At 29.0% G+C, this 54954-nt stretch carries 62 protein-coding genes; 56 read left to right on the plus strand and 6 right to left on the minus strand.

Translation table 11 applies throughout. The features are described from left to right. Window positions 1-181: 181 nt before the first annotated feature. The 7 genes from cmk to codY all read left to right on the plus strand — a co-directional run bounded on the left by cmk (window position 182) and on the right by codY (window position 6728). A complete protein-coding gene (gene cmk / locus HMPREF3186_RS07835) occupies window positions 182-856 on the plus strand; it encodes a (d)CMP kinase (RefSeq protein ID WP_060914686.1) in 675 nt (224 codons plus the stop codon). Window positions 857-875: 19 nt separating this feature from the next. Beyond that, window positions 876-1463: a lysophospholipid acyltransferase family protein gene (locus HMPREF3186_RS07840; protein ID WP_060914687.1), complete on the plus strand. Its 588-nt coding sequence runs from the start codon at window positions 876-878 to the stop codon at window positions 1461-1463. A 1-nt stretch (window position 1464) separates the two neighbouring features. Beyond that, a complete protein-coding gene (locus HMPREF3186_RS07845; protein WP_060914688.1) occupies window positions 1465-1896 on the plus strand; it encodes an acyl-CoA thioesterase family protein in 432 nt (143 codons plus the stop codon). 252 nt (window positions 1897-2148) lie between these two features. Continuing rightward, window positions 2149-3300 (plus strand): cysteine desulfurase family protein, encoded by a 1152-nt coding sequence (locus HMPREF3186_RS07850; RefSeq protein WP_060914735.1) that lies wholly within the window; start codon window positions 2149-2151, stop codon window positions 3298-3300. Further along, complete coding sequence (thiI, locus tag HMPREF3186_RS07855; protein WP_060914689.1) at window positions 3290-4540, plus strand: tRNA uracil 4-sulfurtransferase ThiI; 1251 nt, start codon at window positions 3290-3292, stop codon at window positions 4538-4540. Before HMPREF3186_RS07850 ends, thiI begins: the two co-directional genes overlap by 11 nt. Before the next feature lie 20 nt (window positions 4541-4560). Next, window positions 4561-5865: an FADH(2)-oxidizing methylenetetrahydrofolate--tRNA-(uracil(54)-C(5))-methyltransferase TrmFO gene (gene trmFO, locus HMPREF3186_RS07860; RefSeq protein WP_060914690.1), complete on the plus strand. Its 1305-nt coding sequence runs from the start codon at window positions 4561-4563 to the stop codon at window positions 5863-5865. Between the two features lie 80 nt (window positions 5866-5945). Next, a complete protein-coding gene (gene codY, locus HMPREF3186_RS07865) occupies window positions 5946-6728 on the plus strand; it encodes a GTP-sensing pleiotropic transcriptional regulator CodY (protein WP_060914691.1) in 783 nt (260 codons plus the stop codon). 72 nt (window positions 6729-6800) lie between these two features. On the opposite strand, the gene HMPREF3186_RS07870 is transcribed toward codY, so the two are convergent. From HMPREF3186_RS07870 to HMPREF3186_RS07880, 3 genes are all read right to left on the minus strand, one after another. Beyond that, on the minus strand, window positions 6801-7181 hold the full coding sequence (locus tag HMPREF3186_RS07870; protein WP_060914736.1) for a thioesterase family protein: 381 nt from the start codon (window positions 7179-7181) through the stop codon (window positions 6801-6803). A gap of 16 nt (window positions 7182-7197) precedes the next feature. After that, a complete protein-coding gene (locus HMPREF3186_RS07875; RefSeq protein ID WP_060914692.1) occupies window positions 7198-7671 on the minus strand; it encodes an NUDIX hydrolase in 474 nt (157 codons plus the stop codon). Between the two features lie 93 nt (window positions 7672-7764). Then, entirely contained in the window at window positions 7765-7956 is a 192-nt protein-coding gene (locus HMPREF3186_RS07880) for a DUF2929 family protein (RefSeq protein ID WP_060914693.1), read from the minus strand. A 254-nt stretch (window positions 7957-8210) separates the two neighbouring features. On the opposite strand from HMPREF3186_RS07880, the gene HMPREF3186_RS07885 reads away from it, so the two are divergent. The 9 genes from HMPREF3186_RS07885 to HMPREF3186_RS07925 all read left to right on the plus strand — a co-directional run bounded on the left by HMPREF3186_RS07885 (window position 8211) and on the right by HMPREF3186_RS07925 (window position 15695). After that, on the plus strand, window positions 8211-9095 hold the full coding sequence (locus tag HMPREF3186_RS07885) for an NUDIX hydrolase (protein WP_060914694.1): 885 nt from the start codon (window positions 8211-8213) through the stop codon (window positions 9093-9095). Between the two features lie 27 nt (window positions 9096-9122). Continuing rightward, window positions 9123-9827, plus strand: coding sequence for a YoaK family protein (locus HMPREF3186_RS07890; protein WP_060914695.1), 705 nt, complete (start codon window positions 9123-9125; stop codon window positions 9825-9827). 175 nt (window positions 9828-10002) lie between these two features. Beyond that, window positions 10003-10902: a tyrosine-type recombinase/integrase gene (locus tag HMPREF3186_RS07895; RefSeq protein ID WP_060914696.1), complete on the plus strand. Its 900-nt coding sequence runs from the start codon at window positions 10003-10005 to the stop codon at window positions 10900-10902. A 12-nt stretch (window positions 10903-10914) separates the two neighbouring features. Then, window positions 10915-11616, plus strand: coding sequence for a segregation and condensation protein A (locus HMPREF3186_RS07900; RefSeq protein WP_060914697.1), 702 nt, complete (start codon window positions 10915-10917; stop codon window positions 11614-11616). Window position 11617: 1 nt separating this feature from the next. Continuing rightward, entirely contained in the window at window positions 11618-12166 is a 549-nt protein-coding gene (gene scpB, locus HMPREF3186_RS07905; protein ID WP_060914698.1) for an SMC-Scp complex subunit ScpB, read from the plus strand. A 9-nt stretch (window positions 12167-12175) separates the two neighbouring features. Continuing rightward, window positions 12176-12907, plus strand: a complete 732-nt coding sequence (locus HMPREF3186_RS07910; RefSeq protein ID WP_060914699.1) for a pseudouridine synthase — start codon at window positions 12176-12178, stop codon at window positions 12905-12907. Window positions 12908-12932: 25 nt separating this feature from the next. Next, a complete protein-coding gene (locus tag HMPREF3186_RS07915) occupies window positions 12933-13649 on the plus strand; it encodes a response regulator transcription factor (RefSeq protein WP_060914700.1) in 717 nt (238 codons plus the stop codon). Between the two features lie 11 nt (window positions 13650-13660). Further along, the gene (locus tag HMPREF3186_RS07920; RefSeq protein WP_060914701.1) at window positions 13661-14962 is read left to right on the plus strand and encodes a MurT ligase domain-containing protein; all 1302 of its coding nucleotides are present in this window, start codon (window positions 13661-13663) and stop codon (window positions 14960-14962) included. Window positions 14963-14966: 4 nt separating this feature from the next. After that, window positions 14967-15695 carry a type 1 glutamine amidotransferase gene (locus tag HMPREF3186_RS07925; RefSeq protein WP_003145098.1) on the plus strand — a complete coding sequence of 243 codons (729 nt, stop codon included), beginning with the start codon at window positions 14967-14969 and terminating at the stop codon, window positions 15693-15695. A gap of 43 nt (window positions 15696-15738) precedes the next feature. Here the strand turns inward: HMPREF3186_RS07925 and HMPREF3186_RS07930 are convergent, their stop codons facing one another. Beyond that, entirely contained in the window at window positions 15739-16980 is a 1242-nt protein-coding gene (locus tag HMPREF3186_RS07930) for an aminotransferase class I/II-fold pyridoxal phosphate-dependent enzyme (RefSeq protein WP_060914702.1), read from the minus strand. Window positions 16981-17126: 146 nt separating this feature from the next. On the opposite strand from HMPREF3186_RS07930, the gene HMPREF3186_RS07935 reads away from it, so the two are divergent. The 12 genes from HMPREF3186_RS07935 to prmC all read left to right on the plus strand — a co-directional run bounded on the left by HMPREF3186_RS07935 (window position 17127) and on the right by prmC (window position 28323). Beyond that, window positions 17127-17978, plus strand: coding sequence for a CPBP family intramembrane glutamic endopeptidase (locus HMPREF3186_RS07935; protein ID WP_060914703.1), 852 nt, complete (start codon window positions 17127-17129; stop codon window positions 17976-17978). Between the two features lie 245 nt (window positions 17979-18223). Further along, window positions 18224-19432, plus strand: a complete 1209-nt coding sequence (gene clpX / locus HMPREF3186_RS07940) for an ATP-dependent Clp protease ATP-binding subunit ClpX (protein ID WP_060914704.1) — start codon at window positions 18224-18226, stop codon at window positions 19430-19432. 22 nt (window positions 19433-19454) lie between these two features. Continuing rightward, window positions 19455-21752, plus strand: a complete 2298-nt coding sequence (lon, locus tag HMPREF3186_RS07945) for an endopeptidase La (RefSeq protein WP_060914705.1) — start codon at window positions 19455-19457, stop codon at window positions 21750-21752. 2 nt (window positions 21753-21754) lie between these two features. Continuing rightward, entirely contained in the window at window positions 21755-22351 is a 597-nt protein-coding gene (gene yihA, locus HMPREF3186_RS07950) for a ribosome biogenesis GTP-binding protein YihA/YsxC (RefSeq protein WP_060914706.1), read from the plus strand. Window positions 22352-22694: 343 nt separating this feature from the next. Further along, window positions 22695-22967: a 30S ribosomal protein S16 gene (gene rpsP / locus HMPREF3186_RS07955; protein ID WP_003145074.1), complete on the plus strand. Its 273-nt coding sequence runs from the start codon at window positions 22695-22697 to the stop codon at window positions 22965-22967. A gap of 132 nt (window positions 22968-23099) precedes the next feature. After that, window positions 23100-23744, plus strand: a complete 645-nt coding sequence (locus tag HMPREF3186_RS07960) for an amino acid ABC transporter permease (RefSeq protein WP_060914707.1) — start codon at window positions 23100-23102, stop codon at window positions 23742-23744. Window positions 23745-23747: 3 nt separating this feature from the next. Next, window positions 23748-24377 (plus strand): amino acid ABC transporter ATP-binding protein, encoded by a 630-nt coding sequence (locus tag HMPREF3186_RS07965; RefSeq protein WP_060914708.1) that lies wholly within the window; start codon window positions 23748-23750, stop codon window positions 24375-24377. Window positions 24378-24388: 11 nt separating this feature from the next. Further along, complete coding sequence (locus HMPREF3186_RS07970; RefSeq protein ID WP_060914709.1) at window positions 24389-25225, plus strand: amino acid ABC transporter substrate-binding protein; 837 nt, start codon at window positions 24389-24391, stop codon at window positions 25223-25225. A 243-nt stretch (window positions 25226-25468) separates the two neighbouring features. Further along, complete coding sequence (locus HMPREF3186_RS07975) at window positions 25469-25714, plus strand: type B 50S ribosomal protein L31 (protein ID WP_003145327.1); 246 nt, start codon at window positions 25469-25471, stop codon at window positions 25712-25714. Between the two features lie 85 nt (window positions 25715-25799). Then, window positions 25800-26378, plus strand: coding sequence for a thymidine kinase (locus HMPREF3186_RS07980; RefSeq protein ID WP_060914710.1), 579 nt, complete (start codon window positions 25800-25802; stop codon window positions 26376-26378). A gap of 14 nt (window positions 26379-26392) precedes the next feature. Continuing rightward, entirely contained in the window at window positions 26393-27481 is a 1089-nt protein-coding gene (gene prfA, locus HMPREF3186_RS07985; protein ID WP_003145535.1) for a peptide chain release factor 1, read from the plus strand. Next, window positions 27481-28323, plus strand: a complete 843-nt coding sequence (gene prmC, locus HMPREF3186_RS07990; RefSeq protein WP_060914711.1) for a peptide chain release factor N(5)-glutamine methyltransferase — start codon at window positions 27481-27483, stop codon at window positions 28321-28323. Before prfA ends, prmC begins: the two co-directional genes overlap by 1 nt. 79 nt (window positions 28324-28402) lie before the next feature. Here prmC and HMPREF3186_RS07995 read toward each other — a convergent pair whose 3' ends face one another. Continuing rightward, window positions 28403-29035, minus strand: coding sequence for a LexA family protein (locus HMPREF3186_RS07995; RefSeq protein WP_060914712.1), 633 nt, complete (start codon window positions 29033-29035; stop codon window positions 28403-28405). A 554-nt stretch (window positions 29036-29589) separates the two neighbouring features. Between HMPREF3186_RS07995 and gpmA the strand changes: the two genes are divergently transcribed. Both gpmA and HMPREF3186_RS08005 read left to right on the plus strand, forming a co-directional pair. Further along, the gene (gpmA, locus tag HMPREF3186_RS08000; protein ID WP_060914713.1) at window positions 29590-30276 is read left to right on the plus strand and encodes a 2,3-diphosphoglycerate-dependent phosphoglycerate mutase; all 687 of its coding nucleotides are present in this window, start codon (window positions 29590-29592) and stop codon (window positions 30274-30276) included. Window positions 30277-30282: 6 nt separating this feature from the next. Continuing rightward, entirely contained in the window at window positions 30283-31041 is a 759-nt protein-coding gene (locus HMPREF3186_RS08005) for a hypothetical protein (RefSeq protein ID WP_231724188.1), read from the plus strand. Between the two features lie 56 nt (window positions 31042-31097). Here HMPREF3186_RS08005 and HMPREF3186_RS08010 read toward each other — a convergent pair whose 3' ends face one another. Next, window positions 31098-33434 (minus strand): SF1B family DNA helicase RecD2, encoded by a 2337-nt coding sequence (locus HMPREF3186_RS08010; RefSeq protein ID WP_060914715.1) that lies wholly within the window; start codon window positions 33432-33434, stop codon window positions 31098-31100. A 250-nt stretch (window positions 33435-33684) separates the two neighbouring features. Between HMPREF3186_RS08010 and HMPREF3186_RS08015 the strand changes: the two genes are divergently transcribed. The 26 genes from HMPREF3186_RS08015 (at window position 33685) to HMPREF3186_RS08140 (ending at window position 54853) form a co-directional block, all read left to right on the plus strand. After that, window positions 33685-34461 (plus strand): Nif3-like dinuclear metal center hexameric protein, encoded by a 777-nt coding sequence (locus HMPREF3186_RS08015; RefSeq protein ID WP_060914716.1) that lies wholly within the window; start codon window positions 33685-33687, stop codon window positions 34459-34461. A gap of 14 nt (window positions 34462-34475) precedes the next feature. After that, window positions 34476-34865 carry a transcriptional regulator MntR gene (gene mntR / locus HMPREF3186_RS08020; RefSeq protein WP_003145030.1) on the plus strand — a complete coding sequence of 130 codons (390 nt, stop codon included), beginning with the start codon at window positions 34476-34478 and terminating at the stop codon, window positions 34863-34865. Window positions 34866-34871: 6 nt separating this feature from the next. Then, complete coding sequence (locus HMPREF3186_RS08025) at window positions 34872-35810, plus strand: thymidylate synthase (RefSeq protein WP_060914717.1); 939 nt, start codon at window positions 34872-34874, stop codon at window positions 35808-35810. Window positions 35811-35820: 10 nt separating this feature from the next. Further along, on the plus strand, window positions 35821-36312 hold the full coding sequence (locus HMPREF3186_RS08030; protein ID WP_060914718.1) for a dihydrofolate reductase: 492 nt from the start codon (window positions 35821-35823) through the stop codon (window positions 36310-36312). Then, complete coding sequence (locus tag HMPREF3186_RS08035; RefSeq protein ID WP_060914719.1) at window positions 36313-37155, plus strand: DegV family protein; 843 nt, start codon at window positions 36313-36315, stop codon at window positions 37153-37155. Window positions 37156-37170: 15 nt separating this feature from the next. Further along, complete coding sequence (locus HMPREF3186_RS08040) at window positions 37171-37425, plus strand: IreB family regulatory phosphoprotein (protein ID WP_003144911.1); 255 nt, start codon at window positions 37171-37173, stop codon at window positions 37423-37425. Continuing rightward, window positions 37426-37854, plus strand: coding sequence for a Holliday junction resolvase RuvX (ruvX, locus tag HMPREF3186_RS08045; protein ID WP_003145599.1), 429 nt, complete (start codon window positions 37426-37428; stop codon window positions 37852-37854). Between the two features lie 26 nt (window positions 37855-37880). Continuing rightward, the gene (locus HMPREF3186_RS08050) at window positions 37881-38186 is read left to right on the plus strand and encodes a DUF1292 domain-containing protein (protein ID WP_003145557.1); all 306 of its coding nucleotides are present in this window, start codon (window positions 37881-37883) and stop codon (window positions 38184-38186) included. 3 nt (window positions 38187-38189) lie between these two features. Then, window positions 38190-39320 carry an endolytic transglycosylase MltG gene (mltG, locus tag HMPREF3186_RS08055; protein ID WP_060914720.1) on the plus strand — a complete coding sequence of 377 codons (1131 nt, stop codon included), beginning with the start codon at window positions 38190-38192 and terminating at the stop codon, window positions 39318-39320. A 190-nt stretch (window positions 39321-39510) separates the two neighbouring features. Continuing rightward, window positions 39511-40260, plus strand: a complete 750-nt coding sequence (locus tag HMPREF3186_RS08060; RefSeq protein ID WP_060914721.1) for an RsmE family RNA methyltransferase — start codon at window positions 39511-39513, stop codon at window positions 40258-40260. A gap of 12 nt (window positions 40261-40272) precedes the next feature. Continuing rightward, window positions 40273-40596 carry a DivIVA domain-containing protein gene (locus tag HMPREF3186_RS08065; protein ID WP_060914722.1) on the plus strand — a complete coding sequence of 108 codons (324 nt, stop codon included), beginning with the start codon at window positions 40273-40275 and terminating at the stop codon, window positions 40594-40596. A 21-nt stretch (window positions 40597-40617) separates the two neighbouring features. Further along, entirely contained in the window at window positions 40618-41793 is a 1176-nt protein-coding gene (gene coaBC / locus HMPREF3186_RS08070) for a bifunctional phosphopantothenoylcysteine decarboxylase/phosphopantothenate--cysteine ligase CoaBC (protein WP_060914723.1), read from the plus strand. 29 nt (window positions 41794-41822) lie between these two features. Next, window positions 41823-44186, plus strand: coding sequence for a replication restart helicase PriA (gene priA / locus HMPREF3186_RS08075; RefSeq protein ID WP_060914724.1), 2364 nt, complete (start codon window positions 41823-41825; stop codon window positions 44184-44186). Between the two features lie 187 nt (window positions 44187-44373). Further along, the gene (gene ylxM / locus HMPREF3186_RS08080) at window positions 44374-44697 is read left to right on the plus strand and encodes a YlxM family DNA-binding protein (protein WP_003144976.1); all 324 of its coding nucleotides are present in this window, start codon (window positions 44374-44376) and stop codon (window positions 44695-44697) included. A 10-nt stretch (window positions 44698-44707) separates the two neighbouring features. Continuing rightward, a complete protein-coding gene (ffh, locus tag HMPREF3186_RS08085) occupies window positions 44708-46060 on the plus strand; it encodes a signal recognition particle protein (RefSeq protein WP_060914725.1) in 1353 nt (450 codons plus the stop codon). A 3-nt stretch (window positions 46061-46063) separates the two neighbouring features. After that, entirely contained in the window at window positions 46064-46540 is a 477-nt protein-coding gene (trmL, locus tag HMPREF3186_RS08090) for a tRNA (uridine(34)/cytosine(34)/5-carboxymethylaminomethyluridine(34)-2'-O)-methyltransferase TrmL (RefSeq protein WP_060914726.1), read from the plus strand. Between the two features lie 72 nt (window positions 46541-46612). Beyond that, window positions 46613-47086, plus strand: a complete 474-nt coding sequence (gene ybeY, locus HMPREF3186_RS08095) for an rRNA maturation RNase YbeY (RefSeq protein ID WP_060914727.1) — start codon at window positions 46613-46615, stop codon at window positions 47084-47086. Window positions 47087-47088: 2 nt separating this feature from the next. Further along, on the plus strand, window positions 47089-47997 hold the full coding sequence (gene era / locus HMPREF3186_RS08100; RefSeq protein WP_060914728.1) for a GTPase Era: 909 nt from the start codon (window positions 47089-47091) through the stop codon (window positions 47995-47997). Then, on the plus strand, window positions 47981-48712 hold the full coding sequence (gene recO, locus HMPREF3186_RS08105) for a DNA repair protein RecO (RefSeq protein WP_060914737.1): 732 nt from the start codon (window positions 47981-47983) through the stop codon (window positions 48710-48712). Before era ends, recO begins: the two co-directional genes overlap by 17 nt. 14 nt (window positions 48713-48726) lie before the next feature. Beyond that, window positions 48727-49521, plus strand: coding sequence for a glutamate racemase (gene racE, locus HMPREF3186_RS08110; protein WP_060914729.1), 795 nt, complete (start codon window positions 48727-48729; stop codon window positions 49519-49521). A 10-nt stretch (window positions 49522-49531) separates the two neighbouring features. Beyond that, window positions 49532-50116: an XTP/dITP diphosphatase gene (locus HMPREF3186_RS08115; protein ID WP_060914730.1), complete on the plus strand. Its 585-nt coding sequence runs from the start codon at window positions 49532-49534 to the stop codon at window positions 50114-50116. Then, complete coding sequence (locus HMPREF3186_RS08120; RefSeq protein ID WP_060914731.1) at window positions 50106-50318, plus strand: ferredoxin; 213 nt, start codon at window positions 50106-50108, stop codon at window positions 50316-50318. The genes HMPREF3186_RS08115 and HMPREF3186_RS08120 overlap by 11 nt, the downstream gene beginning before the upstream one ends. Window positions 50319-50529: 211 nt before the next feature. After that, complete coding sequence (locus HMPREF3186_RS08125) at window positions 50530-52653, plus strand: DNA translocase FtsK (RefSeq protein ID WP_060914738.1); 2124 nt, start codon at window positions 50530-50532, stop codon at window positions 52651-52653. Between the two features lie 69 nt (window positions 52654-52722). Further along, window positions 52723-53556 (plus strand): hypothetical protein, encoded by an 834-nt coding sequence (locus tag HMPREF3186_RS08130; protein ID WP_060914732.1) that lies wholly within the window; start codon window positions 52723-52725, stop codon window positions 53554-53556. A gap of 123 nt (window positions 53557-53679) precedes the next feature. Then, window positions 53680-54249 carry a CDP-diacylglycerol--glycerol-3-phosphate 3-phosphatidyltransferase gene (gene pgsA / locus HMPREF3186_RS08135; RefSeq protein WP_060914733.1) on the plus strand — a complete coding sequence of 190 codons (570 nt, stop codon included), beginning with the start codon at window positions 53680-53682 and terminating at the stop codon, window positions 54247-54249. A 64-nt stretch (window positions 54250-54313) separates the two neighbouring features. Next, window positions 54314-54853, plus strand: coding sequence for a GrpB family protein (locus tag HMPREF3186_RS08140; protein WP_060914734.1), 540 nt, complete (start codon window positions 54314-54316; stop codon window positions 54851-54853). Window positions 54854-54954: the final 101 nt, after the last annotated feature.

Here is a 54954-nt window from a genome sequence, read left to right on the forward strand (position 1 = left end):
CTCCGAAATCACGATTTTTGAGTCACTCCCAATATAAAATTATTTGTAGTGTAATATATTTTTTAATTAAATTAGTTGATTAATTAATAGCTTATAAATTAACTTTTTTCACTTTAATCTAGTGTTTAAAACAAGTCTATGCTATAATATATATTGAAAAAATTTGTCTGAGAGGTAAATGATGAAATATGTATCAGTGGCTGTAGATGGGCCAGCAGGATCAGGAAAAAGCACAATAACAAAAATGGTAGCAAAATCATTAGGATTCAACTATGTTGATACTGGTGCAATGTATAGAGCTTTAACGTATAATTTCTTGTCTAATGGATTAGATGAATTAGAAGAAGAAAAAATTAAGGGATTATTAGGTAAAATTGAATTCAAAGTTGAGTATGTTGACGGAGTTCAATATGTTTATGTTAACGATGAGGAAGTGAGTGATAAAATTCGCACAGCAGAAGTATCTAAATTTACTTCGTTATTCGCTAAATCTCCAGCGGTGAGAGACTTCTTAATCGATACTCAAAGAAATCTAGCGAATACTAATAATATTATTATGGACGGTAGAGATATTGCATCTGTAGTGCTTCCCAATGCGGATGTTAAGATTTTCTTAACTGCATCTGTAGAAGAAAGAGCTAGACGAAGAATGTTGGATTTTGAACGTCAAGGTATTGCAAATGTAGACTTCGAAAAAGTAAAAGAAGATATTAAAGCGCGAGATTGGCAAGATGAGAATAGAGATATTGCACCGCTAGTTAAAGTAGATTCGGCTACATTATTAGATACAACACGCCTAACTATCGATGAAGTTGTTGAAAAGATGACTGAACTAGCTAAAAGCGTAGAAAAATAGAAATTAGTAGGAGAGTACTATGTATAATTTTATTAGAAAGTTATTAGCACTGTATTATAAAACTTTTTACAAGGTTACTATTGTTAATAAAGAAAAAATCGAAAATGCTAAAGGTGTTGTAATTTCTGGAAATCACTTGAGCAATCATGATCCGTTATTATTCCCAGCGTTTTTTGATAAAAAAATACGCTTCATAGCAAAAGAAGAATTGTTTAAAATTGTTTTTGTGAAACAGGCTTTAGAAGCTACAGGGGCAATACCAATTAAACGTGGTACGTTTGATAGAACCGCTATTAATAACAGTATTAAATTACTTAGGGAAGGTGAAGTAGTTGGAATCTTTCCTGAAGGAACACGTTCACATTCAAAAGAGTTAAATTTAGGTGAGTCTCATAACGGAGCATCATTTATTGCGACACGAGCAAAAACTAAAATTATCCCATTTGCAATTATCCCTAGTAAAAATTTCAGAATTTTTTCTAGTATTAAGATTGTAGTTGGGGATGAAATTGATGCAGCTTCATTAAAAGAAGAAGGCAAGAGTCATGATGAGATAACTACGATTTTAATGGAAAAGATTTCTGAGTTAATTGCGAAGGAGAAATAAAGTGTACGAAAAAACAATAAAATTTAAATTAGAAAAAAAATTCTTCAATCAAGCAGGCTTCTTAGATAATAAATATGTGTATGATTGGATGAATTTGGCTAAAAAATATTATTTAAATGGTCTAGGAATTGATATTGATTCGTTAATAAACTATGATTTATATTATGGTGATATCGATGTTAAATATTCAATTAGATCAAATATCAGATATAATAGTCAAGATATATTCATTAAAACATGGATAGAAAAACACAGTGGTATTAAAACTATATTTTCATATGAATTCTATGTGGATGGAGAAGTTGTAATTCTTGCAACAAGTTCTCACAATATTCTTGGTACTGATAGTGATAGAGCTATTAGAATTGACCGTAACTTACCGAAATGGGATCAAATCCTTAAAGATGTTGTAGGTAATGAATATACAGAGTAAGATTTTAGAATAATAAGAACAACTAGTAACTATATAATTTATGGTTATTAGTTGTTTATTTTTGATTAGTGTCTAAATTATTACTGTAAAAAATATTAATTTTTAAAAAATATCAATGATATAACTAGTTTTATTTACAATAGCCACTTTAATTGATAAAATATCTATTTTGTTATATACTTTAAGGTGGTTTAAAATGTAATAATTTTAAAATTAGAAATATTGAATAATAAAAAAAGAAAGGTAGATAGTATGATATATTTAGATAATTGTGCTACAACTAAACCGTATAAAGAAGTGCTTGATACATTTGTTGAAGTTAACAATTCTTATTTTGGTAACGCTGCTAGTATCAATAAATTTGGGAAAACAACTAATAAACTTCTTTCAGCTGCCAGAGGACAAGTAGCATCTATCTTACAAGTGGCGGAGGATAGTATTTTTTTCACATCTTGTGCTACTGAAAGTAATAACATAGCTTTACTTGGGAGTGTAGAACACAAAAAAGATTTTGGTAATAGAATTATTGTCTCAAAAATCGAACACCCTTCAGTTTTAGAATCTTTTAGAGAATTAGAGAGAAGAGGGTTTATATTAGACTATTTAAATGTTGATGAAGATGGAGTAGTCGATTTAAACCATTTAAAATCTTTACTGACAAAAGAGACAATTTTACTAAGTGTAATGCAGGTTAATAATGTTTTTGGGACGATTCAACCAATAGAAGAAATTTCAGAGATTTTAAAAGACTATCCTAAGGTTCATTTCCATGTTGATGGGGTACAAGGGGTATTAAAAGATAAAATAGATTTATCGAAAGTTGATAGTTATGCAATTTCTGCGCATAAGTTTCATGGTATAAAAGGTGTTGGTGTTCTATATTTAAAATCTAGAAGAACAGTTCACAATATTACTTTTGGTGGTGGTCAAGAAGATGGCTTACGTAGTGGAACAGTTAATGTTGCCGCCGCAGCTAGTCTTGCGAAAGCTCTAAGATTATCACAAGAAAAAGTGGAAGATGTAAAAATAAAACATAAAGAATTTAAGACTATGATTGTTGATGGATTTTCAGAATACAATCATATAGTACTTAACTCTCCGTTAAGTGAAAAGTATATTGATTCAATAATAAATATCAGTTTACCTAAGATCAAAGGAGAGGCGATTGTCAATGCTCTTAATGAGAGAGGGATAATGGTTTCAACTACTAGTGCATGTTCTTCTAAAACTTTCCATCTAAATGAGGCTCTTTTTGCAAGAGGGCTGTCGAGAGAAAATATAGAAGGAAGCATTCGTGTAAGTTTTTCGAATGAGACTACTAAAGAAGAAGTTGAAACATTTATTGAAGTATTCATCGATGAATATAATAAAAAATTTAAAGAGGTAATTGAAAGTGGAATTTAGTCATATTATAGTAAGATATGGAGAACTTACATTGAAATCTGGAAACAGAAATGAGTTCTTAAAAAAATTAACAAAAAACATTCGTTACAACCTTCATGGGTTAACAGGTTTCCATGTCCAAACAAAAAGAGATAGAATGTATATTCATCTAGATCATAACGAAGATGTTCAAGAAATTATGGAGAGATTAAAAAAAGTTCCAGGTATTCACAACTTTTCTCCAGTATTAAGAGCTGGATTAGATGTTGAAGAAGCTAAAAAAGTTATTGATAGACTTCTAGAAACTAAGTTAGATAAAGAATATAAATTTAAAATTCAAACTAAACGACCAAATAAAAACTTCCCACATAATACAAATGAATTAAATAATGTATTTGGAAGCCATGTTTTAATTAATTATAAGAATTTAAAAGTAAATGTTAAGCAACCTGATTTTATAATTAATGTTGAAGTAAGAAGTGAAGGTATTTTTATCTTTACCGACTTTATTAAAGGGGTAGGAGGATTCCCAGTAAATACATCTTCTAAAGCATTGTTATTATTATCAGGAGGTATTGATTCTCCGGTTGCTGCTCATACTTTACAAGTGAAAGGTGTGGAAGTTGAAATGATTCACTTCCAATCACCGCCATTTACTTCAGCTGAAGCTTTACAAAAGATATTTGATTTAACAATTAAATTAAGTCAAGTTGTTGGTAGAATTAAACTTCATGTTGTTAACTTTACAAAACTACAAACAGAAATTGTAAAACGTGTACCTTCAAACTACACAATGACTTCAACTAGAAGATTTATGTTACGTATAGCTGAGGAAGTAGCGAAAAAAGAAGGATGTTTAGCTATTGCAACAGGTGAATCTCTTGGTCAAGTAGCGTCGCAAACACTTGAGTCAATGAATTGTATTAATGAGGTAACTAATTTGCCAGTTTTACGTCCATTATTAACTATGGATAAAGTTGATATAATTAAAATTGCGCAAGAGATTGATACTTTAGAGATTTCTAATTTGCCGTTTGAAGATTGTTGTACAATATTCACACCTAAAGCTCCAAAGACTAAGCCTAGATTAGAGAAAATTAAAGGATATGAAGCGCGTGATGATTACTCAGATCTTATCGCTGAAACACTTGATAGTGTAGAAACATATTTATTTGATAAGAATGGTAGAGTAGTTACTCAAGATATGAGAGAACAAGAAGTTAAAAAAGAAGAAAAAGATGATTTTTCTGGATTACTATAAAATAGAAAGAGAGACAATTAATGGAAAAAAAAGTAATAGTAATAGGTGCAGGTTTAGCAGGAAGTGAAGCTGCTTGGCAACTAGCAAAACGTGGAGTAAAAGTAGATCTTTACGAAATGAGACCTAAAAAAATGACACCTGCGCACAAGACTCAAAATTTTGGTGAATTAGTATGTTCTAACTCATTAAGAGCGAACAACGTAACAAATGCAGTTGGTCTTTTAAAAGAAGAGATGAGAATGTTAGATTCAATTATTATTAAATGTGCTGATGCCACACAAGTACCAGCTGGTGGAGCATTAGCTGTAGATAGAGATAAATTCTCAGAGATGATTACTGAAACAATTAAAAATCATCCGAATATTAATGTAATCGGAGAGGAGCTTCCAACAATACCTAAAGGTGATATTCCTGTAATTGTTGCGACAGGTCCACTTACATCTGATGCATTAAGTCAAGACATTAGAAATTATACAAAACAAGATGGATTGTATTTCTATGATGCAGCAGCGCCTATTATTGAAAAAGATTCAATCGACATGAATAAGGTTTATCTGAAATCAAGATATGATAAAGGTGAAGCAGCATATCTAAACTGCCCGATGACAAAAGAAGAATTCTTTAATTTTTATAATGAATTAATAAATGCGGAAGCAGCACCATTAAAAGAATTTGAAAAAGAAATTTATTTTGAAGGATGTATGCCTTTTGAAGAAATGGCGAAACGTGGAGAGAAAACTTTATTATTTGGACCTATGAAACCAGTAGGTTTAGAAGATCCAAAAACTGATAAACGTCCATATGCTGTTGTACAATTACGTCAAGATAATAGTGAAGGTACTTTATATAATATCGTAGGTTTCCAAACACACCTTAAATGGGGAGAACAAAAGAGAATTATTAACATGATTCCAGGATTAGAGAATGCTAATATTGTACGTTATGGTGTTATGCACAGAAATACTTACTTAAACTCTCCTCAACTATTGGAAAAAACATATAGACTTAAAGAGGAGAAAAATATTTACTTTGCTGGTCAAATGACTGGTGTTGAAGGTTATGTTGAAAGTGCAGCTTCAGGAATTGTTGCAGCATTAAATGCTTTATACAATACTGAGGATAAAGAAATAGTATTCCCGACTGAAACTATGGTAGGTGCTATGGCAAACTATATTGTAGATAATACTAGTAAGAATTTCCAGCCTATGAATGCGAATTTTGGAATTATTAAACCACTTCCAGAAAGAATTAAAGATAAAAAGGAAAAATATGAAAGATATGCTAAAAGATCTTTAGAATTGTTAGAAAATTTCAAAATTGATTAAATTAATTTTTTAAAAAGTCTTACAATTTATAAAAATTAATGGTATAATAAGCAAGGAAGTATTTTGTAAGGAGAAAATTAATGGCAAGTTTATTACAAAAAACAAGAAAAATTAGTACAATTTTACAAGAAGGACGCCATGAAAATGTTGACTTTGAGGCTATGGCAATGCGTTTAAGCCCAATCTTAGATTCAGTCGTGTATATTCTTGATACTGAAGGTAATATACTTGGATATGATTCGATTATTGATTATTCTAATGAGCGAATGGAAAAAATTATTCAAGATAGAAAGGTGCCAAAAGCATACTTAGACGCAACATTAAAAGTGTATGCGACTAAAGTAAATATCCCATTCCAAGATCCATTATCTATCTTCCCTGAGGAAGAACAAGAACGTTTTGAAACTAACAGTTATACGGTTATCTTGCCTATTCGTGGTGGGGGAGATCGTTTAGGAACATTAGTTATTGGTAGAATGGACAATGATTTTAAGGATGAGGATTTAGTTTTAGCTGAATATGCATCAACAGTAGTAGGAATTGAAATTTTACACGAAAAACAAGATAAAGAGAAAAACTTAGCACGTGATAAAGATATGGTTAATATGGCATTGAATTCATTATCATTTTCTGAAAAAGAAGCTATTGAACATATCTTTAGAGAATTAGATGGAACTGAAGGATTACTTATTGCAAGTAAAATCGCGGATAGAGTAGGGATTACTAGATCTGTAATTGTTAATGCATTAAGAAAATTAGAAAGTGCTGGAATTATTGAATCTAAGTCTTTAGGTATGAAAGGAACTTATATTAAAGTTCTGAAAGAGTATTTCTTAGAATTAATGTTTTCTAATGAATTTTAATAAGTGAAATTGTAAAAAAAGAAAGATCGTTTGTATACGGTCTTTCTTTTTTTTTTCTATTTATGATATTTTTTATGAAAGTTTGCTTAAGAATTTTTCGTTGTTGATGATAACTCGTGTGTGTGTAGCATCTCCGATTTTTTTATCTTGCTCGTATGCTTCTAAAGAAAAGATGATTATTTTTTCTTTGATAATTTCGGTTATCTTACCTTGGACTGTAATTTCTTTGCCTACTAGAGTAGGGGCTATGTGATTAATATTTATGTTGCTTCCAACTGAACCTAATTCTTCAGGTAAAAATGTGTTTAAGTATTCTTTTGCAGCGTTTTCCATAAATGCAACAAGACTTGGTGTGGCAAATACTTCTAGGTCACCACTCCCCATAAATTTCGCAGTGTTATTATCTTGTACTAAATAATTTTGTTTGAATTCTTTATTAATTTCTATATTCATAATATTATCCCTCTGTTTATTCATAAAATGTTACTTCGTAGTCTACAAATTCATTGTTTTTGTAGTTGAATTTAGCTGAGAAGAATGGTTTATCTTTTACTAACCAATCGAGAAAGATATAATCACCTTCCCAAGTTTTTATATCTTGTATTTCTGATTTTTTCACCCATATCAGATCGCCCTCATTGCAATCTTCAGTTAAAGTACCTTTGTAGTCTGTTGCGGTATATACGTAAGTATACCAATCTTTTTCACCATCAAAATTAGGGAATGTGATGATTCCTCTTAATTTAGGTTTTATAATATCAAGGTTTGTTTCTTCTTTAACCTCTCTAATAACACAGTCTTCAGGACTTTCACCTGGTTCGAATTTTCCACCGACACTAATCGTTAAACCTTCATGAATATCGTTTTCTTTTTTATTTCTTTTTAACATTAAATAGTTTTCACCATCATCAACATAACACATAGTTGCTAGTACGTTGTTCATATAAAAATCTCCTGTATTTAAATAAAAAGTAGGAAGGAGGAAAAACTCCTCGATACCTACTTTATAAATTTTCTATATACTAATTGTTAAAATTTACTTTTCTTCGCGTTTTTTATCGATACCCACTACGTCAAATAAAGCAGCAAAAATTGTAAATAATACAGCTAAAATTGCGCAGTCACGAATTGTATTGATTTCACCATTGCTTCCTAAAATAGATGATACGATAAATACTATAACAGCTGAAAATATAAATGACCAAAATAGTGAAATAATATATCTCATTGTTACCACTCCTTAAATTTTATCTACATTAATTATTATACAACTATTCTTACAATCTAGCAAGATTTTTATTGATAAATTGTTTAATAAATACATTGCTTTTAAATATAATTAAATAGGTGTAGAATTAATTTAGTAAAAAATCATTATGAAATTAATGTGCAAATAGTGAAAGTCTCGCTGGTTTATTTTCGAAAAATCTAGATTAAAATTAAAAATGTGTTATAATATAAACAATAGTAAGGAGAATGCCTATGTACAAAAAAATATACATTGATAAAAATATGGAGCAATTAATAACAGAAGATTTTAAAAAAATATTGATTGATAGCAGTATTCCATTTGATTTTATAGATGAGTTAAATATTGTTGATAGGAATACGTTATATTTAACTAATGACAAGAAAAGACTTAGCCAAAATTTAATAAATGTGTTTTTATTAACAAATGACTATGATTTTTTAGATGTGAAAAATACAATTTTTATTAAAAATATAGAGGATGTTATAAATGTTATAAAAGATGATGTTTGGAAACAATGGGCACAAGAACTACAGTTTTTAGCACAATGTAGCCTAGCATATAGTAAGGATAAATTTGATAGAGAGCGCTCTGAGAGAATTAGAGAGATTGCTTGTGAGATGCTATCTTTTAAATATGATTTACCTCTAGAAAAGATTAAGATGGATTTTGCAGGAGAGATTGGTTATCAAACGCCTAAGGTGGAAACAAGGGCAGCAGTTATTAAAGATAATAAAATATTATTGGTAAAAGAACAATTTGATGGGAAATGGGCATTACCAGGTGGTTATCAAGATGTTAATATGAGTATTAGAGAAAATGTAATTAAAGAATCGAGTGAAGAGGCAGGTGCCGTAGTAAATCCGATAAAGGTAGTTGCGGTACTGGATTATAATAGGCATCATCATGTGAACTTTCCATTAGGGATGGTTAAAATATTTGTTTTATGTGAATATATTAATCATAGTTTCAATGAAAATACAGAAACTCTAGGTGCAGAATTTTATTCACTTGATGATTTACCAGAATTATCATTAACTAGAACTACGAAAAAACAATTAGAGATGTGTTTTGAATGTTATAAAGATCCAGAAAATTGGGATACAATTTTTGATTAGATTATGTGAGGAGTTGATTTATAAAGTATGAATTTACGCGAGACTTTAATTAATAAAAATCTCCCTGTTCATGAGCAACTTATTTTCTGCTTATTATTAACTATGGTTGGTGGATTTTTCGATGCATATACCTTTGTTAATTGTAATGGTATATTTGCAAATGCTCAGACAGGGAACTTAATCTTTGTTGGTATAGATTTAATTGAGGGCAATTTTCGAGAGGTTTTACATTACTCAATACCAATTTTATCGTTTGTTGTAGGAGTATTAGTTAGTAAGTGTATCGAAACAAAGTATAAAGAGTTATCTATATTTAAACATATTTACATTTTATTACTTATTCAAATTTTTGTTTTATTTGTGATTCTGTTTAAGTATAAATATTTTGGTTTAGATATAAGACCGATTGTAATTTCTTTTATTTGTGCTATTCAGTTTGATGGTTTTAGAAAAGTAAATAATTTAGTTTTTGCTAGTGTATTTTGTACTGGGAACTTGCGTTCTATGAGCGAGCATTTATATAAGTTTTTTGTATTGAAAAAGAAAGAGAGTAAAATCCCATTATTAATATACTTTACTGTTATTTCGGTGTTTCTAACAGGCGTAATTTTAGGGGCAGCAATGTCAAAATATTACCTAAATAAAGCAATTTTGTTACCTTTAGTTATTATATGTATTAATCTATTTTTTGTTACAATTATTTACCACAAGTTTGGAAGAAAAAGAATATAAAATAATAAAATTTCAAGGCGATTTTAGATATCATTTTTTATCATTCAAAAGCGTCTTGAAATTTTTTATATTTAGCTAAAAATTGTTGTAAATGCATTTACATAAAGTTTTATAGATGTTATAATCAATATAGAAATAAAAATTAGGGTAATTTTAATACTAAGGGGGTAATTTTATGAGCGAGACAGTATTAAAAAATTTCAATGAATATTTACTAAATAGGAAAGAGTTTTCTACAAACACTATTAACTCTTATGATAGGGACTTAAAGAAAATCTTTTTATATTTAGAGGAGAAGGGGTATTCAACACAAGATTATTCTTGGTTAAATGAAGAATTTATTTCTAGATATATTGATTATTTAAGAGAGAAAGAATATTCTTCTGCAACTCTTTCAAGAACTATCTCTACTGTCCATATTTTTGTAGAGTATTTATGGTTTGAAAAAATTATTCCAAATAGAGTAAATATAGAGGTACACATTGATAAAGATGAACATGCTGATTTAGTGATCTTTACAAGACAAGAAATTTCTAAAATCTTAGATATAGAAACAAAGAATCTGATGAACTATCGAGATAAAGCAATATTTGAATTATCTTATTCAATTGGAATAAAACCAACAGAATGTATTAATATAGAACTTGGAGATGTTAATACAAATATAGGATATATAAAATATAAGAAAAAAGATGGATATAGAACAGTTCCTTTAAACAGAGAATGTGTAGAAGCTCTTGAAAACTATATTGTAGAGTTGAAGAAAGAATATCCAGAAATCAAAGATAACAGTAAGTTATTCTTGAATCATGATGGTGAAAGTATTAGTCGTCAAGGGTTCTGGAAAATTTTCAAAAAACGTCAGCAAGATTTAGGTTTGACAAAAGAATTAAATACTATGAATTTTAGAAATTCTCTAGCTATCCACTTACTTGAAGATAAGGTGCCAGCTGAAGAGGTACAAGAATTATTAGGATTGAAAAATATTCATAGTCTAAAATTATATTTCTCTAGTCTTGAGGGGAATAAATCGAAAAGAATGATGATGAATCATCCAAGAAAAACGATTAATTAAAGGAAAAAATAAATGTATAATGTTAACTTAGAGGTTTTTCAAGGTCCACTTGATTTACTTTTGCATTTAATTGAAAAGATGGAGATTGATATTTATAATATTCCAATAGCTCAACTAACAGAAAGTTATTTGGAGTATATTAATAATAGTGATGAATTTTCATTGGAAAATGCAGAAGAATATATTGTAATGGCTGCAACATTACTACATATAAAAAGTAAAAATTTACTTCCTAAGTTTGAAGATGAAACTATAGAAGATGAAGAAGATTTGGTTCAACAACTTTTGGATTATAAAAATTATAAAGAACTTAGTGAAAAACTGGACAATCTTCAAAAAATTCGAGCTCAATTTTTAGATAAAGAAAGCGAAAGTATTGAAGTAGAAGCTAGAGTTGAGGATCTTAGAATACCATCTTCAAAATTACTTAGAGCGATGGAAAATATTCTTAGATCTTTAGAAGATATAGAAGATGAGGTTTCATTAATTAGCTATAGGAGAGAAGTTTCATTTGAACAAGTAAAAGAAGAACTGAAAGATAAGTTTAAAAATAAGGGAAATATATCATTTTTCGAATTGATTAAATCATATTCACAAAAAAATGAGGTTGTTCTAGTATTTATGGGAATATTGGCAATGATAAAAGATCAAGAATTGCTATGTGTTGACAAAGATAGTGGAATCATTCTAGAATATAAATCAAAGGAAAATTAATATGTTATTAGATGAAATAAAGAAAATAATAGAGGCTTTACTTTTTATGAAAGGTGAAGAAGGCCTTAATATAGAGTATTTTTCAACTTTTATGGAGGTTGAGCCACATGAAGCTGAAAATATGTTAAATGTATTTTGTGAAGAGTACAATAAGTTTAATAATTCTTTAATTATTAAAAAATTTGGAACTACATACAAAATGTTAATAAGAGATGAAATGGCTGAAATAATCAAAAAAGCTGTAATATCTAAAAACCTTGTTAAGTTATCTAAGGCTTCTTTGGAAACTTTAGCGATTATCGCGTATAATCAACCGATAACAAAAATTCAAATCGATAAAATAAGGGGTGTAAGTAGTGATTCTATATTACACTCTCTTGTTAGTAAAGAGCTTATAGTTTCGAATAAAACTCTAGATACTATTGGTAAACCGAAGTTATATGAAACAACAGATCTATTTTTAGATGTTTTTGGATTAGAGAGTTTAGAACAATTGCCTAAATCGGAAATTGTTACTAATGAACAGATAAATAAATTTTTACAAAATTAGGAGGACAACATGGCAGAAAGATTGCAAAAATTAATAGCAGCATCTGGGTACACATCAAGAAGAAAGGCTGAGCAACTTATTCTTGATGGAAAAGTAAGTGTAAATGGTGAAGTAGTAAAAGAGCTAGGAGTCAAAGCGGAACCTAGTGATATTATTATTGTAGAAGGTGTGCGTTTATTAAAGGAAAATAAAAGATATTATTTATTCTACAAACCTGAAAAAGTAATTACTTCAATGTCTGATGAAAAAGACAGAACATGTGTAAAAGACTTTTTTGAGAGTGTTAATGAACGTGTAGTGCCAGTAGGTAGATTAGACTATGATACATCTGGGGCACTTATTATGTCAAATGACGGTGAGTTTATTAATTTAATAACACACCCTAAGCATAAGATTAAGAAGACATATGTTGCAAAAATTAATGGGAAATTAGAAGAGCATCACCTAAGAATACTTCGTAACGGTGTTAGAATTGATAATTATAAAACTGCTAAAGCTGAAGTTAATGTTGTCAAGAATAAAAACAAGAGTGGTAATACTTTAGTTAGATTAACAATACATGAAGGGAAAAACCGCCAAGTAAGAAGAATGTTTGAAGCATTAGGTTATGAAGTGATTAAATTAAAACGTGAATCTATTGAAGATTTAACGTTAGAAGGATTAAAAAAAGGTGAATATAGGCCTCTTACTATTCATGAAGTAAAACGACTTATTAATAAGGCTAAGAATGGTGAGAAGTAAATAAGAAATTAGGAAGTGATGAATAGTGGCAGAGAGAATATTAATAATAGATGATGAAGAAAGAATAAGAAAATTATTAATAATGTATCTTGAAAAAGAAGGATATATTGTCGATGAAGCTAGTAATGGTCATGATGGTTTAGAAAGATTAAAATTTATGGACTATTCTTGCGTGCTTCTAGATGTTCAATTACCAATGTTAAATGGAAAATCTATTTTATCAGAATTTAGAAAAACTAAGGCTACACCTGTAATAATTATGTCAGGGCAGGCAGATGAACAGAGTAGAGTAGAAGGATTCGAGTTAGGGGCAGATGATTATGTAATTAAGCCTTTTAGCCCAAGAGAATTGATGTTAAGAATTAAAGCTATTCTACAACGTACTAAGAGAAGTGTATTTTATACTCCAGAACTTTATGCAAAAGATGTTCTTGTATTTCCTGGTTTAATCATTGATGTGAATTCTCATAAGGTTATAGTTGATGATAGTGAAGTGTTATTAACACCGAAAGAGTTTGACCTTTTACTATTTTTAGCTAAATCGCCAGATAAGGCGTTTAAACGTAATGAAATACTGCGTGCTGTTTGGGATTATGATTTTTATTCTGATCTTAGAACAGTAGATACACATATTAAACGTGTTAGAAAAAAATTCGATAAAATTTCCCCAAAAGTTTCTCAGATGATTGTCACGGTTTGGGGAATTGGTTATAAATTTGATACATCACAAAATAGTCTATAAAAGGAGAATATATGCTAGCATTTTATAGAAATTTAGCAAAGTTAACTAGAACTGCAAGTAAATTAGCAGGAAAAAAGGGAACAGATTTACCGGGTAAGGTATTAAGAAAAGTAAATGATAATGTCCTTACTAAATTAGCTAGTGATTTCGATGAAATTGTTTTTGTAACGGGGACTAATGGAAAAACGACAACATCAAATCTTATAGGTCATACTTTAAGATCTGCTGGTGAAAACTTTATTAATAATTTTGAAGGAGCGAATATGTTAGATGGTATTATCTCAACGTTTGCTATTCAAGGGAGAAATAACACTAGATTAGCCATTATCGAAATTGATGAGGGTTCTATTAAACGTGTTATGAAATATATTACACCAACAAAATTTGTTATCAATAATTTCTTTAGAGATCAGATTGATAGATTCGGAGAAATAGATACACTTATTGCAACGATTGGAGAACAACTCGAAGGTAAAAAAATCCAGTTAATCCTAAATAGTGATGATCCTTTTGTTACAAGACTTTCTAAGTATGGTGAAGATAATATTTATTTTGGAATTGCGAAGGATGCATATCAATTTTCCGATTTTGGAATTTCTGAATCCAAATTCTGTCCAAATTGTGGAATGGAGTTGATTTATGATCATGTTCATTATAGTCAGCTTGGTTTCTATCATTGCTCTAAATGTAATTTCGAACATCAAAATGTAAAATATGAAGTAACAAAAGCAACAGTTGAACCATTCATAAATATGTCTATTAATAATGGACATGCAATAGAGACGAAACTAGCTGGAGATTATAACATTTATAATTTACTAGCTGCGTATTCTCTATTAAAAGAGTTAGGCTTATCTGAAGATAAAATCGCAAAAGGGCTAGGAACATATACTCCTACTAATGGTCGTATGCAAAGTATAAGTTTTGCTAACGGGTCGACAGTGTTATTAAATCTTGCAAAAAATCCAGCTGGACTAAATGCATCATTAGCTATTGCTAATTCGATTAAGGAAGAAATAAATTACTTATTAGTACTTAATGATAATGGTGCTGATGGAATTGATATATCATGGATATGGGATACAGATTTTGATATATTATTAGGTCAAAATATTAAAAATATTGTATGTTCAGGAAAAAGAGCAAAAGAGTTAGCCTTAAGATTAAAATATTGTGGAATTAACGCTAATGTTGTAGTGAATGAGGCTATACCAGAAGCTGTAGCTAAACTGAAAAGTTATAATGAAAAGTATGCAATTGCTATTCCGAACTACACAGCCTTAGTAGAAACTCAAAGAGAATTGGAGAAATAATTCTATGGATTTAAAATTATATCATTTTATGCCAGATAAATTAAATTTATATGGAGATATAGGTAATGTTATCGCATTAAAGAAACGTTGTGAATGGCGTGGAATTAATCTTGAAATTGAAAATATCACTTCAACAGATGGAGTGAAATTAACAGATTGCGATATGTTCTTTATTGGAGGAGGATCTGATAGAGAGCAGTGTATAGCGACAGAGCAATTTAGTAAGATTAAGAATGAATTTAAATCTGCTATTGAAGATGGAATTCCAGCTCTTACTATTTGTGGTGGTTATCAATTTCTTGGTGAGTATTATAAAACTGTAGATGGTGATAAACTTCCAGGATTAAATATACTAGATTTTTACACAGAGTCAAAAAAAGACGCACCGCGTCTTATAGGTAATATACTAGTTGAATCTGAAAAATTTGGTAATATTGTAGGATTTGAGAATCATGGTGGAAGAACATACCACAATTATGAAACTCTAGGTAATGTAGTGGTTGGATATGGAAATAATGATGAAGATAAAAAAGAAGGAATTCTTTATAATAATCTTATTGGAACTTATCTTCATGGTCCAATTTTACCTAAGAACCCTAATGTAACAGATTATTTAATCAAAGCTGCATTAGATAATAAATATGGTACTTACGACTTTATTGAATTAAACAATGATATAGAGTTAAATGCCAATAAACACATGGTCGAATTATTAAAAAAATCTGTAAAATAAATAAAACTAGGTGAATTTATATTTGATTCACCTAGTTTTATTTTTAAAATTGTTGGATACATTCTTTGAACTTAGTTACTAATTCAGGAATTAATTCTATATCTAAGCATGAGAATGCTATTCTTATGTGCTCGTCATCCATAGAATATACCCCGTACTTGTATTCGTTTAGGAATTTTAGTCTGAATTCGTGAGCGTTAATTGTGTTTGGTAGTTTAATAGTGAAGAAATAGCCAGAGTTGAATGGTAAGATCGTGACTAGTGTATCTATTTTTTCTTTAGCGATAGCTGATTTAAGTTCGTTGTATCTATCTTGGATAATACTATCATTTTCTTCTTTTTCTTTAATTGCTTCTTTATTATCTAATAATCTTATTGCAATTTGTTGAGATAAGTTAGAAGGAGAAGATGTTGTACTTCTTAAGAATCCTTGAGTTTTTTCTAGAAGTTTTTGTCGTAAAGATGCATCTTTTGTGTAATATGTGATGAAACCTACTCGTAATCCCCAACTATAATATTCTTTAGTAATTCCATCTAATTTAACTATTAAGCAGTTTGGATTTTCTGCAAGTTTATATGTTGCACTAAGAGTAGGAGTTTTGTGATTATCCTCGAAAAATAGTCCGAAGTATGCATCATCAGAAACGATGATAAGTTGTTTATTTGGGTGCTCTTTAGCAAAAATATTAATTACTTCAACTAATTGAGTTAATTCATCATCTGATGGTGTATAACCTGTTGGATTATTTGGGAAGTTTAATATTAAAGAAATTTTATCTTGTTTAATATCATAAAGTACATTTTTGAAATTATCAATGCTAAATTTATTATTTTCGTCAAATTGATTGTATTTATAGATGTTGTTACCTAACTTAATAGTATATATTTGAGCATAGTTTTGCCAAAATAGATTTGGTAAAAGTAGAGCATCTCCTGCTTCACTAAATAAGTTTGCCGCAATGTCAATACCTTGTGTAATACCTGTAGTTACCATTGGTAAAGATAAATATTCATCATTAATTTTTGGATTATCTTTTAAGATTTTTTGTTTCCATAATTCTCTCATTTTTGGTAATCCTGGTGTTGGAGAATATGGTAAATATTCTGAATTGTTAATTTCTGTTATTACTTTATTAATTGACGGTAATGCCATCGCTTTTTTATTTGCTGTTGCAATACCGATAGTAGCATTTATTGCCCCTGCAACTGCTGCTGTTTCTTTCGATTGAATTAGTACGTCTTGAGGTAAAATAATATTTTCACCTAATTTTGAAAAAAATGACATAGTATTCCTCCTATTTCGTATATAAATTAATTATACCACTAATAGATGATTACTAAAAGATTTTAATAAGAGTATTTTAATAATCGTAGCTAAAATTTGTTATTTGTGTTAGGATAGTAATATCTGATTAAAGTAGGAGAATTTGAATGAAAAGTGTAGATTTATTAAAAAACAAAGGTGTAATGAATTTTACTCTAATGTTCTTGTTGATTATTGTATATTCATTTTTACAAGGAATACTATTTGAATATGTCTTTAAAAATATAGTTGGTTATAATATTATATCTGTTTTATGCTCATATATATTTTCAGCGGTTATTTTATTATTTTTTGTTAAGTATTTTGAAAAAACAACGTTTGAATATTTTGGCTTTAGTAAAGAAAATAATTTAGAAGCTATTAAAGTAGGAGCAGGATTAGCTATATTTAGTATTGTAGGAGTAGTAGCTATTTTATTGATGTCAAATAATATATCTCTATCCTTATCAAAGGATTTAAAAATTGGTATAATAATTATTCTTACTATGTTAGTTTTAATGCAAGGCTTTCTAGAAGAGGTTGTTTTTAGAGGTTATTTAATGACTAGATTAGCAGCAAAAAAAGGAAAATGGATAGCCATTCTATTGAGTTCGCTATTTTACTTAGTATTTCGTATGTCTAATCCAACTACATCAAAAATAGATTTATTAAATATATTTTTAATATCAGTTGTAATGTCATTATTATATTGGTATTTTGATAATGTTTTAGTTATTGCAATTTTTCATGCTTTTTGGAATTGTATATCTGGTTTGGTATTTGGATTTAATTTAAGTGGGATTAAATTATCCGATTCAATATTTACTGTTGAGGCAATTAGTGATAAACAAATACTAATCGGAGGAAGTTATGGAATAGAAGGTAGTATTATTACTACAGTTTTCTTCGCTATTTTGGGACTATTAGTATATATGGGCTTATATCTAAAAATGTTTAGAAGAATAACAAAAAATAAATAGAAATTGAATAAGATATAAAATTTTAAGATTTAAATTTTATATCTTATTTTTTATTAGGGAAAAATACAAAAAGATATGTTGAATTACCTTCTAATAGCACTTATATTAATTATTTTGTAGTACTATTTGCTAGTAAATATAGTTAGAATATGTTATAATAATGTGTATCTTTTTGGGCTTTATATCGATTTGATAATAAAAAGATAATAAGATATAAAAAAAGTTCAATAATGTGAGGTGTAATTATGGTTAAAAATAAAGATGAAGTAAGATGTTCTTTTTGTGGAAAAAATACTAACGAAGTTTTTAAAATGATTGCTGGGAATGACGTATTTATTTGTGATGAGTGCGTTGATTTATGCTCAGATATAATCGAAGAAGAAATTGACTATAGAAATGCAAAAAATAAACCAGTATTTAAGTTATTAGAACCTCAAAAAATCATGGAACATTTAAATGAGTATGTAATTAGTCAGGATAAAGCTAAAAAATCTGTAGCTGTAGCTGTTTATAATCATTATAAAAGAATTATAGCTAAAGAAAATAATGATATTGAATTACAAAAGAGTAATATTGCTTTAATAGGTAGCACAGGATCAGGTAAAACATTAATTGCTCAAACATTAGCGAAGATGCTTGATGTACCTTTTACAATTTCTGATGCAACTACATTAACAGAAGCAGGATATGTAGGTGAAGATGTTGAAAATATTCTTCTTCGACTTATTCAGAGTGCAAATTATGATATAGAAAGAGCTGAAAAAGGTATTATCTATATCGATGAAATTGATAAAATCGCTAAAAAAGGTGAGAATATTTCAATAACTCGTGATGTTTCTGGAGAAGGTGTTCAACAAGCACTTCTTAAAATTTTAGAAGGAACGGTTGCTAGTGTTCCACCGCAAGGAGGAAGAAAACACCCTGGAGAAGAAATGATAAAAATAAATACGAAGAATATACTATTCATTATTGGTGGTGCATTCTCAGGTATTGAAGAAATTATTAAACGTCGTCTTGGAGAAAAAGTTATTGGTTTTTCTAAGAGTGATGAGTTAAATGACAATGAGGATATTATTTCTAAAGTAAAACACGAAGATCTTGTTAAGTTTGGTATGATTCCAGAATTTATCGGTCGTATTCCGGTTGTTTGTTATTTAGAAGAACTAGATGAGAAGGATTTAGTTAGGGTTTTAACTGAGCCTAAGAATTCGGTAGTTAAACAATATGAATATTTATTTGAACTTGATGGAGTAAAACTAGTATTTGAAAAAGAAGCATTAGAAGAAATTGCTAAAGAATCGATTAAGAGAAAAACAGGAGCTCGAGGCTTACGTTCTATTATCGAAGAATTACTTTTAGATGTAATGTTTGAAATTCCAAGTAAAAAAGATATTAAAACATGTACGGTAACACGTGATAATGTAATTAATAAAACAAAACCAATTTTAAAATAAATAGGTTAGAGAGGAGTTCGTTTTGACAAAATATTATTTATTAGAGAATAGAGATTTATTCTTTCCGTCTAATACTTATACAATAGATGTAACGGACAAAAAATTTTTAAAAACGATAAAAACTGTAAAAAAAGATAGAATTCCAGTTTTTGTAACGTATAAGAGAAAACCAATTGATAGTTATGATGATTCATTTTCTGAAGAGGATGTATTTGATAGTAATGGATTCAATGTTTTCTTTGGTACATATGGTCAACTTACAATTGATAAAAAGAATAAAAAGTATGAATACCACTGCTATGGTATAGCTGAGGTTAAAAGTGGCGTTTATAACAATAATATTGTAGAAAATTTAGATATTAATATTAGAGAAATTGTAGATAATGGATTTGATAAAGCAGGATTATTAAATAGTATTAGAACTAATTTCCTTAATTACTTAAAAAGAGAAAACTTTGATATTGATTACTATAAAACTGATGATTTAGAGAAGTTTATAAATAAAAATATTAAATTTTTCCCAATCGATAAAATGCTTAAACAAAGAGTGTTGTTTTTACTAGATTTAGAGAAAAAAGCAATCTTCCTAAACAGAAGTCTAGAAGCATTCTTAGTTGGTAATAGTTTTAAACGTGAAATCGATGAAAAAGTTCGTACGAATATAGATAATCAACAGAAAGAATACTTTTTACGTGAACAGATGAAAGTAGTTCAAGATGAACTAAGACAAATTTCACCTGAAGATGATGACATTGAAAAAATCCGCCAGGCTATAAATGAAATTGAATTATCTGAAGAAGATAAAGCAGTATTATTAAAAGAAGTAGATCGTCTAGAAAAAACACCTGTTATGAGTCCAGAACACTCAATTATAAGAACATATCTGGATACTGTTGTTGCTTTACCTTGGAACACTTTAACAGCAGATGAAATCGATATAAAAAATGCAGAAAAAATTCTAAATGAAGACCACTATGGTCTAGAAAAAATTAAAGAAAGAATATTAGAGTTCTTGGCTGTTAAGAAGTTGCGTGATGATATGAAGTCACCAATATTATGCTTATCTGGGCCTCCAGGTGTAGGTAAGAGTTCATTAGCTAAGTCTATTGCCGCTTCTATGGGAAGAAGTTTTGTACGTATTTCTCTAGGAGGGGTTCATGACGAAGCTGAAATTCGTGGACATAGAAGAACATATCTAGGTGCATTACCAGGTAAGATTATTCAGTCGCTGAAGAAAATTAAAACTAAGAATCCTGTAATACTATTAGATGAAATTGATAAAATGGCATCTGATATTAAAGGAGATCCAGCAGCTGCGATGCTAGAAGTAATTGATCCTGCGCAAAACAATGAGTTTGTGGATCATTATCTAGATATTCCATTCGATTTATCAAAAGTTCTATTTATTGCTACAGCCAATAATCTAAGCTTAATCCCAGCTCCGCTTAGAGATAGAATGGAAGTTATAGAATTAGAATCATATACAATTAAAGAAAAAGAAAATATTGCTGCTAAATATTTAATTCCACGTCAAATTACAGAAAATGGTCTGAAAAAAGGACAAATTACTTTTAGTAAACAAGCTATTAATAAAATAATTAATGGTTATACGTATGAAGCGGGAGTAAGGAATTTAGAGCGAGTTTTCGGAGCTATCTGCAGAAAAGCTGCTTTGAAAGTTCTTCAAGGTGAAGAAAAAATTAAGGTTGGAGTTAATAACCTAGAAGATTTTGCTGGTCCTGAAAAATATAGTGGTAAAGATAAGAATGTAAAACCAGAGATTGGATTAGTTAATGGATTAGCGTATACAGTAGTTGGTGGAGATACATTAGAGATTGAAACGAGTATCTCGAAAGGTACAGGTAAAATTATCCTAACAGGTAAACTAGGTGATGTAATGAAAGAATCAGCTCAAATGGCTATTTCATTCTTACGATCTAATGCAGAAAAATTAGGAATTGAAGATGTTAATTTCTCAGAAATTGATATACATCTACATGTACCGGAAGGAGCAGTTCCTAAAGATGGTCCATCAGCGGGTATTACGATTACTACTTCAGTATATTCAGCTTTAACTAAAAAGCCGGTTGATAATAATATTGCAATGACTGGAGAAATGACTCTACATGGTAAAGTACTGCCAATTGGCGGAGTTAAAGAGAAAATCTTAAGTTCTGAGAAAATGAATATCAATACTATTATTATTCCAACTAAGAACAAAAAAGATTTAATTGATATACCTGAAGAAGTTCTTGAAAAATTAACTATTCACACAGTAGACAATATTCAAGAAGTGTTTAAAATAGTATTTGGAGAATAATAATGAAAAAGTTAAATACACATAATGTAGATTTACTTATAAGTGCGGTATCGAAAAAACAATATCCAGAACATGAAAAACCAGAAGTTGCGATGTGTGGTCGTTCAAACGTTGGGAAATCATCTTTTATTAATACAATTTTAGAAAGAAAAAACTATGCTCGTGTTTCATCTAAACCAGGGAAAACTCGTACACTAAACTTTTTTGATGTAAATGATCAAGTAGTCCTAGTAGACGTACCAGGATATGGATATGCAAAATTATCAAAACCTGAAAAAGAAAAATTATATGATATGATTGTTGAGTATTTTACTAATAGTGAAAATCTTGGATTTGTATTACATTTAATTGATAGTAGACACAAGCCTTCTCAAGATGATATTGAGATGAATGAATTTTTAAATTACTACGAGATTCCATTCGTTATAGTTATGACAAAAATTGATAAAATATCAAAAAATGAATTGGCTAAAAATACCGGGATTATAAAACGAGAATTAGACCTAACGAACAATATGGCTATTATTCCATTTTCTTCGGTTACTAAAATAGGTAAAGATCAAGTGCTTAGTGAAATTGCTAAAGTATTAGAAGATTAAAAATTGAAATATAGATGAGGGGGGACTCGATAATCATGATTTCGTAGAAATCGATTTTGTCGAGTCACCTCTTTTTTTGATTATTCTTATGGTATAAGGGGTGTTTTTTTATAAATATTTTATCTTTACATGGTAAAATAAACCTGGTATAATAAGGTTTAGGTGAGTCAACAAAAAAAGTTGACATTTTTCACCAAAAAGTATTGACATACTTTTAGTTTAATGTTAGAATAATATCTAGCTTAGAAAACTTAGCGTTATAGATTCAACTTTTTCATTAAAACACTTCATAAACACACACACATAAAATTAATAAAAAAGTTGAAACATAAGGAGTACAAACATGGCAGTAAAAATCCGTTTAAAAAGATTAGGTGCTAAAAAATCACCTTTCTACCGTATCGTTGTTGCTGATTCAAGATCTCCACGTGATGGACGTTCTATCGAAACTATCGGTACTTACAATGCTGTTAAAGAACCAGCAGAAGTTAAAATCGATGAAGAGTTAGCATTAAAATGGTTAGGTAATGGAGCTCAACCTTCTGACACAGTTAGAAGTTTATTATCAAAAGAAGGAATTATGAAAAAATTCCACGATTCAAAATTAAATAAATAATATATTTAGCCCCTTAGTTAGTAAGGGGTTTTTGTTTTATAAAAATTGTGCTATAATTAAATATAAAATTTTTAAAACAACCAATTTCATTATTAGTAATGAATACAAATAAATATAAAAGGAGGATAATATATGGAATATTTAATAGAAATATTACCTAGTCTGATTAATGGAGCACTTATAACATTAGAAGTGTTTTTTCTAGTTTTAGTATTATCGATTCCGTTAGGTGTAGTAATAGCGTTTATTATGCGCTTTAATATTAAGTTATTAAATTACTTTATTAATATATATATATGGATTATGCGTGGGACGCCGTTGTTATTACAATTGATTTTTATCTATTATGTATTACCATCTGTGGGAATACGATTCGATAGATTACCTGCTGCAATAATCGCATTTACGTTAAACTATGCAGCATACTTTGCTGAGATTTTCCGTGGAGGTATTGAATCAATACCAAAAGGGCAATATGAGGCAGCTAAAGTATTGAAATTCACTCAATTTCAGACAATTAGATATGTTATTTTACCGCAGGTAATAAAAATTGTACTACCTAGTGTATTTAATGAAATAATGAGTCTTGTTAAGGATACATCTTTAGTTTATGCATTAGGAATTAGTGACCTAATATTAGCTAGTAGAACGGCTGCTAATAGAGATGCTAGTTTATTACCAATGTTTGTTGCGGGTGCAATTTATTTAATATTAATAGGTATTGTGACAATTGTATCTAAGAGAGTAGAAAAACGTTATAATTATGATAGGAGGTAATGTATGTTAGAATTAAAAAATATTAGTAAAAAATTCAAAGATAGACAAATACTTTCAGATTTTAATTTAACTGTAGAAAAGAATAAAATTTTAGCGATAGTAGGTCCTTCTGGTGGTGGGAAAACAACCCTATTAAGAATGTTAGCTGGTCTTGAAAAAATAGACTCAGGTGAAATTATTTATAATGGTGAGTCTCTTCCGATTGATGAATTGGAAAAAAGAAATCTTTTAGGTTTTGTGTTTCAAGATTTTCAGCTTTTCCCTCATCTTACTGTCCTAGAAAATCTAGTTTTATCTCCAATTAAAACTATGAATATGGAAAAAAATGATGCTGAGAAAAAGGCGATTGAATTGTTAGAAAAACTTGGTTTAGAGAAACAGATTAATAATTATCCAACGTCATTATCTGGAGGACAGAAGCAGCGTGTTGCATTAGCTCGCGCTATGATGATAAATCCAAAAATTATAGGTTATGATGAACCGACAAGTGCATTGGATCCTGAATTAAGATTAGAAGTTGAGAAATTAATACTTAAGAATAGAGAACTAGGTATTACACAAATTGTTGTAACTCACGATTTACAGTTTGCTGAAAATATTGCTGATAGTATTCTGAAAGTAGAACCGAAATAAGAGGTGGTTAAATGAGAAAATTAAAATTCTTTCTAACACTTGTTATTACTGTTTTAATAATTACAGGTTGTGCATCTGGAGGAAAAGATAAACCTAAAAAAGATAATTGGAATGATTTTCAAACAGATAAAAAGATTGTTATTGGATTTGATAATACTTTTGTACCGATGGGCTTCCAAGATAAAAGTGGAAAAAACGTTGGTTTTGATATAGATTTAGCGAATGCTGTCTTTGAAAAATATGGGATTAAGGTAGAGTGGCAAGCTATAAACTGGGATTTAAAAGAAACAGAATTAAAGAATGGAAATATTGATTTAATTTGGAATGGATATTCGAAAACTGCAGAAAGAGAGGCTGTCGTGCAATTTACTAAGCAGTATATGGTGAATGAACAGGTTGTAGTTGTAAAGAAATCTAAAGGTGTTAAAAATATAACAGACTTAAAAGATAAGGTTCTAGGTGCTCAAAATGGTTCATCTGGATACGATACTTTTAATGAAAATCCAGATGTTCTTAAAAATATTGTGAAGAATAATGATGCTACTCAATACGAGAGTTTCAATGAAGCTTTAATTGACTTAGAAAATGATAGAGTAGATGCATTATTAATCGATAGAGTGTATGCGAACTATTATTTAAAACAACAAAATAAATTAGAATACTTTGACATTTTAAATGCAGGATTTGATAGTGAAGCTTTTGCGGTTGGAGCAAGAAAAGCAGATGTAACACTTGTTAAAAAAATTAATGAAGCATTCTATGAGATGTACAAAGAGGGGAAATTCCAAGAGATTTCTAAAAAATGGTTCGGAGAAGATGTTGCAACTGAAGAAATAAAAAGTAAATAATAATATTCGGGGTAATCAAAATATTGATTGCCTCACTTTTTGTAATATGATATAACAATATATAAATTTGTATGTAATGGTTAAAAAATAAATAAGGGTGTCAACAAAAAAAGTTTACAAATATTAGTAAAAGTACTTGATTTTTTTTAGAATATTATTTATAATAAATAGGTATGTGATTAACTCACTGAAAAATAACTCTGTTCGTATTAAAAGCGTTCAGGGCAGAAGGAGACGATAATAATGAGAGAAGGAATTCACCCAGATTACCGTAAAGTTGTGTTCATGGATACTACAAGTGGTTTCAAATTTTTAAGTGGTTCAACTAAACCATCTAAAGAAACTATCGAGTGGGAAGATGGAAATACATACCCATTATTAAAAGTTGAGATCTCTTCAGATACACACCCATTCTACACAGGGCGTCAAAGATTCGCTCAAGCAGATGGTCGTATCGAACGTTTCAACAAAAAATACGGTATCAAGTAAGAAAAATAAAACAGACATTTCTTTATTGGATTGTCTGTTTTTATTCTATTAGTAATTGTATAATATAAGCCCGAGGGGATATGTAATGATAGAAAATAGAAAATTCGGATGGATAGAATGTATTTGTGGTAGCATGTTTTCTGGTAAGTCAGAAGAACTGCTAAGACGTATAAAACGTGGAGTAATTGCTAAACAAAACGTGCTTCTATTTAAACCGTCTATAGATAATAGATACGAAGAGAACAAAGTCTCTACTCATAATGGAAATAGTTATGAATCTGTAAATATTGATAAAGCAGAGCAGATTTATGACTATATAAATGATAAAAAATATGATATCATAGGAATTGACGAAGTGCAGTTCTTTGATGATAAAATTGTTGAAGTTATAAATAAGCTTGCTGATGATGGAGTTCGTGTTATTGTTGCAGGTTTAGATATGGATTTCAAAGCAGAACCATTTCATCCTATGCCTGAGATTATGGCTATTAGTGAAATGGTAACTAAACTTCATGCTGTATGCAATAAATGTGGAAAAGAAGCAAGTCGAAGTCAAAGATTGATAAATGGTGAACCTGCTAAGTATAATGATCCAATCGTAGTTATTGGAGCTAGTGAATCATATGAAGCTAGATGTCGTCATTGTCATGAAATTAAAAGATAAATTAGGAGGAACAAATGGAAATTTTTGGACAACTTGAGATAGTTGAAGAGCGTTATGAAAAGTTAAACGAATTACTTAGTGATCCAGATGTTGTAAGTGATACAAAGAAACTTATGGAATATTCAAAAGAACAACGCTCTATTGAAAAAACAGTAGCTGTATTTAGAGAATATAAAGATATAGTTCAACAAATTAAAGACACAAAAGAACTTCTTGAAATTGAAGAAGATAAAGAAATGAAAGAAATGATGCAAGAAGAGATTAAGGAATTAGAACCAACTCTTGCACCTATGGAAGAAGAATTAAAAATTCTATTATTACCAAAAGATCCTAACGATGGTAAAAACGTTGTTGTTGAGGTTCGTGGAGCAGCGGGTGGAGATGAAGCACAATTATTCGCAGGTGATTTATTACGTATGTACACTAGATTTGCTGAATCTCAAGGATGGAAAGTTGATGTACTAGAACGTTCTGAAACTGGAATCGGTGGTATTAAAGAAGCAATCTTCATTATTTCTGGTGAAGATGTTTACTCTAAGATGAAATTCGAAAGTGGAGCGCATCGAGTACAACGTGTCCCTACAACAGAATCAAGTGGACGTATCCATACTTCAACAGCAACAGTAGTAGTATTACCAGAAGCTGAAGAGATTGAAATTGATATTAATGAAAATGATATCCGTGTTGATACATTTGCATCAAGTGGTGCTGGAGGTCAATCGGTAAATACAACAATGTCAGCTGTACGTTTAACTCACATTCCTACAGGAGTTGTAGTATCTATGCAGGATGAGCGTTCTCAGATTAAGAATAAAGAGAAAGCTATGAAAGTATTACGTGCCCGTGTATATGATAAATATCAACAAGAAGAACAAGCTAAGTTTGATGCTGAACGTAAATCTAAAGTTGGTACTGGGGACCGTTCTGAACGTATTAGAACATATAACTATCCTCAAAACCGTGTTACTGACCACAGAATTGGTTTAACTATTCAAAAACTAGACCAAATTATGGAAGGTAAACTTGATGAAGTTCTAGAAGCACTTCGTATTGCAGAGCAAGCTGAGAAAATGGCAGAACTTAATAAAGGTGAAGAACTATAATGAACAGAAGGCAAGCTATAACAAAAGCTTGTCTTCTTTTAAGAAGACAAGGAAAAGAAGAATCTTTAGCTAGATTTTTACTAATGTATATCCTAGACGAAAGTCCGCATTTATTCTCAAATAATCTGTCAGAGCAAATGTCTAAAGAAATTGAAGATAAATATTTTTCTTTGATTGAAAAACACATTAAAGAAGATGTTCCATTAAGTCATTTAGTAGGTTTTGAATATTTTTATGATAGGAAATATAAAGTCACTAAAGATGTCTTATCACCGAGGATGGAGACTGAGGAGCTTATATATAAAGTTATTGAATATGTAAAAGCGTCTAATAAGAACAAATTCAAAATTCTAGATCTTTGTACAGGAAGTGGTATAATAGCTATTACATTAAAGAAAGAATTATCTCAATTCTCGATTGATGTAGTGGCCAGTGATATTAGTGAAGAGGCTATAGAAGTTGCAAAAGAAAATGCACAATCTCATGATGCTACTATTAAATTCATAAAATCGGATATTTTTAATAATATTGATAATAAATTTGATATTATTGTTTCAAATCCTCCATATATAGACCGTAAGGATGAGGTTACAATGCAGGATAATGTACTAAAATATGATCCACATCTTGCGTTATTTGCTGAAGAAGAAGGTATGTATTTTTATAGAAAAATTATAGAACAGGCGAATGATTATTTAAATGAAAATGGAGTTATGTTTTTTGAAATAGGATATGATCAGAAAGATAAGATTATAAAACTAGCAGATATGAATGGATTTTCGGCTGAAGTTTATAGAGATATAAATGGCCGAGATAGAATGGCGTTTTTAGTTCGTAAATAAAAAAAGCGAGAATTACTTAGAAAAGTATCTAAGTAATTTTCGCTTTTTGGCGTTTGATAATCTGTTTAAAATCAAAAAATTAAAGTTCCCTATATACTCCAACACATTCTCCGATTATTTCTACGTTACGTGTAACAATAGGTTCGTAATCAGGATTGCAAGGATAAAGAATCACATTGTCATTTTTAACAAATATTTTCTTTAAAGAAGCTTCGTTCCAATCAGTTAAACGAACTGCTGCAATTTTTCCGTTTCTAACTGAACTCTGTTGGCGGATAAATACTAAATCGCCATCAAAAATTCCAGCTTCAATCATACTATCGCCCTTAACACGTAATGCAAAATCAGCTCGCATACCTTGATCGATGAAAATATGCTCATCATATTCTTCTTCAATATACACACCATCTCCAGCACAAATTGTACCTAATATTGGTAATTTAGATACATCATCAGAAAAATTTTGTGCTGATGATACGTTGCTATCAGTACTGTTGACTTCCATAGTATCACAATCACCGACAAGCCACTCTGGATTAACCGATAGGTATTCAGCTATTATAATAAGCTTATCTCTTTTTGGAGTATATTTTCCTTTAGACCAATCGCTAATTGATGATGGAGTAATATTAGTAGAACGAGCAAGTTCAGCTTGCTTTATATTCTTTTCTTTTAAACATTGTTTAAATCTAATGCTAAATGTTGTTGTCATAATATTTTTTCCAATCTTTTTTATCTATATATAAATTATAAAGTAAACCGTATATAAAATCAAGTAACTTTATAAAAAAAATTAAGAAATATGAATTTTTCACTTGATTTTCGGTTTTCCGTATGTTATTATATAAGTACGATAAGAAATTAAGTTTTACGTATAAAAAGAAAGAAGGTAATTTTATGTTTATATATTGGATAATTATACTAGTTTTATTAGCAAAAGTTTTTACATTTTTTGAAACTAATAAATTAAAGATTGTAAAAAGGGGAAAATTGAATCGTAAAGTGTATTAGTATATTTTATTAATTTAATGAAGTTATTATGATGAGAAAATATTATTTACTGTTATAAGATTAGATGAACTATAATAATGATCTAATCTTATTTTTTTATCTTATATATATCAGTAAAGAATAAATGTTATTTAACTAAATATAATAAAGTTGATGTAACGTTTTCATAGATGAAATTATAATAAAAACTATGTACTAATACTAGAAAATATTGTATAATAAAAATATAATAACGAAACTAGGAGGATTTCTTAAATGAAATTAGTATTAACTAGACATGGTGAAAGCCAATGGAATCTTGAAAACAGATTTACAGGATGGGTTGATGTAGACATCACTGATAAAGGTAGACAAGAAGCGATTAAAGGTGGACAAACTCTTAAAGAATTAGGTCTTACTTTTGATGTAGCTTATACTTCATACCAAAAACGTGCTATCAAAACTTTAAACCTATTCTTAGAAGAATTAGATTTATTATGGATTCCAGTACACAAAAGCTGGAGATTAAATGAAAGACACTATGGAGCTTTACAAGGTCTTAACAAAGCTGAAACTGCTGAAAAATATGGTGATGAACAAGTTCACATCTGGAGAAGAAGTTTTGACGTAGCTCCACCTGCATTAGATAAATCTAGTGACATGTACCCAGGAAACATCGATAGATATAAAGAAATTCCAGAAGGAGAAATCCCAACAGGAGAAAGCTTAAAACTTACTATCGATCGTGTATTACCTTACTGGGAAAGCGATATTTCTAAACAAATTAAAGCTGGTAAAAACGTACTTATCTCTGCTCACGGTAACAGTTTAAGAGCGTTAATCAAATACTTATTAAATATCTCAGATGAACAAATCTTAGATCTTAACTTACCAACTGGTACTCCACTAGTATTTGAAATCGACGAAAACTTAAACATTATCTCAGCACCAGAATTATTCTAATAAGTAATGAAGAAGCTGATAATATTACTAACAACCTTGCTAATTTTGCAAGGTTGTAGTTCTAAAGGAGATATTTCTACTGAACAATTACAAAATCTTACTAATTCCGTTTCAATAAGCCAGCTAGAAAAAACAGAATTTAGTAAAAAAGATAATAAATTAGTTATTTCAACAAATGATGAAGTAATAAGTAAAGAAGGTTTTGACTCGCTTTTAAAATCGTTAAAATTAAATAGTTTTAACGGTAAAGCGATCAACGTTGACGGTATAAACTCAAATGAGTTTAATAATAAAGACTTTAACATAGCTATTGTTACTAAAAATAATAATTCTGTCACATTCAGTGTTAAAGATAGTAGTAATAAAAATTATGAAATTACTAATAAAAAGTATTCAAAAGATTACATGAAAAATAAATTAAATGAATTTTCTAAAGAATTAATCAGATTTGATGAATTAGCAGGAACTATTCAGACTGATCTTGATAAAGGACGTTCTTTAGGTGATAAAGTAGATAAGTTTAAAGAAGTAGCTGAGAAGGTAAATACTTCTATGTTAACATTAAAATCATTATCTGCTGACAATATTGAATATGGAAAATTAGACGAAATTAAGCAAAGAGTTCAACGTTTAGAGACTTTAACTAAAAATGTTGTCGCAGCTGTGAATACTTCAGTAGAAAGTAAAAAAGGTACTGCAATAGATGCGGCTTTCTTAACTATCAATGATATTGATAAGATAGCTCGTGATTTAGCAGCAATGTAATATAAAAAGAAACCTAGAAGTAGTTTTTTAGCTACATCTAGGTTTTGTTATTTGACTTAGATAAAGTCAATTGGTTTTATATCTCCCATTCCAATCATTGGATCGATTGTATTGATATTTTGAAAATTCAATATATATTCTTTAATTTCCTCTTCTAATTCAAGTTCTTGTATTTTCGCTTCTTTGTCTGTTGTAAAGAACCATTCTAGTGCTGTTTGTCTAGTTACAACATTTGTTGGCTCTATCGACTTGTAAAATACATTTGAACTACCACAGAGTATTAATTTTTTCTTAGCACGTGTTATTGCAGTATATGTTAGGTTTTTATTTAACATAAAATTGTAGTTATCAATAAAAGGAATAATCACATTCTCAAATTCTGACCCTTGGGCTTTGTGGATTGAACAAGCATAAGAAAGGGTAATTTGATTTAGCTCTGTTTTTTCATAGGTAACATAATTACCGTCATAGTCTATTACTATTTTTACTTTATTTCCTTCTTTATAAATCTCTTCTATATAGCCTATATCACCGTTAAAAATATTATCCTCAGGTCTATTTACTAACTGCATAACTCGGTCATTAACTTTATATATTAATTCACCGTATTCTATTTGTTCCTCATTATCGTTAAACCTTGATTGAATAGCCATATTTATCTCATTGATACCACTTGTTCCTTTGTAGATAGGAGCTAAAATTTGAATGTTTTCTTTTGTAGAACCTTTTATTAAATCATCATATATGGCTGAGATGACATTTATCATTTCATTTTTGTTTGCTGAGATAAATTCTTTGTCGTCGAAGTTTTCTAAGATATCGAATGGAATATTGTTTTTTATTGAATGTGAAATATTAATAATACTTGAATGTTCACTTTGTCTAAATATTTTATTTAATTTTACTGTGGAAATCGCTTTGGAATTAATTAAATCATTAAGCACATTACCAGGAGCGATAGAAGGAAGTTGGTCATTATCACCGACTAATATAATTTTAGCGTCTTTGTTAATGATTTTTAGTAAATTATACATTAAAAATACATCAATCATACTAGACTCATCGATTATAACTAGTTCTGATTTAATAAATTTTTCACTAACGAATTCTTCCATGTTTTCATCTTCTGTACTCCAACCAATAGCTTTATGAATTGTTGAAGCATAAAAGCCAGTACTTTCTGACATTCTTTTTGCAGCCTTACCAGTTGGTGCACATAAAGTAAGAATACTTCTAGATTCATCAAGTAAGTCGTGAAGACTGTAGTTTTTAATTTTTTGGAAGATTTTTATTACGGCAAGTATTATTGTAGTTTTCCCTGTTCCAGGACCACCGGTTAAAATAGCGAAGTTATTTTTAATACAATTTTTGATTGCGGCTATTTGCACGATATCGTATGATATCTCTAATTCATCTTCAACCTCTTCTATATATTTATCAAGTAAGCTGTCGCTAATATCAAAACCATCTTCGAGTTCTAGTCTTTTACTAATGTCACTGTAAATAGAGTACTCAGAATAGTAAATTTCAGGTAAAAATACTCTGTCTTCAATTTCTATTAGTTTACCGGTATCTAGTGCGTAGTCATAAGAACTTAGTATATCTTCTTTAGTTACGGCTATATTTCTAGAGCTATATAGTATATTAAACGTATTATAGAGTAGTGTGTTTTTTGATATATATGTATTACCGGTTGAAAAACAAAATGAGTTTATTGTGTATATAAAACCATACAGGATTCTTTCGCGATCGTTTGCGGCTATTTCATTAGTTTCGGCTATTTTATCTACTGTTTTAAAGTTAATACCTTTAATATCTTTTATTAAGGAGTAGGGACTTTCCGTAATAGTACGAAGTGTATTATGCTTATAGAAGTTATATATTTTTAGAATCAAATTATTGCTAAGATTATACTCGTTTAGTTTAAGGATAATATCTTGTGTTTGTTTATTTGCAACAATAGTAGCATATATTGTATCTTTTCTCTGTTCTGGAATACCTTTTATATTAAATAGAGAATCTTTATTTTCATAAATTTTATCTAATGCATCAACTCCAAGTGTATCAACTATTAATTCAGCTGTTTTTCTTCCAACACCTTGGAATATAGAGCTTGAAAGATAAGAAACAATAGCTTCTTTATCTTTTTCTATTACTGGTTCTACAACGATTGCTGATAATTGAGTTCCATATTTTCTATGTTGGACTATTTCTCCTTTGAATGAATAAAGATCATCTTCTATAAATTCAAAATCATTAAAAGTACCAACAACACTAAGATAATCTCCTTCAACAAAGTCGTATTTATCGTTTAAAAAGATAGATAAAATATAATAATTGTTTTCTTTATTGTGGAAAATGATTTTATTTAAATAACCTTCTACAGTTTGCATAATTAACTCCTACTAATTTCTTTATAACAACAATAATAATATAATATAGAAAAAAAGTCTAGTGTATATGAGATGAATATAAAGTTTATTAATGTTTATAAAGTATTAATAGACATTATAATTTTATAGAGATAGAAAAATTATTATAGAAAATAAATATGTTATTTTAATTACAAACTATGTTTCGTTATGGCAATATTTTTTATAAAGTGTTATAATAATATGAAAACAATTAAAGGAGGTTAGATTTGTGATCACTGTAAAAGATGTATACAATCAACTAAATGAATTAGCGGATGTTAAACTTGCTGAAAAATGGGATAATGTCGGCTTAATGTTAGGTGATAATAAGAGTAATGTTAGTAAGGTTTTGGTTTGCTTAGATGTAACCACAAAAGTAGTAAAAGAAGCTATAGATAATAATGTAGATTTAATAGTTTCTCATCATCCTCTTATATTTAAACCGCTGAAATCATTAGATTTTACAGATGATTTCAAGTCTAACATAATTCGTGATTTAATAATAAACGATATTTCGGTAATTTCATTTCATACTAATTTGGATTCAGCGAAATTGGGTCTTAATGACCATTTAGCAAAATTATTAGATTTAAATAATATTAGTGTATTATTTGAACATAATTTAGATAAAGAAGCGGGATTAGGAAGAATTGGACAATTATCTTCTCCTTTATCAATTAATGAATTTGTGGATTATATTAAAGAGAGATTTTTATTAGATAATGTATCTGCAGTTATTGGAAATGAAAAAGATATTTCTTCTGTAGCATTATTAGGTGGAAGTGGAGCAGACTTTTTATATTCGTTACCTGATGTTGATATCTATTTAACTGGAGATGTGGGTTACCATGCCGCTCTAGACGCTATGGAAATGAAAAAAAACATTATCGATATAGGACATTTTACAGAACATTTAGTGAAAGATTTATTGGTTGACTATTTAACTAAATTAGGTGTCGACGTAATTAAATCGTCTGTAGAGAAGTCTCCGTTTAAAATTTTATAAAGGAGGAATAATATATGGCAAAAGCTACACCAACAATGGAAGATTATATTGAAGTGATATATTCTTTAGTGAAAAATAAAGGTTATGCAAGAAGTGCAGATATTGCAGAAAAGTTAGACGTTTATCCATCTACCGTAACTAAAATGTTGAAGAAATTAGATGTAGAAGGATATATCGTTTATGAAAAGTATAGAGGTATCGCTCTTACTGAACAGGGTGAAAAAATGGGAGAGTATGCTCTAACAAGACATGAACTATTAGAAGATTTTCTAAGACTAATAGGCGTAGATGAAGATAAAGTTTACGAAGAGGTTGAAGGGATTGAACACCATTTTGGAAAAAGTTCATTAGAAAAAATTAAAGATTTAATGAAATATTTAAGGGAACACAACTATAAAGCGTAATGGAGAATTAGAGTGGCTGATAAAGAGTATTTAAAATTATGTAATCATATTTTAGAAAATGGAATTGAAAAAGAAGATAGAACTGGAGTTGGTACGAAAAGTATTTTTGGATATCAGATGAAGTTCGATTTATCTAAAGGGTTCCCATTATTGACTACAAAAAAAGTTAATTTTAATCTAGTATGGTCAGAATTATTATGGTTTATTAAAGGTGATACTAATATTAGATTTTTATTAGAAAATAAAAATAATATTTGGAATGAATGGGCATTTAAAAAGTGGGTAGAAAGTGGCGAATATCTTGGACCTGATATGACGGATTTTGGTCATAGAACTCTAGTTGATGAAGAGTTTTCTAAGCAATATAAAGAACAAATGTCATTATTCAAAGAACGAGTTCTAACTGATGATGAATTTTCAGCAAAATACGGTGATTTAGGTAATGTTTATGGTAAACAATGGAGAGACTTTAATGGCATTGATCAATTAAAAAATGTAGTTGAACAAATTAAAAGTAATCCATCATCACGCCGTTTAATTGTGTCATCGTGGAATCCAGCAGAAGTTGATACTATGGCACTTCCACCTTGTCATTCATTATTCCAATTTTATGTGAACGATGGAAAATTAAGTTGTCAGTTATATCAAAGAAGCGGAGATGTATTTTTAGGTGTGCCATTTAATATTGCATCATATTCATTACTAACTATTTTAATTGCTAAGGAATGTGGTCTTGAAGTAGGTGAATTTGTTCATACGTTAGGTGATGCTCATATTTATAAAAATCACTTTGATCAAGTAAAAGAACAAATGTCTAGAACACCGTATTCTTTACCGGAATTAAAAGTTAATGATTTTGAAAGTATCTTCGATCTTAAAATTGAGGATGTTGAGATTATTAATTATGAAAGTCATCCATTTATAAAAGCACCAATCGCAGTTTAGGAGGTATAATATGTTATCACTAATAGTTGCATACGATAAAAATAAATCAATAGGTCAAGAAAATACTATTCCATGGCGTTTGAAAAATGATATGTTAAGGGTTAAAGAATTAACAACTAACCAAACTATTATCATGGGACGTAAAACATTGGATAGTATTGGTAGAGCACTGCCTAATAGGATAAATAGAGTATTAACTCGTGATAAAAATTCTTTAAGTCACTATTCAGATATTGAAGTATATACAGATGATTCTATTTTAGAGAATATACAGACGGAAAAGGCTTATATTTTCGGCGGTGGCATGATTTATAATAAATATTTTGATAGCTGTGATGAAATGTTTATTACTGAGGTGGATACAGTTGTAGAAGCTGATACGAAGTTTCCTGAATTTGATGAAAATAAATGGGAATTAATTAGTAGAGAAGAATTTTCAAAAGACGAAAACAATGAATTTGATTATGTGTTTATACATTATAAAAGAAAGAGGAAAGAGTAAATGGTAGAAAAAGTAAAAGTAATTATTGATTCATCTAGTGATTTAACTTTTGATGAAATTGAAAAATACAATGTGGATGTAATTCCTCTGACAATTAATATAGATGGTACAGAGTACGATTACCGTACAATTAGCAATGATGAATATATTGAGAGGATGAGGACAGCAACTTCATATTCGACAAGTCAACCTGCAATTGGGAAATTTATAGAAGCTTTTGAAAAATGGACTAATGAAGGCTATAAGGTTATTGTTTTAACACTTTCTTCTGCTTTAAGTGGTACATATAATACGGCTGTTACCGCAAGTTCAGAATTTGAAGGAGTATATGTTGTAGATACTAAGACGACAACCCGAGGTATGTTTTTCTTACTTAAAGAGTGTCTAAAACAACTTGAAGAAAATGTGCCTGTAGAGGTAATTGCAGAGAACTTAAGAGAGAAAGCTAAAAATATTTTAACGTATGTTACAATCGATAAACTTGACAATTTGGTAAAAGGTGGTAGACTAAGTAAGTCACAAGCTTTAATTGGAGGTTTACTAAATATTAAAGTTTTAACACAGTTAAAAGAAACTGAGTTAGTTGCCTTAGATAAAGTTCGTGGTAAGAAAAAATTGGTTCAAACTTTAATTAAACATATTGAAGAAGTGAAACAAAATAGAACTATAAAAAACATCAGCTTGCCAAATGCTTTAGCTGATGAGTATGTAGATTTAATCAAAGCAGAATTAAAAGAAGCTTTTGGTTATGAAGTAAGTGAAGATGAAATATTTACTACAACACCAATTATTTCGACACATACAGGAGAAAATGCAGTAGGTATCTTAGTAGAGTTAGTATAATCGGAGGTAAAGATTATGACAAATTTCGATGAAACAAGATTATTTGATAGCAATTTTTATGATAAAAATGATATTCACAACATTCTAAAAAATGTTGTTGAGACAATTAAGCAGCGTGGATACGACCCTATTAATCAACTAATGGGATATATCAAAACTGCTGATCCAGTATATATTCCTAGAGATAATCATGCAAGGGAGCAAATAAGATTAATAGAAATGGATGATATACTAGAGTACTTATTATACTTTTTTATACAGGAGTCTTAAATGTTAGATAAAAGAATTATGGGCCTTGATTACGGATCAAAAACTATAGGTGTTGCCGTTAGTGATTTGTTAGGGTTCACTGCACAAGGTATAGAAACCATAAATATTAATGAGCAGGTTAAAGATTTTAAAATTAAAAGAATTAAGGAATTAGTTCAAGAGCACAATGTAGGAACAATAGTAGTTGGTCTTCCTAAAAACATGGATAATTCTGTAGGTTTTAGAGGAGAAGCAACACTGTATTTTGTAGAAGTATTGAAAAAGAAAATAAAAAATGTTGAAATAATTTTACAAGATGAACGTTTGACTACAATGGGTGCTGAAAGAGTACTTCTTGAAGCTAATGTTTCAAGAAAAAAAAGAAAAAATGTTATTGATAAAATGGCTGCAGTATTAATACTTCAGACATATTTAGATAAATTAAATTAATATATATATTTCAGGAGGAAAATTAAATGCAAGAGAAAGATTTAAAAAACATTAGTATCGATAATACAGAAGAGGTGTACACACTTAGTACATTAGAAGGTGAAGAAAAAGAATACCGTAAAATTTTAGAATTTACTAATCCAACCAACGGTAATTTATACTATATTTTTGCTGAAGAAGAAACAATTGACGAAGAGGAAATTAGCATCTTCCCAATGGTATGTGTTGAAGATGGTGAGGATAGTGTTAGATTTGAACCAGTTGAAACAGATGAAGAATACGATATGATTTCAGAAGTATTAGATACTTTCTACTACGATGAAAGTGAGTAAAAGATGAGAGAAGATAAAATTAGAAGAAGTAGAGAACTAAAGAAAAAAAATAGGAAGAAAAAATCAATTATTCCTGTAATTATTACTTTCTTTGTTGTTCTAGGAATAGTAGTCTTATCACTGTTTTACTATATGACAACTCCAGTTGATAAGACTAATAATAAAGATATTCCCGTTGAGATTAGAGAAAATTATGGTAGTGCTAAGATTGCTCAAGAATTAAAAGCCAAAGGTTTAATTAAAAACGAGGAAGTTTTTAAAATTTATGCAAGATTACACCCTAATACATCTTTTTACGTGGGTAACTTTAATTTAAAACAAAGCATGAACTTATCTCAAATTATACAAGAGCTTGGTACTAAAAATAAAGCTAGCTCAGGTAATTCGTTTGCTTTAATAGAAGGTGACAGTATTCTTAAAATTGCTAAGAATTTAGAAAAGACTAAATTAAGTAGTGATGAATTTTTAGAAAAAGTTAATGATGCTGAATTTATTAAAAAATTACAGAAACAATTCCCTGAATTAATCACGGATGATGTTTATGGAAAAGATATTAAATATGCTTTAGAAGGATATTTATACCCAGCTATTTATGACATAAATGATAATGAGACTGTAGAGAGTTTAATTACTAAAATGGTTAAGTTAACTAACGAAAAAGTAGTACCATTGTACAAGAAAAATAATAAAACTTGGAAAATAAATGGACAAGATAAAGAAATTTCTATTCATGATTATATGACAATGGCAAGTATTCTTGAAAAAGAATCTACGAAATCAGATGAGAATAAACTTATTGCAAGTGTATTCTTAAATAGATTAGCTCAAGGAATGAAATTACAGACTGACCCTTCAGCCAACTATGCAGCTGATAAGTTAACTGGAGCACCAACGCAGGCAGAATTGTCATTAAATTCACCTTATAATACATATGCTGTTATTGGCTTACCGCCAGGACCTATTTCATCTATTGGATCTGCGTCTTACGAAGCATTAAATAATGCTGAGAATACAGACTATTTATACTTCTTACATGCTACAAAAGATGGAAAAGCTTATTTCTCGAAAACTTATCCAGAGCATGAAGAATTAGCTAAACAACATATCGAAGGTTATATTCCAGCTGGGAGCTAAATAATATATTAAATTCAATATTAATGTCGATTTTGTTAGAATTAATTTTAAACTACAATTGATAAATAAGATAAGTAACGACTTGTAAATTAGATTTACGAGTCGTTACTTTTATATTAGGATTGCTAGTATTGAATTAATGCGCATTATGAGGTAAAATTAATTGTAAGATTAAAATTTAGGAGTTTTTATGCAACAGTATTTTATAAATGAAGATTTGAATGTTGAATCAACATATGAATTGTCTAAAGATGACAGTAATCATATTGTAAGAATTATGAGAAAGAAAATAGAAGATAAGGTATATGTTGTATTTAATAATGAAATTAAATACATTTGTACAATTGTTGATAATAATGCAGACAAAGTTCTTATTACGCCGTACGAACAAGTAATAGGTACTAATGAATTATCAACAAAAATAACAGTGGCTATTCCGCCATTAAAAAATGATAAAATTGAATATTTAATGCAAAAATTAACTGAACTTGGTGTTAGTAATATAGTGCTATTTAATTCTGAGAGGAATGTAGCTAAGGTAAAGAAAGATAAGGTAGATTCTAAATTAAATAGATGGAATAAAATCGTAAAAGAGGCTGCTGAGCAGTCTAAGAGAAATATAATTCCTGATATCACTTATGTTGATAGTTTAAAAGATTTAATTGCATTTTCTGAAAAATTTGATCATAAAGTTGTAGCTTATGAGAAGGAATCAGTAAATGAGGAAAATATCAACTTAAAAAATTTATTACACTCTGATTTAAGTAATAAAGAGGTTATAGCAGTGTTTGGAAGTGAAGGTGGACTTTCTGAACAAGAGATTGATTTTTTAACTGAAAATAAATTTGATGTGATAGGATTAGGTAAGAGAATACTAAGAGCTGAAACAGCACCGCTATATTTTGTTAGTTGTGTCGCATATTTTAGTGAATTTAATTAAAGGAGTTAAATTATGAGTATTGAATTAAATTTAACAGCAAAAGAAATTTATGAAAAAGAGTTTAGAAAAAGTAGAGTTAAAGGATATAGTGAAGAAGATGTTAATGACTATTTAGATTTAATAATAGAAGACTATATGAAGCTAGATAAACTTATAACTAGACTTAAAGAATTAGAAATAGAAAATCAAAACTTAAAAATTAAAATAGAAGCTTTAAAAAATACAAGTCGTGAAGATAAACCTGTTCAGGTAACTAACTTAGATATATTAAAAAGACTATCGAAACTTGAAACGGCGGTTTTTGGAACAAATAATACTGATCATGACTTATATTAATTAAGTTTAGAGGAGAATTCTATGAATATTTTATTAATAGTTTCTGGGGGGATTGCAGCATATAAATCAATTGAGTTATGCAGTTCTCTCGTGAAGCAGGGTAATAATGTTAAAGTAATACTTACAAAAAATGCTGAAAATTTTGTTACACAGTTACCTTTTCAAACTTTAACAAAAAATAGAGTTTATACTAGTACTTTTGAAGAGATAGACGAGAATGAAATACAACATATAGATTTAACGAAGTGGGCTGATAAAATAATTGTAGCACCAGCTACAGCTAATCTAATTTCGAAATTCGCAAATGGAATTGCAGATGACTTAGCTACTTCATTAATGCTAGCAGTAAGAGATACATCTATTGTTTATATTGTCCCAGCGATGAATACATTTATGTATAGAAATCCAATTATCCAAGATAATATGAATAAATTAATTAAACTTGGTTTTAATTTTGTGAAACCTGATAGTGGGCTTCTAGCATGTGGAGATGTGGGTGAAGGTAAATTTCCTTCAATCGAAAAAATTGAAAGTTTTGTGTTTCAAGAAGTTGAACAGAATTTAAAAGGGAAAAAGGTATTAGTAACTGCGGGGCCTACAAAAGAATTCATCGATCCATTTAGATGCTTAACAAATCCATCTACAGGAAAAATGGGTATTTCTATTGCGAATGAGTGTGCAAGAAGAGGGGCAGAAGTAATCTTGGTGTCTAGCGTTGATAATGATACTATAAGCAGTAAAGTAAAAAAAATAAAAATCACTAGTACAAATGATATGTTTGAAGTAGTAAAAAATAATTTTAAGGATTGTGATTTTATCATAAAGGCAGCAGCTGTATCAGATTATACACCAGTTCAAGTTTTTGATAAAAAAGTAAAAAAACAAGACGGAAATTTAACAATTGAATTTCAAAGAACACAAGATATATTAAAATATGTCGGTGATAATAAAACAGATAAACAAAAAGTTATTGGTTTTGCTGCGGAAACAAATAATTTGATAGAGTATGCGAAAGAAAAGATAGTTAAGAAAAATCTTGATTTTATTGTTGCTAATGATATATCTAAAAAAGATATAGGTTTTGGTAGTGATGATAATGAGGTCTATATAATAGATAAACACGATAATATTAAGAAAATTGATAAAAGCAATAAAAATAATATTGCAAAAGCTATAGTTGATGAAATATCAAAATAAATGAATTTTAATTTGAAGGAGGTGAGATTATGTATGCTGAGGTAATAATTGATGTAAATAATCATAATGTTAATCAAGTTTATTCTTATCTTGTACCTGAGGAATTTAAAGGTATGGATATAGTAGGATATAGAGTCGAGGTTCCTTTTGGAACAAGAACGGTTCAAGGCTATGTAGTAGATACTAGAAGTGGGAATTCTGAAGTAGAAACAACGAATAAGTTTAAATATATTAAAAGACTAAAGGATGACTTTCCAATATTAACAAAAGAAATGATTCTATTGTCTAAAGTGATGGCTGATGAACTTTTTTGTACAAGAATTCAAGCTATAGAAACTATTGTTCCGACAAGCCTAAAGAATAAGTATATAGAATACTATGAGCTTCTTGATGGTAATAAAACATTACTTTTGGATTATGCAAAACACTTCAATACGGACAATTTAATCGAAAAGAATAAACTTGAGAAGCTATTTTCAATTGAACAAATAGGATACTTAATCTCACTAAAAGCTATTAGGCTGATAAGTAGAATTAAAGAAATTAAAAACAACGAAACAGAAGAGTTTTATGTGTTAGATAAATATGAAGATGTTAAATTAACAAAAAAACAAAAAGAATTAGTCGATTTTTTAATTACTAATGATAAAATAAAAAAATCAAAGGTTAAAGATAAACTAAATATAGGAAACTCTGTTACGAAAAAACTACTTGAAAAGAATGTAATTAGAATTACAGAAGAAGATATTAAACATGATATAAATACATCTATACTAGAAAATAATACGAAATTAAGTGAGCACCAGCAAAAAATTTATGATAGAATTAGCGAGAATTTCAATACTAATAAATTCAATGAGTATCTTTTACATGGTGTAACAGGTGCAGGGAAAACGGAGATTTATATAAAGCTTGTTGAAGCGGTTATTAAAAAAGGGAATGACGCTATAATATTAGTTCCTGAGATAATATTAACACCGCAAATTGAAAAGAAATTTAGAAAAGTATTTAGCGATAACATAGCAGTTATACATTCTAGACTCAATGTAAAAGAAAAGTATAATGAGTGGAAAAAAATTCGAGATGGTAAAGTTAAAATATGCTTAGGTACTCGTTCTGCAGTTTTTGCACCGTTTAATAATCTAGGTATTATTATCATTGATGAAGAACATGAAAATAGTTATAAACAGACTGAGTCACCGAGATATGATGCTAAGGATATTGCTAGAAAGCGTGGAATCTATAATAAATCAACTGTAGTATATGCTAGTGCAACACCTTCAGTTGATCTATATTATAATTTTGAAAAGAATAATCCTAATAATTTATTAAGGCTTACACAAAGGTTTAATAATAAATTACCGATGATAAATATAGTTCATACTGCAGAAAAAGAAGATGTTATTGCTAGTGAATTACTTACTAAGATAAAAGAAAAAATAGAGAAGAAGGAACAAGTGCTCTTATTAATGAATAAACGAGGATATACTAACTTTATTCGTTGTTTTTCGTGTGGGCATTTATATAAGTGTGAAAATTGTGATATAAGTTTAAACTATCATAAACATGATAATTCATTGCATTGTCATTTTTGTGGATATCAAAAGAAAATTTCTAATATACCTAAGTGTTGTGAACATCCAGAATTAGTTTCGGGGAATTATGGTATACAGCGCGTTGAAGAGTACTTATATCAAAATATACCAGGTGTTAGAATTACAAGGATGGACTCTGATACCACTAGTAGAAAAGGGGCATATGAAAGGCTACTTACTGATTTTAAAAATCACAAATCTGATATTTTATTAGGAACACAGATGATCTCAAAAGGACTAGATTTTCCAAATATTACTTTAGTTGGTGTATTATCTATTGATAATATGATAGCACTACCTAGTTTTAAAGCAAATGAGAAACTATTCCAATTACTAGTTCAAACTGCTGGTAGGGCTGGACGAAGTGAGAAGGAAGGAGAAGTTGTCTTTCAAACTAATATAGCCAGCAATATACTAGATTATGCAATTGAACATAGCTATGAGAAGTTTTATAAATATGAACTTAACAGAAGAAAGTTAATAGACTATCCTCCATTTTGTAAAATCTCATTTATAACAATAAAAGGATATGATGAACAAAAAACAGAACGTGTTGCTAAGATGATATTCGATTTTATTAGTAAGAAACAAACTAATTTATCAGTATTAGGACCTAATAAGAGTCTGTTTTATAAAATAAATAATGAATATAAATTCAATATTGCTATAAGATATCAAGATGAAGATTATAATAAACTTTATTCTTTATTAAAGTATATTAATGATTATTTTGCCGAAAGCTTTTCTAGAGAGAAAATTACAATAACGATTGATAATTCTGCATTGGATTATATGTAAATAATTCAAATTAATTTGTATTAAAAATAAATCATATATTTTAAAATAAATGTAAATAAATCAGCTCAAAATAGTTTTTATTTGAGTTGATTTTATTTTTTAAAAAAGCGGTAAAAATTTGAAAAAAACGCGATTTTATCGTATAATATAATGATGTAGATTTATATTTAATGACTGGAGGAACATTGTGGAAATAGAACAAGTTATAAAGATTTCACAACTCTATGATTTTTACTCTGAATTACTTAGTGATAAACAAAGACAGTATTTAGATGACTATTATTTTAACGATTTATCGCTAACAGAGATTTCTGAAAATTATAATATATCAAAACAAGCTGTATCTAATAATATTAAGAGAACAATATTAGAATTAGAACAGTTTGAAGAGAAGTTAAATTTAATTAAATTAAACAATCAGAGATTGTTTTTACTAAATGAGATAAAAAAATCAACTACTGATACAGAAGTACTAACGTATGTTGAAGAATTGATAAAACTAGAAAATTAGGAGAGCTTGTATGGCATTTGAGAATTTATCAGAAAGATTACAAAATACAATAGCTAAGCTTACTGGAAAAGGTAAAGTTTCAGAAGCGGATGTAAAAGAAATGATGCGTGAAGTTAGATTAGCTTTATTAGAAGCGGACGTTAACTTCAAGGTTGTAAAAGAATTTGTAAAGAAAATAAGCGAAAGAGCAGTTGGAACAGAGGTTATGAAATCTCTTACTCCGGCACAACAAGTAGTAAAAATTGTAAATGAAGAATTAGTTGAATTACTAGGTGGTTCTAATGTTGAATTAAACCAAGGTGGTAAAATTACTACTGTAATGATGGTTGGTCTTCAAGGGGCTGGTAAAACAACAACAGCAGGTAAATTAGCGCTTAAAGTTAAAAAGACTATGAAGAAAAAACCGCTTCTTATTGCTGCTGACGTTTATAGACCCGCTGCAGTTCAACAATTAAAAACATTAGGTAAGCAACTTGATATCGAAGTATTTTATGTAGATAAAGATCCAGTAGATATTGTTAAGGATGGATTAGCTTTTGCTAAAGAAAATTACTTCAACTATGTAATCATCGATACAGCTGGACGTTTACACATCGATGAACTATTAATGGATGAATTAAAAAATATTAAAGCTGCTACAACACCAGATGAAATATTACTTGTTGTCGATTCTATGATAGGTCAAGAAGCAGTTAATATTGCGACTTCATTTGATGAACAACTTGATATTACTGGTTTAGTACTAACTAAGTTAGATGGTGATACTCGTGGTGGTGCTGCACTATCTATTAAGTCAATTACAGGAAAACCAATTAAGTTAGTCGGTATGGGTGAAAAAATGAATGACCTTGAGTTATTCCACCCAGAACGTATGGCATCTCGTATTTTAGGTATGGGTGACGTACTTACATTAATCGAAAAAGCTCAAGCTTCTATCGATGAAGATGAAGCTAAAAAAATGCAGGAAAAAATTCTAAATCAAAGTTTTACTTTTGAAGATTTCTTAACTCAATTAGAACAAGTTAAAAAATTAGGTAGTCTTAAAGACATACTTGGAATGATTCCAGGAATGGGTAAACTAAAAAATATGAATTTAGATGCTGTTGATGAAAAACAATTTGTCTATATCGAGGCTATTATTAAGTCAATGACAATTGAAGAAAGACAAAATCCTGATATTATAAACGTACCGCGTAGAAAACGTATTGCACAAGGTAGTGGTCGACCTCTTAATGAGGTTCATAAACTTATCAAACAATTTGAAGAAATGAGAAAGATGATGAAACAATTCGGCGGACTTATGAATGATAAATCTAAAAGAAAGGGTCTTGGAAGAATGTTTGGTGGCAAACTTCCATTCTAGTTAATTATGAATAATATAGTTTTATTCCAACCAGAGATTCCAGCTAATACAGGAAATATTGCACGTACTTGTGTTGGAACTAATACAAGATTACACTTAATTAGACCACTAGGATTCTCTATTGATGATAAACATGTAAAAAGAGCTGGTTTAGATTATTGGGAACATCTAGATTTAGTTGTTTGGGATAGTTTTGATGAATTTTTAGAAGCAACTAATGATAAGCACTACTATCTTATAACTAAATTTGGAACGAAAAATTATTGTGATTTTGATTTTTCAAATGCAGATAATGAAGACATCTATTTTATTTTTGGTAGAGAGACAAAAGGTTTACCAAAGGAATTTAGAGAGAAATATAGTGAACAAGCATTACGTATTCCAATGAGCGAAAATGTTCGTTCTCTAAACTTGTCTAATACAGCTGCATTAATAATTTATGAAGCTTTAAGACAACAAAATTTTAATAAATTAAAATAGTATGTGAGGGGAGAATTTAGGGTTTTTGTCTTGAATTAGCCCCTCTAAATAAGAATATATAAGGAGAAAATCATGACATTTGTTGAAATTATAGATGATAATAACTTAGTAGAAGATAGTACAAAAGATATGTTGCTAAAACTATTAGATTGTGCAGCTGAGTATGAAGGTGTTGATACTGAGATTACTGAGATGTCGTTATCATTTGTTAGTAAAGAAGAAATACAAGAAATTAATCGTGACTATAGAGGAAAAGATGTACCTACAGACGTTATCTCTTTTGCGTTAAATGATGAAGTCGAAGATGAAATTGATATTATTGGTCTTGAAGATGAGATTAATTCTATTGGTGATGTGATTATCTGTGTAGATATTGCTCATGAACAAGCAAAAGAGTACGAACATAGTTTTGATAGAGAAATAGGTTTTCTTGCAGTACATGGATTTTTACACTTACTAGGTTATGACCACATGACTGAAGAAGATGAAAAAGAAATGTTTGGTAAACAAGATGAGATTCTTGAGAAGTTTGGTTTAAGGAGATAAGCATGTTTGAAGAACAAATTAAAACGGGATTTGTCACAATTATAGGTAGACCTAATGCTGGTAAATCTACGTTATTAAATAATATATTAAAACAAAAAATAGCAATAATGTCGGATAAACCACAAACGACACGTAATATTATAAATGGTGTTTATACAGATAATGATTCACAAATAGTCTTTATTGACACACCTGGTATTCACAAGCCAAAACATAGACTTGGTGATTATATGATGAAACTTGCTAGTAGTGCAATTCAAGAATCTGAGATAGTTTATCTAATTATAAATGCGAGTGAGAAGTTTGGGCCTGGAGATCAACATTTAATAAATATAGTTAAGGAATTAAAAGTTCCAACGTTTTTATTAATTAACAAGATCGATTTAATTTCACCTGAACAACTTATTCAGATTATTGAATTTTATAAAGATTTATATGATTTTGTTGAGATAGTTCCAATTTCAGCATTAAAATCAATAAATGTTGATAATCTATTAAATACAACAAAAAAATACTTACAACCAAGTTTTAAAATGTATCCTGATGATGTGATTACTGACTCTCCGGAGTATTTTGTAATATCGGAATTCATTAGGGAAAAAGTACTACAATTAACAGAGCAAGAGATTCCACATTCAATTGCTGTTGTGATTGATAGAATAGAGAAACAACATGGTAAAAAGAAAAATATTATAGCTACAATTGTTGTTGAAAGAAAATCACAAAAAGGTATGATTATTGGTAAACAAGGTAAGATGATTAAAGAAATTGGTTCTAGAGCAAGAAAAGATATCGAGGTTCTTCTAGGGGAGAAAGTATTTTTAGAACTTTGGGTTAAAGTTATTGATAACTGGAGATCTAAACCAAACCAAATTCGTGACCTTGGCTATAGGGATGATATTTTTGACTAATAGAAATTTTATTACAGGAATAATAATAAAAAAAATAAGATATAGAGATTACCATGAAATATTGCATGTTTTAACTGAACAGGGTAATATAGAAAGTTTTTTTTATGAAAATGTCCATAAAAGTAAGAAGAAAATTAAGGTTAGTACACCATATGAGGTATCTATTAATTTTTTTCCTACTAGTGGAATGAACAAAATTACAAATCTAGAAATAGAAAATACGTATACAAATATTGTATATGACATATTAAAAAATAGCTATGTTGCCAATATGTTGGAATATGTTAATTTAATAAATGATGATACATTTAATATGTATAAGTTATTGAAGGTATGTTTAAAAAATATAGAAAATGATGTTTCTGAAAAACTTGTTTTAATATATTTTTTGTGTCAAATTTTAAAAGGTCAGGGTTTTATGTTTAAATATCAAAAAACAGATCAACCTTATGTAGGATATAGCTTTTTAAAGAATAGCTTTGTTGATAAGTTTAATATTGATCATAGTGTATATGGTCTTAGTGATTCATTAGTGAAACTTACATATTATATGACTGTTAAAAATATCGACTTTTTAGAAAGTTTGGAAATAGAAAACAAAGATTTAATTCAATTATTCTCATTTTTAAATATGGTATTTAAAGAATTTGTAGGAATAGAAACTAAATCTTATACTAAAATATTAGAACTAGAAGAGATGCTCGGTTCTAATTAAGAAAGAGGCCATATATGAATAATGCAATAGGAGTATTTGATAGTGGAGTAGGTGGACTAACAGTTGCTCGTGAGATTATGAGACAGTTACCCAATGAAACTATCTATTATTTCGGAGATGTTAAAAATTGCCCTTATGGTGATAAAACAAAGGAAGAAATAATAAAAAATACGGATAGAGCAGTAAAATTCTTAATAGATAAGGGAGTAAAGCTTGTTGTTTTAGCATGTAATACTGCAACAGCTGCGGCACTAGACTATCTGCAAAATAAATATGAAGTACCTATTATAGGAGTTGTTCAACCAGGTGCAAGACGAGCTATACAAGCAACAGAGAATAATAAAGTACTGGTATTAGGAACAAAATTTACAGCAAATTCAAAAGTATATGATATGGAAATCGAAAATATCAATTCTAATATTATAGTTTTTGATAAAGCCTGCCCAGCTTTTGTACCGTTTATTGAGTCAGAAGGAAATCTTGATAAAGAGGCTACTAAAAATTTAATATCTGATACATTAGGTAATACTAATACACTGGGAGTTGATACTGTAGTTCTTGGTTGTACACATTATCCTATATTGAAGAAAGATATAGAAGAATATTATGGTAATAATATTAAAGTTATTTCTTCAGGAAGAGAAGCAGCACGTGAAGTAAGTACTGTTTTAGGATATGCAAAATTACATCAGAAAAAGTTAAATAAAAAAGAACACAGATTCTTTATTTCACAAGAAAGTGATAATTTTGATAGTATTGCTTCTAAGTGGTTAAAGAAAGATATTAATGCAGAAGTAGTTGAAATATAGGAGTGATACAATGAAAGAATTGATTTTAGCATCGAATAATGCACATAAAGTTGAAGAAATAAAAAGCATATTAAGTGATTATAATATACTAACTTTAAAAGATATTAATTTTACTGATGAGATTATTGAAGATGGATTAACATTTGAAGAAAATGCTTTGATAAAGGCAAGAACAATCTCAAAATATTCAGGAAAAACTGCAATAGCAGATGATAGTGGACTTAGTGTTGAACTATTAGAGGGTCGTCCTGGAGTCTATTCTGCAAGATATTCAAAAGAACAAACTGATGCAAAGAATATAGAGAAAGTATTATCTGAGTTAGATGGTAAGAAATCAAATGCTAAGTTTGTATCAGTTATAGCGTTAGTTAAACCTGATGGTACGGAATTTACTTTTAGAGGAGAATGTCATGGTGAAATTATCTCTGAACAAAGAGGTAATAATGGTTTTGGATATGATCCTATATTTTATGTTCCAAGTTTAGAAAAAACATTTGCAGAATTAAGTTCTGACGAAAAAAATAGTATCAGTCATCGAAAAGAATCGTTGGAGAAATTTTCTAATTTTTTGAAAGAAGAAAATAATGAAAACTAAAATAATACGAGAAGATTGTATTGCTTGTGGTAATTGTAATGCGATATGCCCTGATGTATATGATTATGATGAAGACGGAATAGCGTATTGCATTATCGACGATAATAAGATGACTGATGAAGTTGCTGAAAAGTATCGTAGTTTAGTTTTAGAAGCAAAAGTTAATTGTCCAACTGAGGCAGTTTTTGTAGAAGAAGACTAGAAAGGAGAGAAGATTGAGCAATAAAAAGACAAAAAGTACAAAAAAAACAAGTAAAACTAATAAAAATAAGAAAGCCACTAAGGTTAGTGGTAAAAAGGCAAGTGTAAAGAAAGCTCCAAAGAAAAATGTTATTCCCGTTTTGTCTAAAGAAGTCTATCGTGGATTATATTTTGTAATTTCTGTTCTTATAGTAATTTTAGCTGTTTTGCAAATGGGATTTATTGGTAGATTTTTTGATACACTTTTTAAATATTTATTTGGAAGTTTTAGTTATCTTATCTATATAATAATAGTTGCAACACCAATATATTATATTATGAATAAAAAGCTAAAAACTCCAGCAATTATAGTAATATTATTAATTTTAGTAGATTTTCTATTTCAGTTAATTTACATTGGCAATAGTGATAATAATTTATTAGGTTTTAATGATATTTACAATAATAGAGTTAGTTCATATGGTGGAGGACTATTATCATATTATCCTGTTAAATTCTTAATTTATTTATTATCTTATTATGGTTCATTATTGGTAATAATATCAGCTATAATAACAGTTATATTTTTATATTTTAATATTAATCATAGGGAGTTAGTCTTAAGGATTAAACATCATATAGTTAATGCATTTGATAAAAATGAGTATATAGAAGATTCTTTAGATGATTATCAAGAAGAGGATGATATTATCTATGACGAATATAATTCGTCTAATGTTAATAGAGAAAACTCTAATGAACAAAGATATAATAAAATTAAAGATAAAGATTTAGTTGTTGATATAAGAGAATTCAAAGAAGATGAAGAATTCTATGATGAGGAAATTATACAACGTCCTTCTAGAAAACAACCTAAATTAAATAAAGAACATATTACTGTTGAAGAAGAAACGGTTAATGAAATAGTTTCAGAAGAGTCGTATGATAATTATCAACTTCCACCAGTTACTCTACTTAATAACCCAGTTAAGAAGCAAACTATTACTAAAGGTGATGTAGTAGAAAAATCAAAAATTCTTCAAAGTACATTTAATAATTTCGGTATTGAGGTTAAGATTGTCAAAGCAATAGTAGGACCATCGATTACACAGTTCCAAATATTACCAACTCCAGGAACTAAGGTTAGTAAGATAGTAAACTTAAGTAATGATATAGCACTAAATTTAGCAGCTAAAGATGTACGTATTGAAGCACCAATTCCCGGTAAATCATTAATAGGTATAGAAATACCTAATACGGTAAATGAGCTAGTAACGATGAAAGAGGTTTTTGTTAATGATGAAGATAATTCACCACTATCTGTTGCATTAGGTAAAGATGTATCAGGTGAATCAATTTTTACTAGAATTGATAAAACACCTCACTTATTAATAGCAGGTTCTACAGGAAGTGGTAAGTCAGTTTGTGTAAATACGATAATTACGAGTATATTATTAAAAAATAAACCAGATAAAGTTAAATTGATAATGATAGATCCTAAGATGGTTGAGCTATCAATTTATGATGGTATTCCACACTTACTTACTTCTGTTGTTACAGATCCTGTGAAAGCAGCCGATGTTCTACATAAAGTTGTTCTTGAAATGGAAAACAGATACAGAGAGTTTGCAAGAGCTAGAGTAAGAAATATGGAAGGTTATAACAAAATTGCTGCAAAAGATCCAGACTATAAAGAACTTCCTTATATAGTAGTTATTATAGATGAGTTAGCTGATTTAATGATGGTATCTTCTAAAGAAGTAGAAGAATCAATTGCTCGAATAGCACAGAAAGCTAGGGCAGCTGGTATACATATGATAATAGCAACTCAAAGACCTTCAGTTGATGTTATTACAGGAGTTATTAAAACCAATATTCCATCAAGAATTGCTTTTGCTGTAAGTTCTAGTATTGATTCAAGAACTATTCTTGATAAATCGGGTGCAGAAACACTACTAGGTAAAGGTGATATGCTTTACTTATCAGCTGATTCAAGTAAGCCAGTACGTGTGCAAGGAGCATTCTTATCTGATGAAGAAGTAGAGAAAGTTGTTGACTTTGTAAAGAGTCAGTCTGAAGCACAGTACGATCCAAATATGACTCCAAGTGAAGTAAGTTCACAAAATGGAGGCACATCAGGAGAAGATGTAGATCCGTTATATAAAGAGGTACTATTATTTATAGCTAAAACACAAAAAGCTTCCGCTTCATTATTGCAAAGAAGATTTAAGATAGGCTATAATAGAGCAGCTCGAATAATAGATATGCTTGAGGAAGATGGGTACATTGGACCCGTAGATGGGAGTAAACCAAGAAAAGTATTTTTAGAAAAAGAATACGCAGAAGATTATGAATAAAAGCAAAAAAAAGTTTACATAAAATTAATTATGTAAATCGTAGTTAAATTATATTAGAGGTGAATAAAAGTGAAAAAAAATAATAAATTATTAATAGGATTACTAACTATAGTAATTTTAGCAGTTATTGGATTATCTGCATATGCTTATCAAAAGCAACAAGCACTGAATAGTAATAAACCAAAAGTTGAGAATAAAAAAGAAGATTCTAAATTAGAGAAATTAATAAAAGAAACAGTTTCTAAATTTAATAAAGAAAATGACTTAAATAAAAAAATTGAAATATTTAAATCAATTCTTGATAAAAAGGATGAAGTTGCAAAAGAGAACAAAGATAAACTAAACAGTGAGTATAATGATGCAATTAAAAACATGCGTGAAAAACTAAATAACGCTGTTAAGGAAAAAATTAAAAACGCTTCATTAAATGATGAAGATAAGAAAAATAATGAGAAAGTTGATTCTGTAAAAAAAGAATTAAATGAATTACAATCTACTCTTGAAAAAGAAAAATCAGTTTTATTTGAAAAAGAAGAAGACTACAATTCTATCGTTCAGAGTATTAAAGATGCGTTAACAGCTTTAGAGGCTCCTAAGTCTACAGAATCTAATCAATCTCAACAACAGCAGGAAACACAGGCACAAGCTACTGCAGAAACACATGAAGCACCAGCTCCTCAACAACCTGCAAATACATACACACCAAGCTATAGTAATAGTAGTAACTCTTCTAGTAATAATTCTAATAGTAATACTTCTGCTGAGAGTAGTGGACCAAGTAATCCATCGAATAGTGCAGCAACTACTGAAACACCAGCTAATAGCGGTTCTACTACAATTCCAGAAGCACCAGCTACGACAGTACCACCAGCTAGTACAGAAACTCCAGGTACTGGTCAATAACACTTTTGAAATACAGGATAATTAGATTTATCCTGTATTTTTTATTGTAGCAAGTTATAGAATATGTTATAATTAATAATGAATTGAATTTATACTTTAAGTTAGAAGGGTAATTAAAAAATAATGAATCTACCGAATAAAATAACATTATTTAGAACAATATTAATACCTGTATTTATACTATTTTTACTAGTTGATATGGGAGGAAGTATTTCTATTCTAGGAGGAAGAGATATATCCTTAAATATTTTTATAGCAGCATTAATATTTATATTTGCATCATTTACTGATTTTATTGATGGTTATTTAGCAAGAAAATATAATTTAGTTACAAATATGGGTAAATTCTTAGATCCATTAGCTGATAAACTTCTTGTTGGAAGTGCATTTATAGTTATGGTTGAATTAGGATTAATGCACAGTTGGATGGTAGTTGTTGTAATTGCGAGAGAATTTGCTGTAACAGGTCTTAGATTATTAGCTGTTGAAAAAGGTGAAGTTATACCTGCTGGTATTTTAGGAAAACTAAAGACTATTAGTCAATTAATCGCTATAATTCTTATATTATTAGGAAATCCTATTTTTAATACTATGGGATTTAAACTAGATTATATTCTATTGTGGATATCAGTAATTTTAACGATACTATCTGGAATCGAGTATTTCAAAAATTCATTACATGTATTCAAATAATGTTAGTGATAGGTGGTTCTGCCTATCCTAGCATTTTTTATTTTTTTGGAGGTATTTTTTATAAATGAATAAAATATTGAGAGATGAAGATTTTAAAAGGAAATTTCCTATAAAACTTGTTGAACATAATAGAGAATGGGTACATTGGTATGAAGATGAAAAAATAAATTTATTGTCTAAACTAAAAAAATATAAAGTAAACTTATATCATATAGGTAGTACAGCCATTCCAAATATATGTTCAAAGGACATAATAGATATAATTTTAGAAATCAATGAAAGTGATGATTTTGATAGTACAATTAACATACTGATTGTTGAATGGGAACTACGTTGGATAGAGGAGAATAGAGCTTTTCTAGTTAAAGGATATGGGGAGGATGGTTTTTTAGATAAAGTCTACCATCTTCATGTAAGAATAAAAGGTGATATTGAAGAAGTTAAGTTTAGAGATATACTAATAGAAAATCCAAAATTAGCAAAACAATATGAAAGATTAAAATTAGACTTAGAACTAATGTATAAGTATGATAGAGAAGGCTATACTGCTGGAAAAACAAAATTTATAAAAGATATTATAAAAATATATAGTTTACATAAATAACGTTATGTAAACTATATATTTATTTTACTTCTTTTTTATTGAAGTACTTAAATAATCCTTGAATTGCAACGTAAGCGTCCAATAACGAGGTATATTGAATA

This window comes from Gemella haemolysans (assembly GCF_001553035.1).
Classification (GTDB): domain Bacteria; phylum Bacillota; class Bacilli; order Staphylococcales; family Gemellaceae; genus Gemella; species Gemella haemolysans_B.

Bases quoted from the DNA above. Each gene is read 5' to 3' on its own strand.
- cmk (WP_060914686.1), top strand. From the start codon at position 182: ATGAAATATGTATCAGTGGCTGTAGATGGGCCAGCAGGATCAGGAAAA.
- HMPREF3186_RS07840 (WP_060914687.1), top strand. From the start codon at position 876: ATGTATAATTTTATTAGAAAGTTATTAGCACTGTATTATAAAACTTTT.
- HMPREF3186_RS07850 (WP_060914735.1), top strand. From the start codon at position 2,149: ATGATATATTTAGATAATTGTGCTACAACTAAACCGTATAAAGAAGTG.
- trmFO (WP_060914690.1), top strand. From the start codon at position 4,561: ATGGAAAAAAAAGTAATAGTAATAGGTGCAGGTTTAGCAGGAAGTGAA.
- codY (WP_060914691.1), top strand. From the start codon at position 5,946: ATGGCAAGTTTATTACAAAAAACAAGAAAAATTAGTACAATTTTACAA.
- HMPREF3186_RS07870 (WP_060914736.1), bottom strand. From the start codon at position 7,181: ATGAATATAGAAATTAATAAAGAATTCAAACAAAATTATTTAGTACAA.
- HMPREF3186_RS07875 (WP_060914692.1), bottom strand. From the start codon at position 7,671: ATGAACAACGTACTAGCAACTATGTGTTATGTTGATGATGGTGAAAAC.
- HMPREF3186_RS07880 (WP_060914693.1), bottom strand. From the start codon at position 7,956: ATGAGATATATTATTTCACTATTTTGGTCATTTATATTTTCAGCTGTT.
- HMPREF3186_RS07885 (WP_060914694.1), top strand. From the start codon at position 8,211: ATGTACAAAAAAATATACATTGATAAAAATATGGAGCAATTAATAACA.
- HMPREF3186_RS07890 (WP_060914695.1), top strand. From the start codon at position 9,123: ATGAATTTACGCGAGACTTTAATTAATAAAAATCTCCCTGTTCATGAG.
- HMPREF3186_RS07895 (WP_060914696.1), top strand. From the start codon at position 10,003: ATGAGCGAGACAGTATTAAAAAATTTCAATGAATATTTACTAAATAGG.
- HMPREF3186_RS07900 (WP_060914697.1), top strand. From the start codon at position 10,915: ATGTATAATGTTAACTTAGAGGTTTTTCAAGGTCCACTTGATTTACTT.
- scpB (WP_060914698.1), top strand. From the start codon at position 11,618: ATGTTATTAGATGAAATAAAGAAAATAATAGAGGCTTTACTTTTTATG.
- HMPREF3186_RS07910 (WP_060914699.1), top strand. From the start codon at position 12,176: ATGGCAGAAAGATTGCAAAAATTAATAGCAGCATCTGGGTACACATCA.
- HMPREF3186_RS07920 (WP_060914701.1), top strand. From the start codon at position 13,661: ATGCTAGCATTTTATAGAAATTTAGCAAAGTTAACTAGAACTGCAAGT.
- HMPREF3186_RS07925 (WP_003145098.1), top strand. From the start codon at position 14,967: ATGGATTTAAAATTATATCATTTTATGCCAGATAAATTAAATTTATAT.
- HMPREF3186_RS07930 (WP_060914702.1), bottom strand. From the start codon at position 16,980: ATGTCATTTTTTTCAAAATTAGGTGAAAATATTATTTTACCTCAAGAC.
- HMPREF3186_RS07935 (WP_060914703.1), top strand. From the start codon at position 17,127: ATGAAAAGTGTAGATTTATTAAAAAACAAAGGTGTAATGAATTTTACT.
- clpX (WP_060914704.1), top strand. From the start codon at position 18,224: ATGGTTAAAAATAAAGATGAAGTAAGATGTTCTTTTTGTGGAAAAAAT.
- yihA (WP_060914706.1), top strand. From the start codon at position 21,755: ATGAAAAAGTTAAATACACATAATGTAGATTTACTTATAAGTGCGGTA.
- rpsP (WP_003145074.1), top strand. From the start codon at position 22,695: ATGGCAGTAAAAATCCGTTTAAAAAGATTAGGTGCTAAAAAATCACCT.
- HMPREF3186_RS07960 (WP_060914707.1), top strand. From the start codon at position 23,100: ATGGAATATTTAATAGAAATATTACCTAGTCTGATTAATGGAGCACTT.
- HMPREF3186_RS07965 (WP_060914708.1), top strand. From the start codon at position 23,748: ATGTTAGAATTAAAAAATATTAGTAAAAAATTCAAAGATAGACAAATA.
- HMPREF3186_RS07970 (WP_060914709.1), top strand. From the start codon at position 24,389: ATGAGAAAATTAAAATTCTTTCTAACACTTGTTATTACTGTTTTAATA.
- HMPREF3186_RS07975 (WP_003145327.1), top strand. From the start codon at position 25,469: ATGAGAGAAGGAATTCACCCAGATTACCGTAAAGTTGTGTTCATGGAT.
- HMPREF3186_RS07980 (WP_060914710.1), top strand. From the start codon at position 25,800: ATGATAGAAAATAGAAAATTCGGATGGATAGAATGTATTTGTGGTAGC.
- prfA (WP_003145535.1), top strand. From the start codon at position 26,393: ATGGAAATTTTTGGACAACTTGAGATAGTTGAAGAGCGTTATGAAAAG.
- prmC (WP_060914711.1), top strand. From the start codon at position 27,481: ATGAACAGAAGGCAAGCTATAACAAAAGCTTGTCTTCTTTTAAGAAGA.
- HMPREF3186_RS07995 (WP_060914712.1), bottom strand. From the start codon at position 29,035: ATGACAACAACATTTAGCATTAGATTTAAACAATGTTTAAAAGAAAAG.
- gpmA (WP_060914713.1), top strand. From the start codon at position 29,590: ATGAAATTAGTATTAACTAGACATGGTGAAAGCCAATGGAATCTTGAA.
- HMPREF3186_RS08005 (WP_231724188.1), top strand. From the start codon at position 30,283: ATGAAGAAGCTGATAATATTACTAACAACCTTGCTAATTTTGCAAGGT.
- HMPREF3186_RS08010 (WP_060914715.1), bottom strand. From the start codon at position 33,434: ATGCAAACTGTAGAAGGTTATTTAAATAAAATCATTTTCCACAATAAA.
- mntR (WP_003145030.1), top strand. From the start codon at position 34,476: ATGGCAAAAGCTACACCAACAATGGAAGATTATATTGAAGTGATATAT.
- HMPREF3186_RS08030 (WP_060914718.1), top strand. From the start codon at position 35,821: ATGTTATCACTAATAGTTGCATACGATAAAAATAAATCAATAGGTCAA.
- HMPREF3186_RS08035 (WP_060914719.1), top strand. From the start codon at position 36,313: ATGGTAGAAAAAGTAAAAGTAATTATTGATTCATCTAGTGATTTAACT.
- HMPREF3186_RS08040 (WP_003144911.1), top strand. From the start codon at position 37,171: ATGACAAATTTCGATGAAACAAGATTATTTGATAGCAATTTTTATGAT.
- ruvX (WP_003145599.1), top strand. From the start codon at position 37,426: ATGTTAGATAAAAGAATTATGGGCCTTGATTACGGATCAAAAACTATA.
- HMPREF3186_RS08050 (WP_003145557.1), top strand. From the start codon at position 37,881: ATGCAAGAGAAAGATTTAAAAAACATTAGTATCGATAATACAGAAGAG.
- mltG (WP_060914720.1), top strand. From the start codon at position 38,190: ATGAGAGAAGATAAAATTAGAAGAAGTAGAGAACTAAAGAAAAAAAAT.
- HMPREF3186_RS08060 (WP_060914721.1), top strand. From the start codon at position 39,511: ATGCAACAGTATTTTATAAATGAAGATTTGAATGTTGAATCAACATAT.
- HMPREF3186_RS08065 (WP_060914722.1), top strand. From the start codon at position 40,273: ATGAGTATTGAATTAAATTTAACAGCAAAAGAAATTTATGAAAAAGAG.
- coaBC (WP_060914723.1), top strand. From the start codon at position 40,618: ATGAATATTTTATTAATAGTTTCTGGGGGGATTGCAGCATATAAATCA.
- priA (WP_060914724.1), top strand. From the start codon at position 41,823: ATGTATGCTGAGGTAATAATTGATGTAAATAATCATAATGTTAATCAA.
- ffh (WP_060914725.1), top strand. From the start codon at position 44,708: ATGGCATTTGAGAATTTATCAGAAAGATTACAAAATACAATAGCTAAG.
- ybeY (WP_060914727.1), top strand. From the start codon at position 46,613: ATGACATTTGTTGAAATTATAGATGATAATAACTTAGTAGAAGATAGT.
- era (WP_060914728.1), top strand. From the start codon at position 47,089: ATGTTTGAAGAACAAATTAAAACGGGATTTGTCACAATTATAGGTAGA.
- recO (WP_060914737.1), top strand. From the start codon at position 47,981: ATGATATTTTTGACTAATAGAAATTTTATTACAGGAATAATAATAAAA.
- racE (WP_060914729.1), top strand. From the start codon at position 48,727: ATGAATAATGCAATAGGAGTATTTGATAGTGGAGTAGGTGGACTAACA.
- HMPREF3186_RS08115 (WP_060914730.1), top strand. From the start codon at position 49,532: ATGAAAGAATTGATTTTAGCATCGAATAATGCACATAAAGTTGAAGAA.
- HMPREF3186_RS08120 (WP_060914731.1), top strand. From the start codon at position 50,106: ATGAAAACTAAAATAATACGAGAAGATTGTATTGCTTGTGGTAATTGT.
- HMPREF3186_RS08125 (WP_060914738.1), top strand. From the start codon at position 50,530: ATGGGATTTATTGGTAGATTTTTTGATACACTTTTTAAATATTTATTT.
- pgsA (WP_060914733.1), top strand. From the start codon at position 53,680: ATGAATCTACCGAATAAAATAACATTATTTAGAACAATATTAATACCT.
- HMPREF3186_RS08140 (WP_060914734.1), top strand. From the start codon at position 54,314: ATGAATAAAATATTGAGAGATGAAGATTTTAAAAGGAAATTTCCTATA.